The organism is Sphingomonas panacisoli (genome assembly GCF_007859635.1).
GTDB classification, from domain to species: domain Bacteria; phylum Pseudomonadota; class Alphaproteobacteria; order Sphingomonadales; family Sphingomonadaceae; genus Sphingomonas; species Sphingomonas panacisoli.
The window spans coordinates 3,075,018-3,129,536 of record NZ_CP042306.1 but is presented as its reverse complement, the minus strand read 5'-3'; the positions used below and the strand labels follow the sequence as shown (position 1 = coordinate 3,129,536).

Annotated in this window: 57 protein-coding genes, 2 tRNA genes and 2 pseudogenes (1 of these 61 cut by a window edge); 44 read left to right on the top strand and 17 right to left on the bottom strand. The window is 67.3% G+C overall.

Annotated elements, in window-relative coordinates; genetic code table 11:
• Window positions 1–30 precede the first annotated feature (30 nt).
• Both FPZ24_RS15595 and FPZ24_RS15590 read left to right on the top strand, forming a co-directional pair.
• The gene (locus FPZ24_RS15595; RefSeq protein ID WP_186729232.1) at window positions 31–687 is read left to right on the top strand and encodes an extensin family protein; all 657 of its coding nucleotides are present in this window, start codon (window positions 31–33) and stop codon (window positions 685–687) included.
• A gap of 119 nt (window positions 688–806) precedes the next feature.
• Entirely contained in the window at window positions 807–1,745 is a 939-nt protein-coding gene (locus FPZ24_RS15590) for an LOG family protein (protein WP_146573522.1), read from the top strand.
• A gap of 91 nt (window positions 1,746–1,836) precedes the next feature.
• On the opposite strand, the gene FPZ24_RS15585 is transcribed toward FPZ24_RS15590, so the two are convergent.
• Entirely contained in the window at window positions 1,837–2,100 is a 264-nt protein-coding gene (locus FPZ24_RS15585) for a GIY-YIG nuclease family protein (protein ID WP_146574625.1), read from the bottom strand.
• Window positions 2,101–2,219: 119 nt separating this feature from the next.
• Window positions 2,220–2,919, bottom strand: a pseudogene (locus tag FPZ24_RS15580) (c-type cytochrome).
• 107 nt (window positions 2,920–3,026) lie between these two features.
• Here FPZ24_RS15580 and FPZ24_RS15575 point away from each other — a divergent pair.
• The 4 genes from FPZ24_RS15575 (at window position 3,027) to FPZ24_RS15560 (ending at window position 7,102) form a co-directional block, all read left to right on the top strand.
• On the top strand, window positions 3,027–3,917 hold the full coding sequence (locus FPZ24_RS15575) for a prephenate dehydratase (protein WP_146573520.1): 891 nt from the start codon (window positions 3,027–3,029) through the stop codon (window positions 3,915–3,917).
• Between the two features lie 160 nt (window positions 3,918–4,077).
• Complete coding sequence (gene thiD, locus FPZ24_RS15570) at window positions 4,078–5,202, top strand: bifunctional hydroxymethylpyrimidine kinase/phosphomethylpyrimidine kinase (protein ID WP_146573518.1); 1,125 nt, start codon at window positions 4,078–4,080, stop codon at window positions 5,200–5,202.
• Entirely contained in the window at window positions 5,202–5,798 is a 597-nt protein-coding gene (locus FPZ24_RS15565; RefSeq protein ID WP_146573516.1) for a ribonuclease HII, read from the top strand. The genes thiD and FPZ24_RS15565 overlap by 1 nt, the downstream gene beginning before the upstream one ends.
• 182 nt (window positions 5,799–5,980) lie before the next feature.
• Window positions 5,981–7,102, top strand: a complete 1,122-nt coding sequence (locus FPZ24_RS15560; RefSeq protein ID WP_146573513.1) for a site-specific DNA-methyltransferase — start codon at window positions 5,981–5,983, stop codon at window positions 7,100–7,102.
• Here FPZ24_RS15560 and FPZ24_RS15555 read toward each other — a convergent pair.
• Complete coding sequence (locus FPZ24_RS15555; RefSeq protein ID WP_146573511.1) at window positions 7,099–7,653, bottom strand: hypothetical protein; 555 nt, start codon at window positions 7,651–7,653, stop codon at window positions 7,099–7,101. The two genes, FPZ24_RS15560 and FPZ24_RS15555, sit on opposite strands and share 4 nt — an antisense overlap.
• A 93-nt stretch (window positions 7,654–7,746) precedes the next feature.
• Between FPZ24_RS15555 and FPZ24_RS15550 the strand changes: the two genes are divergently transcribed.
• From FPZ24_RS15550 to FPZ24_RS15540, 3 genes are all read left to right on the top strand, one after another.
• On the top strand, window positions 7,747–8,658 hold the full coding sequence (locus FPZ24_RS15550; RefSeq protein ID WP_146573509.1) for a LysR substrate-binding domain-containing protein: 912 nt from the start codon (window positions 7,747–7,749) through the stop codon (window positions 8,656–8,658).
• Window positions 8,659–8,665: 7 nt separating this feature from the next.
• Entirely contained in the window at window positions 8,666–9,721 is a 1,056-nt protein-coding gene (gene folP / locus FPZ24_RS15545; protein ID WP_240047516.1) for a dihydropteroate synthase, read from the top strand.
• A gap of 82 nt (window positions 9,722–9,803) precedes the next feature.
• Window positions 9,804–10,340 carry a hypothetical protein gene (locus tag FPZ24_RS15540; RefSeq protein WP_146573507.1) on the top strand — a complete coding sequence of 179 codons (537 nt, stop codon included), beginning with the start codon at window positions 9,804–9,806 and terminating at the stop codon, window positions 10,338–10,340.
• Window positions 10,341–10,344: 4 nt separating this feature from the next.
• On the opposite strand, the gene FPZ24_RS15535 is transcribed toward FPZ24_RS15540, so the two are convergent.
• Window positions 10,345–11,763 carry a sigma-54-dependent transcriptional regulator gene (locus FPZ24_RS15535; RefSeq protein ID WP_146573505.1) on the bottom strand — a complete coding sequence of 473 codons (1,419 nt, stop codon included), beginning with the start codon at window positions 11,761–11,763 and terminating at the stop codon, window positions 10,345–10,347.
• A gap of 148 nt (window positions 11,764–11,911) precedes the next feature.
• Between FPZ24_RS15535 and FPZ24_RS15530 the strand changes: the two genes are divergently transcribed.
• From FPZ24_RS15530 to FPZ24_RS15500, 7 genes are all read left to right on the top strand, one after another.
• A complete protein-coding gene (locus tag FPZ24_RS15530) occupies window positions 11,912–12,049 on the top strand; it encodes an aa3-type cytochrome c oxidase subunit IV (protein WP_146573503.1) in 138 nt (45 codons plus the stop codon).
• 7 nt (window positions 12,050–12,056) lie between these two features.
• The gene (locus FPZ24_RS15525) at window positions 12,057–13,178 is read left to right on the top strand and encodes an NAD(P) transhydrogenase subunit alpha (protein ID WP_146573500.1); all 1,122 of its coding nucleotides are present in this window, start codon (window positions 12,057–12,059) and stop codon (window positions 13,176–13,178) included.
• Between the two features lie 11 nt (window positions 13,179–13,189).
• Window positions 13,190–13,483, top strand: a complete 294-nt coding sequence (locus FPZ24_RS15520) for a proton-translocating transhydrogenase family protein (protein ID WP_146573498.1) — start codon at window positions 13,190–13,192, stop codon at window positions 13,481–13,483.
• Window positions 13,484–13,485: 2 nt separating this feature from the next.
• The gene (locus FPZ24_RS15515; RefSeq protein WP_146573496.1) at window positions 13,486–14,982 is read left to right on the top strand and encodes an NAD(P)(+) transhydrogenase (Re/Si-specific) subunit beta; all 1,497 of its coding nucleotides are present in this window, start codon (window positions 13,486–13,488) and stop codon (window positions 14,980–14,982) included.
• A gap of 170 nt (window positions 14,983–15,152) precedes the next feature.
• A complete protein-coding gene (locus FPZ24_RS15510; protein ID WP_240047515.1) occupies window positions 15,153–16,049 on the top strand; it encodes a MarR family winged helix-turn-helix transcriptional regulator in 897 nt (298 codons plus the stop codon).
• Window positions 16,050–16,095: 46 nt separating this feature from the next.
• Window positions 16,096–16,171, top strand: a tRNA-Val gene (locus tag FPZ24_RS15505).
• Between the two features lie 57 nt (window positions 16,172–16,228).
• On the top strand, window positions 16,229–16,642 hold the full coding sequence (locus FPZ24_RS15500) for a GFA family protein (protein WP_146573492.1): 414 nt from the start codon (window positions 16,229–16,231) through the stop codon (window positions 16,640–16,642).
• A gap of 44 nt (window positions 16,643–16,686) precedes the next feature.
• Here the strand turns inward: FPZ24_RS15500 and FPZ24_RS15495 are convergent, their stop codons facing one another.
• Window positions 16,687–17,250: a helix-turn-helix domain-containing protein gene (locus FPZ24_RS15495; protein WP_146573490.1), complete on the bottom strand. Its 564-nt coding sequence runs from the start codon at window positions 17,248–17,250 to the stop codon at window positions 16,687–16,689.
• A gap of 92 nt (window positions 17,251–17,342) precedes the next feature.
• On the opposite strand from FPZ24_RS15495, the gene FPZ24_RS15490 reads away from it, so the two are divergent.
• Window positions 17,343–17,825, top strand: a complete 483-nt coding sequence (locus FPZ24_RS15490; RefSeq protein WP_240047514.1) for a DUF6456 domain-containing protein — start codon at window positions 17,343–17,345, stop codon at window positions 17,823–17,825.
• 39 nt (window positions 17,826–17,864) lie between these two features.
• Here FPZ24_RS15490 and FPZ24_RS15485 read toward each other — a convergent pair whose 3' ends face one another.
• Together FPZ24_RS15485 and FPZ24_RS15480 are read right to left on the bottom strand one after the other, a co-directional pair.
• On the bottom strand, window positions 17,865–19,112 hold the full coding sequence (locus tag FPZ24_RS15485) for a sensor histidine kinase (protein ID WP_146573488.1): 1,248 nt from the start codon (window positions 19,110–19,112) through the stop codon (window positions 17,865–17,867).
• A gap of 51 nt (window positions 19,113–19,163) precedes the next feature.
• Window positions 19,164–19,562, bottom strand: a complete 399-nt coding sequence (locus FPZ24_RS15480; protein WP_146573486.1) for a cupin domain-containing protein — start codon at window positions 19,560–19,562, stop codon at window positions 19,164–19,166.
• Between the two features lie 122 nt (window positions 19,563–19,684).
• On the opposite strand from FPZ24_RS15480, the gene FPZ24_RS15475 reads away from it, so the two are divergent.
• Genes FPZ24_RS15475 through dapF form a run of 3 tightly spaced genes read left to right on the top strand, consistent with a single transcriptional unit; the run spans window position 19,685 to window position 23,184 of the window.
• Window positions 19,685–21,496 (top strand): DUF885 domain-containing protein, encoded by a 1,812-nt coding sequence (locus FPZ24_RS15475; protein WP_186728910.1) that lies wholly within the window; start codon window positions 19,685–19,687, stop codon window positions 21,494–21,496.
• Between the two features lie 52 nt (window positions 21,497–21,548).
• Window positions 21,549–22,211: a glutathione S-transferase family protein gene (locus FPZ24_RS15470; protein ID WP_146573484.1), complete on the top strand. Its 663-nt coding sequence runs from the start codon at window positions 21,549–21,551 to the stop codon at window positions 22,209–22,211.
• Window positions 22,212–22,242: 31 nt separating this feature from the next.
• Entirely contained in the window at window positions 22,243–23,184 is a 942-nt protein-coding gene (gene dapF / locus FPZ24_RS15465) for a diaminopimelate epimerase (protein ID WP_146573482.1), read from the top strand.
• 186 nt (window positions 23,185–23,370) lie between these two features.
• Here dapF and FPZ24_RS15460 read toward each other — a convergent pair whose 3' ends face one another.
• Window positions 23,371–23,646 (bottom strand): hypothetical protein, encoded by a 276-nt coding sequence (locus FPZ24_RS15460; RefSeq protein ID WP_146573480.1) that lies wholly within the window; start codon window positions 23,644–23,646, stop codon window positions 23,371–23,373.
• Window positions 23,647–23,926: 280 nt separating this feature from the next.
• Here FPZ24_RS15460 and FPZ24_RS15455 point away from each other — a divergent pair, with 280 nt between their 5' ends.
• Window positions 23,927–24,370 carry a nuclear transport factor 2 family protein gene (locus tag FPZ24_RS15455; protein WP_146573478.1) on the top strand — a complete coding sequence of 148 codons (444 nt, stop codon included), beginning with the start codon at window positions 23,927–23,929 and terminating at the stop codon, window positions 24,368–24,370.
• Window positions 24,371–24,382: 12 nt separating this feature from the next.
• Here the strand turns inward: FPZ24_RS15455 and FPZ24_RS15450 are convergent, their stop codons facing one another.
• Both FPZ24_RS15450 and FPZ24_RS15445 read right to left on the bottom strand, forming a co-directional pair.
• Window positions 24,383–25,552, bottom strand: coding sequence for a serine hydrolase domain-containing protein (locus tag FPZ24_RS15450; RefSeq protein WP_338061681.1), 1,170 nt, complete (start codon window positions 25,550–25,552; stop codon window positions 24,383–24,385).
• Window positions 25,553–25,902: 350 nt separating this feature from the next.
• Complete coding sequence (locus FPZ24_RS15445) at window positions 25,903–26,496, bottom strand: DUF4142 domain-containing protein (protein WP_146573473.1); 594 nt, start codon at window positions 26,494–26,496, stop codon at window positions 25,903–25,905.
• A gap of 224 nt (window positions 26,497–26,720) precedes the next feature.
• Between FPZ24_RS15445 and FPZ24_RS15440 the strand changes: the two genes are divergently transcribed.
• The 5 genes and pseudogenes from FPZ24_RS15440 (at window position 26,721) to FPZ24_RS17680 (ending at window position 30,513) form a co-directional block, all read left to right on the top strand.
• Window positions 26,721–27,218, top strand: a complete 498-nt coding sequence (locus FPZ24_RS15440) for a hypothetical protein (protein ID WP_146573470.1) — start codon at window positions 26,721–26,723, stop codon at window positions 27,216–27,218.
• Window positions 27,205–28,539: a DNA-packaging protein gene (locus FPZ24_RS15435; protein WP_146573468.1), complete on the top strand. Its 1,335-nt coding sequence runs from the start codon at window positions 27,205–27,207 to the stop codon at window positions 28,537–28,539. Before FPZ24_RS15440 ends, FPZ24_RS15435 begins: the two co-directional genes overlap by 14 nt.
• A 172-nt stretch (window positions 28,540–28,711) precedes the next feature.
• Window positions 28,712–29,797, top strand: a complete 1,086-nt coding sequence (locus FPZ24_RS15430; RefSeq protein ID WP_146573466.1) for a phage portal protein — start codon at window positions 28,712–28,714, stop codon at window positions 29,795–29,797.
• Window positions 29,794–30,097: pseudogene (locus FPZ24_RS17685) on the top strand (DUF6127 family protein). Before FPZ24_RS15430 ends, FPZ24_RS17685 begins: the two are co-directional and overlap by 4 nt.
• Window positions 30,094–30,513 carry an HK97 family phage prohead protease gene (locus tag FPZ24_RS17680; protein WP_240047512.1) on the top strand — a complete coding sequence of 140 codons (420 nt, stop codon included), beginning with the start codon at window positions 30,094–30,096 and terminating at the stop codon, window positions 30,511–30,513. The pseudogene FPZ24_RS17685 and the gene FPZ24_RS17680 overlap by 4 nt, the downstream one beginning before the upstream one ends.
• Here FPZ24_RS17680 and FPZ24_RS15420 read toward each other — a convergent pair.
• Window positions 30,460–30,918 carry a hypothetical protein gene (locus FPZ24_RS15420; RefSeq protein WP_146573462.1) on the bottom strand — a complete coding sequence of 153 codons (459 nt, stop codon included), beginning with the start codon at window positions 30,916–30,918 and terminating at the stop codon, window positions 30,460–30,462. The two genes, FPZ24_RS17680 and FPZ24_RS15420, sit on opposite strands and share 54 nt — an antisense overlap.
• Window positions 30,919–31,112: 194 nt before the next feature.
• Between FPZ24_RS15420 and FPZ24_RS15415 the strand changes: the two genes are divergently transcribed.
• From FPZ24_RS15415 to FPZ24_RS15340, 16 genes are all read left to right on the top strand, one after another.
• A complete protein-coding gene (locus FPZ24_RS15415) occupies window positions 31,113–32,162 on the top strand; it encodes a phage major capsid protein (RefSeq protein ID WP_146573460.1) in 1,050 nt (349 codons plus the stop codon).
• Window positions 32,163–32,389: 227 nt separating this feature from the next.
• Window positions 32,390–32,656 carry a spike base protein, RCAP_Rcc01079 family gene (locus tag FPZ24_RS15410; RefSeq protein ID WP_146573458.1) on the top strand — a complete coding sequence of 89 codons (267 nt, stop codon included), beginning with the start codon at window positions 32,390–32,392 and terminating at the stop codon, window positions 32,654–32,656.
• A gap of 154 nt (window positions 32,657–32,810) precedes the next feature.
• Window positions 32,811–33,377 (top strand): head-tail connector protein, encoded by a 567-nt coding sequence (locus FPZ24_RS15405; protein WP_146573456.1) that lies wholly within the window; start codon window positions 32,811–32,813, stop codon window positions 33,375–33,377.
• Window positions 33,374–33,568 (top strand): hypothetical protein, encoded by a 195-nt coding sequence (locus FPZ24_RS15400; RefSeq protein ID WP_146573454.1) that lies wholly within the window; start codon window positions 33,374–33,376, stop codon window positions 33,566–33,568. The genes FPZ24_RS15405 and FPZ24_RS15400 overlap by 4 nt, the downstream gene beginning before the upstream one ends.
• Complete coding sequence (gene gp17 / locus FPZ24_RS15395; RefSeq protein ID WP_146573452.1) at window positions 33,565–33,954, top strand: tail completion protein gp17; 390 nt, start codon at window positions 33,565–33,567, stop codon at window positions 33,952–33,954. Before FPZ24_RS15400 ends, gp17 begins: the two co-directional genes overlap by 4 nt.
• 41 nt (window positions 33,955–33,995) lie before the next feature.
• Window positions 33,996–34,403 (top strand): phage major tail protein, TP901-1 family, encoded by a 408-nt coding sequence (locus FPZ24_RS15390; RefSeq protein WP_146573450.1) that lies wholly within the window; start codon window positions 33,996–33,998, stop codon window positions 34,401–34,403.
• 71 nt (window positions 34,404–34,474) lie between these two features.
• Entirely contained in the window at window positions 34,475–34,819 is a 345-nt protein-coding gene (locus FPZ24_RS15385; protein ID WP_146574618.1) for a gene transfer agent family protein, read from the top strand.
• 169 nt (window positions 34,820–34,988) lie between these two features.
• Window positions 34,989–35,123, top strand: a complete 135-nt coding sequence (locus FPZ24_RS17675) for a phage tail assembly chaperone (protein WP_338061661.1) — start codon at window positions 34,989–34,991, stop codon at window positions 35,121–35,123.
• On the top strand, window positions 35,116–35,670 hold the full coding sequence (locus FPZ24_RS15375; RefSeq protein ID WP_146573446.1) for a tail tape measure protein: 555 nt from the start codon (window positions 35,116–35,118) through the stop codon (window positions 35,668–35,670). Before FPZ24_RS17675 ends, FPZ24_RS15375 begins: the two co-directional genes overlap by 8 nt.
• 3 nt (window positions 35,671–35,673) lie before the next feature.
• The gene (locus FPZ24_RS15370; protein WP_146573444.1) at window positions 35,674–37,890 is read left to right on the top strand and encodes a DUF2460 domain-containing protein; all 2,217 of its coding nucleotides are present in this window, start codon (window positions 35,674–35,676) and stop codon (window positions 37,888–37,890) included.
• 80 nt (window positions 37,891–37,970) lie between these two features.
• Complete coding sequence (locus FPZ24_RS15365; protein WP_146573441.1) at window positions 37,971–38,765, top strand: DUF2163 domain-containing protein; 795 nt, start codon at window positions 37,971–37,973, stop codon at window positions 38,763–38,765.
• A complete protein-coding gene (locus tag FPZ24_RS15360) occupies window positions 38,762–39,136 on the top strand; it encodes a C40 family peptidase (RefSeq protein WP_146573439.1) in 375 nt (124 codons plus the stop codon). Before FPZ24_RS15365 ends, FPZ24_RS15360 begins: the two co-directional genes overlap by 4 nt.
• Window positions 39,137–41,287, top strand: a complete 2,151-nt coding sequence (locus FPZ24_RS15355; protein WP_146573437.1) for a phage tail protein — start codon at window positions 39,137–39,139, stop codon at window positions 41,285–41,287.
• Window positions 41,288–41,303: 16 nt separating this feature from the next.
• Entirely contained in the window at window positions 41,304–41,807 is a 504-nt protein-coding gene (locus FPZ24_RS15350; protein ID WP_146573435.1) for a DUF2793 domain-containing protein, read from the top strand.
• A 135-nt stretch (window positions 41,808–41,942) separates the two neighbouring features.
• Complete coding sequence (locus tag FPZ24_RS15345) at window positions 41,943–43,091, top strand: OmpA family protein (RefSeq protein ID WP_146573433.1); 1,149 nt, start codon at window positions 41,943–41,945, stop codon at window positions 43,089–43,091.
• Between the two features lie 368 nt (window positions 43,092–43,459).
• A complete protein-coding gene (locus FPZ24_RS15340) occupies window positions 43,460–44,761 on the top strand; it encodes a UDP-glucose dehydrogenase family protein (RefSeq protein ID WP_146573431.1) in 1,302 nt (433 codons plus the stop codon).
• Here the strand turns inward: FPZ24_RS15340 and FPZ24_RS15335 are convergent.
• A complete protein-coding gene (locus FPZ24_RS15335) occupies window positions 44,740–45,258 on the bottom strand; it encodes an AAA family ATPase (RefSeq protein ID WP_146574616.1) in 519 nt (172 codons plus the stop codon). The genes FPZ24_RS15340 and FPZ24_RS15335 overlap by 22 nt on opposite strands.
• A 17-nt stretch (window positions 45,259–45,275) precedes the next feature.
• Entirely contained in the window at window positions 45,276–45,986 is a 711-nt protein-coding gene (ygfZ, locus tag FPZ24_RS15330; protein WP_146573429.1) for a CAF17-like 4Fe-4S cluster assembly/insertion protein YgfZ, read from the bottom strand.
• Window positions 45,987–46,158: 172 nt separating this feature from the next.
• On the opposite strand from ygfZ, the gene pyrC reads away from it, so the two are divergent.
• The gene (pyrC, locus tag FPZ24_RS15325; RefSeq protein ID WP_146573427.1) at window positions 46,159–47,184 is read left to right on the top strand and encodes a dihydroorotase; all 1,026 of its coding nucleotides are present in this window, start codon (window positions 46,159–46,161) and stop codon (window positions 47,182–47,184) included.
• Between the two features lie 169 nt (window positions 47,185–47,353).
• Here pyrC and FPZ24_RS15320 read toward each other — a convergent pair whose 3' ends face one another.
• The gene (locus tag FPZ24_RS15320; RefSeq protein ID WP_146573425.1) at window positions 47,354–48,094 is read right to left on the bottom strand and encodes a DUF1134 domain-containing protein; all 741 of its coding nucleotides are present in this window, start codon (window positions 48,092–48,094) and stop codon (window positions 47,354–47,356) included.
• Window positions 48,095–48,270: 176 nt separating this feature from the next.
• Between FPZ24_RS15320 and FPZ24_RS15315 the strand changes: the two genes are divergently transcribed.
• A tRNA-Ser gene (locus tag FPZ24_RS15315) sits at window positions 48,271–48,360 on the top strand.
• A 326-nt stretch (window positions 48,361–48,686) separates the two neighbouring features.
• On the opposite strand, the gene FPZ24_RS15310 is transcribed toward FPZ24_RS15315, so the two are convergent.
• The 3 genes from FPZ24_RS15310 to FPZ24_RS15300 form a co-directional block, all read right to left on the bottom strand.
• The gene (locus tag FPZ24_RS15310) at window positions 48,687–48,962 is read right to left on the bottom strand and encodes a hypothetical protein (protein ID WP_146573423.1); all 276 of its coding nucleotides are present in this window, start codon (window positions 48,960–48,962) and stop codon (window positions 48,687–48,689) included.
• 357 nt (window positions 48,963–49,319) lie between these two features.
• Entirely contained in the window at window positions 49,320–53,546 is a 4,227-nt protein-coding gene (locus FPZ24_RS15305; protein WP_186728909.1) for an autotransporter outer membrane beta-barrel domain-containing protein, read from the bottom strand.
• A 377-nt stretch (window positions 53,547–53,923) separates the two neighbouring features.
• Window positions 53,924–54,519 carry the end of an ATP-binding protein gene (locus FPZ24_RS15300; RefSeq protein WP_146573419.1) on the bottom strand. Its footprint extends 1,927 nt past the window's final position, so only the last 596 of its 2,523 coding nucleotides appear in the window; the start codon falls outside the window, past its right edge; its stop codon occupies window positions 53,924–53,926.

The window sequence follows — 54,519 nt, the reverse complement described above, 5'->3', positions numbered from 1 at the left end:
AAAGAGTCGGTGCGGCATCGTCGTCCGATCATGAAACGGCTCGCTCCCCTGCTCGGTCTGTTGCTCGCCGGCTGCGCGTTCGGTGGGCGGGAAAGCGTGCCGCCGACGCGGCCCAGTGGCGCGCCGCCCGTCACTCTGAACCTGCCGACCAGCCGCGAGACCCAGGCGTGCTACGCCGACCTGTCGCGCGAGGGCGTGCGCTATTCGCCGCTGCCCGACCGGGACTATGGCGGCGGGTGCCAGGTGATCGGCGCGGTGCAGTTGCTCGACATCGGCGTGCCGGTGACGGGCATCAAGGCGATGCGCTGTGGGCTCGCCGAGCAATTCATCGGCTGGACGCGCAACGCCGTCGCGCCCGCCGCCTTCCAGATGCTCGGCAGCCAGCTCGTACGGGTCGAGACGATGGGGACCTATGCCTGCCGCAACACCGTCGGCACCGCGGTCGAGCGGCTGTCGGGCCACGCGCTGGCGAACGCGGTCGACGTTTCCGCGTTCATCCTCGCCGACGGGCGGCGGATTTCGGTGAAGGACAGCTGGCGGTCGGACGATGCGGACGTCCAGCGCTTCTGGAAGACGATCCACGCCTCGGCCTGCAAACGCTTCGGTACGGTGCTGAGCCCCGATTACAACGCGGCGCACTACGATCACCTGCACCTTGAGGACGATCGTAAGAATTTTTGCCGTTAGTGCTCCTGCGAAAACAGGAGCCCAGGGTCACAAGCGACGCCGCTGTTGGCTCTAGGCTCCTGCTTTCGCAGGAGCACGCACCCCTTCAAAGCGTCACAACTTTGCTCTAGGAGCATGGGATGACCGATACCCGCATCCCATCGCGCGTCTTCCCGCAGGCCAAGGAAGAAGCTGATCGCGCCAAGCAAGGCGTCTCCACTCCGCAGACCGAGAACCCGGCCTATCGGCTGGCGTTCCAGGACATGGACTTCCTGTTGCGTGAGGATCTGCGTCCTGTCCGCTTCCAGCTCGAGCTGCTCAAGCCTGAACTGATCCTCGACGAAGCGGGCATCGCCTCGACCTTCGTGATGTACGGGTCGGCGCGCATCCCGGAGCCGGAAAAGGCCAAGGCGCTGCTCGCCGCCGCCAAGGACGACGCGGCGCGCAAGATCGCCGAGCGGTTGGTCGCGAAGTCGAAATATTACGACGTCGCGCGCGAACTCGCGCAAATCGCCTCACGGTATCCGGTCGATGATGAAGGCAAGCGTCACTTTGTCGTGTGTTCGGGCGGCGGGCCGTCGATCATGGAGGCGGCCAATCGCGGCGCGGCCGATGTCGGCGCCGAATCGATCGGGCTCAACATCCTGTTGCCGCACGAACAGGCGCCCAATCCGTACGTCACGCCGGGGCTGAGCCTGCAATTCCACTATTTCGCGCTCCGCAAGATGCACTTCCTGCTCCATGCCCGCGCGCTCGCGGCGTTTCCGGGCGGGTTCGGGACGTTCGACGAATTCTTCGAGCTGCTGACGCTGATCCAGACCGGCAAGATCCAGCCGATCCCGGTGCTGCTCTACGGCCGCGAATTCTGGGAGCGCGTGGTCAATTTCGAGGCCTTGGTCGAAGAAGGCGTGGTGTCCGCGAAGGACCTCAGCATCTTCACCTATTGCGAGACCGCCGAAGAAGGCTGGCGCCACGTCGAGGAATTCTATCGCGGCCGCACGTTCGACCAGGGCAAGTCGGAAGCCGAAGCGCATTCGGCCGAGCAAGTCGCCGCCCACGCCCCGACCGCGCGGGAGTAGACCGTCGGTGCTCCTGCGAAAGCAGGAGCCTAGGGCCAAGAGCGATACAGCTTGTGATCCTGGACCCCTGCTTTCGCAGGGGTACGGGCAGCTAGAACAACGTTTCGTATAAATCTCGCCACTGCGGGTTATCGCGTTCGATCAGTTCGATCTTCCACGCACGTTTCCACCGCTTGATCTGAAGCTCGCGAAGGCGGGCTTCCTGAAGATCGTAGTGTGCTTCGTACCAGACGAGCAAGGAACAACCGTGCTCCTTGGTGAACCCTTCGACCAAGCTATTGCGGTGCTGATAGGTGCGTGCCGGCAAGTCGCTGGTGACCCCGGTATAGATCGTCCCGTTGCGCTTGCTCGCCATCATGTACACGCAGCCGGCCTTCATCCCGTGTTCCTGCGAAAGCAGGAACCCAGGGTCAAGCAACCTAGCGTTCGCGATATCACCCTAGACTCCTGCTTTCGCAGGAGCACGGGAAAGGCTTACTTCGCCGGGGCGCGCTTGGCGGCGTTTTCGTCCTTCGACGGGGCGCCGGCGGCGGCCGCGGGGTTTTCCGCGGTCGTGTTGCCGCCGGCGGCCGGGGCGACCGTGTTGCCCGCGGCAGGAGCGGCCGCGTTGCCCGGGGCGGCGTCCTTGCCCGCGGGGGCGGCGGCCGGGGGGCGGGGGCAGCGGCTTGTTCGAGCCCTGTTGGTTCAGATAGAGGATCACGTCGGCGCGATCCTTCGGGTTGGACAGGCCCGCGAAGGTCATCTTGGTACCCGGCGCGAACTTGCGCGGGCTGGTCAGCCAGGCGTTGAGCTCGTCGAAGCCCCACGATCCGCCCTTGGCCTTCAGCGCGTCGGAGAAGGCGAACCCGCCCTTGCCCGTCGCGACCGCTTCGCCGACCGTCGCGTACAGGTTCGGGCCGATGCCGTTGGCGCCGCCCGAATTGATCGTGTGGCACGCCGCGCACTTCTTGAAGACTTCGGCGCCCTTGGCGGCGTCGGCGGTCGGGAGCAGGCTCGCGATCGGCACTTCGGCCGCCGCGCCGCTGTCGCCGCCCTCGGCCACGCCCTCGACCGGGAAGCCTTCCTTCTTCGGCTCGCCGCTTTCGTAGATCATCCCGCCCACGATCGTCAGCCCCAGCGCGGCGAAGCATCCGGCCAGCACCCAGCCCGCGATCGTGTTGGTATTGTCGTTCATGGTTTCGGCGAGGCCCCTGATTTGATTGCAGACCCTTTAGTAACGCGAAACGCGACGGGCAAGCGCGGGTTGAAGCTGGTGAAACGCGTGGCTAAGCGCGGCGCTCCATGGAGAACTTCGCCGCCCCCGCCCGCCCGATCGTCGCCGCGATGACCGAAGCCGCCGCCGCCGCGCCGGAACGCGCGGTCGCGTTTCAGGGCGCGCCGGGCGCGAACAGCCATGTCGCGGCGCAGGAAGCGTTCCCCGACGGCCTGCCGCTGCCGTGCTTTTCGTTCGAGGATGCGATCGACGCGGTGAAGCAGGGCCAGGCCGATTGCGCTGTGATCCCGATCGAGAATTCGCTCCACGGCCGCGTCGCCGACATGCATTTCCTGCTGCCCGAATCGGGGCTGGTCATCACCGGCGAGCATTTCCTGCCGATCCGCTACGCGCTGATGGGATTGGGACCGATCGAGGGCGTCAAGGAGGCGATGAGCCACCCCCAGGCGCTCGGCCAGTGCCGTCACTGGCTGAAGGCGCACGGGATCAATCCGATCGCCTATCCCGACACCGCGGGCGCTGCGGCACTGGTTGCGGAGTTGAACGACCCGAAAGTCGCCGCGCTCGCCCCGCCGCCGGCCGCCGCGATCTACAATCTCGACACGTTGGCGAGCGATATCGCCGATGCCGAGCACAATACCACGCGCTTCGTGACGCTCGCGCGGGGTAGCCAGCCGCTGACCGGCGACGGCCCGTTCATGACGACGATCATCTTCGAGGTGAAGAACGTCCCCGCCGCGCTGTACAAGGCGATGGGCGGCTTCGCGACCAACGGCGTCAACATGACCAAGCTGGAAAGCTATCAAAAGGGCGGCAGCTTCGCCGCGACCGACTTCTATGCGGATGTCGAGGGACGCCCCGGCGACGACAATCTCGATCGCGCGCTGGAGGAATTGGGCTTCCATTCCAAATGGTTACGGGTGTTGGGCAGCTATCCGCAGGCGCGGAAACGGGGATAGGTGTTTCCTACAGATCGGCGGCTATGGCATGATGCCCGCATGATCCCGGTCATGTCGCCGTCCAGCCGTGGTGTCTCGCTTCTGCGCACCGTTCCCACCGCTCGGCGAACCACCGCGCTAGTGTCAACTTGGTGTCAACTTAGCGGCGTTCGGTGATCCTATGACCCCCCGCATCCTCATCATCGCCGGCTCTGATTCGGGCGGCGGCGCGGGCATCCAGGCCGATATCAAGACGGTGACGATGCTCGGCGGCCACGCAATGACCGCGATCACCGCGATCACCGCGCAGAACACGCTGGGGGTGCAGCGCGTATTCCCGTTGCCCAGCGATCTGGTCGCGGATCAGTTTTTTTCTGTGGTCAACGACATCGGTGTCGACGCGATCAAGATCGGCATGCTCGGCCGGCCCGAGCTCGTCGAGATGGTTTGGGATTTGCTGATCGGACTGCCGAACGGACTTCCGATTGTATTTGATCCAGTGATGGTTGCTACGAGTGGTGACGCCCTGAATGAGCAAGGGACGGCGGCCGCGATGCATCGTCTGCTCGACCTTGCAACGATAGCGACGCCCAATCTCTCCGAGTTGGATGCACTTGGCGGAGAGACGGTTATTCTGGAGCATGGCTGTGCGCTGCTTGTGAAAGGCGGACACGGCGACAGCGACCTTATCACCGATCGCTTGGTCGAACTCGACGGCACCGAAACGCGCTGGGAATCCCACCGGATCGACACGACCAGCACGCACGGCACCGGCTGCACGCTCGCATCGGCGATCGCGACGAACCTCGCGTACGGCAAGCCGCTCAAGGCCGCCGTGGCGCGCGCTCGCCAGTTCGTCCGGCTGGCGCTTCACGATGCGCCTGGCCTTGGCGGTGGACACGGGCCGATGGGGCATCAATCGGTAAGGCTCGACCTTGGGCCCGGCGTGCGGCTCAACCAGGTGACGGTGCCGACCGACGATTATGCCGCGTCGTGTGCCTTCTACGCCGCGCTCGGGTTCAGGCAGATCGTCGGCACCGACGACGCGCACTATGCCCGGTTCGAAGCGGCGGGCGGCGCGACGCTGTCGGTCGAAAGCGGCGCACGGCCGACCGTCTATGTCGAGTGCGAGAACCTTGATGCCGAGGTCGCGCGACTTGAGAAAGCGGGGGTGACGTTCGACCAACTCCCGACCGATCAATCCTGGCTGTGGCGCGAGGCGCGGCTGACCGATCCGTCGGGCAATGCGGTGTGCCTGTATCAGGCCGGCGAGAACCGGCGCTATCCGCCGTGGCGGCTCGATTGATGCCGGGGCTCAAGCACGAACGCCTCTGCCTCGCGCCCGTCGTCGGCGTCGATGAGGCCGGGCGCGGGCCGCTCGCCGGGCCGGTGGTCGCCGCCGCCGTGATCCTCCCAGCCAAGGGCATCCCGCGCGGGATCAACGATTCGAAAGCGCTCCCCGCTGTCGAGCGCGCGCGGCTGCACGACCGGCTGCGTGACTGCGCCCTCGTCGGGATCGGCATCGTCGAGGCGCCGGAGATCGACAGCCTCAACATCTATTGGGCGACGATGAAAGCGATGACCCTGGCGGTAGAGGCGCTGGGTTGCGACCCCGGCCATGTGCTGGTCGACGGCAACCGCTTGCCGCGCTGGTCCTACGCCGCGACCGCGATCGTCAAGGGCGACGCGATCAGCCTGTCGATCGCCGCCGCGTCGATCGTCGCCAAGCACACGCGCGACACGATCATGATCGCGCACGCCGAATCATATCCGCACTACGGCTGGCACGCGAACAAGGGCTATGGCGCGCCCGATCACCTGCGCGCGTTGCGCGAATTCGGCCCGACCCCGCTCCATCGCCGCAGCTTCGCGCCGGTCGCGCAGACGGTTCTCCCGCTCTGAGTCTTTTGCGCCACACACCACTAATTGCGCCTGTGGATAAGTCGCGACTCAACATCTGGCCGACGTCGCGAAACGTTCCGCTTTCTTAACGATTTGGTTACCTTCCTCGTTAACTAAACTTTGCTTGACCGGAGTCCGCGCGCCCGGTTTTCGTGCGCGAGCAATCGGGGAAGGGGTAATCGATGGGGGTCATCGAGAAGGTCAAGCGCGCGCTGGCGACGGTCGACGGCATTCTGCCGCTCGACCAGATCCTGATGGGCGACTGCATCGAAACGATGCGCGGCCTGCCGGCGAAGTCGGTCGACCTGATCTTCGCCGATCCGCCCTATAACCTGCAACTCGGCGGCGACCTGTCGCGGCCGGACGGCAGCCACGTCGATGCTGTCACCGACGATTGGGACAAGTTCGATTCGCTGGGCGCCTATGACCGCTTCACCCGCGAATGGCTCACCGAGGCGCGGCGCATCCTGAAGGACAATGGCGCGATCTGGGTGATCGGCAGCTATCACAACATCTTCAAGGTCGGGTCGGCGATCCAGGATCTGGGCTATTGGATCCTCAACGATATCGTCTGGCGGAAAGCCAATCCGATGCCCAATTTCAAGGGCACGCGCTTCACCAATGCGCACGAGACGCTGATCTGGGCGTCGACCGGCGAAAAGGCGCGCTACACCTTCAACTATCGCAGCATGAAGACGCTGAACGACGAGCTCCAGATGCGCAGCGACTGGGAATTCCCGATCTGCGGCGGGCAGGAGCGGTTGAAGAAGGGCGGGGTCAAGGTCCACCCGACGCAGAAGCCCGAGGCGTTGATCTATCGCATCCTGCTGGCCTGCACGAAGCCGGGCGACGTGGTGCTCGACCCGTTCTTCGGCACCGGCACGACGGGCGCGGTCGCGAAGCGGCTTGGCCGGCGCTGGATCGGGATCGAGCGCGAGCCGGTCTATATCGAGGCGGCGGAAGAGCGGATCGCCGCAGCACTACCGCTCGACGAATCGGCGCTGACCACGATGCAAAGCCCGAAGGCGGCGCCGCGCGTCGCGTTCGGCGCGCTGGTCGAAAACGGCATGCTGGTGCCGGGCAGCATGCTGACCGACGCCAAGCGTCGCTGGTCGGCGATCGTCGGCGCGGACGGCTCGCTCAAGTCGAGCTGCGGCCAGGCCGGGTCGATCCACAAGCTCGGCTCGCTGCTGCAGAACGCGCCGGCGTGCAACGGCTGGACCTTCTGGCACTACGAAGCCGCCGACGGCCTGAAGCCGATCGACGCGCTCCGCCAGACCTACCTGCTCGCGACGCAAATCTAGCGCGTCATCTCGCAGATCCAGTTGACCTCCCAGGTCTTGCCGCCGTCGTCGGAGAAGGACTGTTCCATCCGGGCGGCCTTGGGCGAGATGTCGAGCCAGACGAAGCGGACCAAGATCATGCGGCCCTTCCACGGCTCCATGTCGTAGAACTCGCCGCGCTTGCCGTCGAACGACCCGATCGTGGCGGGCATCGGTAGCTGCCCGGCGTCGAGGTCCATGCCGTAGATCGCCCATTGCCGCGACTTGGGGTTGTACATCCGGATCGTCTGCGCCTTGATCCGCCCGGCGGGGCCGCTGACGTCGAAATCCTCGAAATTGGCGCTGGTATCGAGCAGCTTCCTGTGGCTCGCGCGGCCGTCATATTCTACCCATTGCGTCGATCCGACCAGCCGATCGGGCAGGCGCTTCAGATGCACCTTCCACTCGCCGATGATGAAATCGAAATCGTGCGAGCCGTCGCGTGCGGCCGCGGCGGGAACGTCGGGGGCCGGGGCGGCGCTCGCCTGTACGGACGCGGCGGCGAGGCCGAGGAGGATAGCCAAGCGGAGCATGTCGGAGCCTTTCGGTTGAATGTCGCCGCCTAGGTGCCGGGCCGCCGCGCAACGGACTAGGCGAATATGGCCGCGTCAGGCTAAGCTCTATTTGTGCTCGACCCGCTTCCTCCCCTCGCTTCGATCCGCGCGTTCGAGGCCGCCGCCCGGCTCGGCAGCTTCGCCGCGGCCGCGCGCGAGCTCGGTATGTCGGGCGCGGCGGTCAGCTATCACGTCCGCCGGCTAGAGCGCGCGATTGGCGTCCGCCTGTTCGAGCGGCACGCGCGCACCGTCGCGCTGACCGCGCCGGGCGAGACGGTCGCGGCCGAGGCGATGCGGACCTTCGCGGCGTTGCGCGCCAGCTTCGCACGCGCCGCCGATATGGATGCGGCGCGGCTGACGGTCAGCGTGCTGCCGACCTTTGCGACCAGTTGGCTGGTGCCGCGGCTCGGCGGGCTTAGCGCGGTGCAACCCTGGCTACACGTTGAGATCGACGTCGCGGACGAGCCGCGCGAGCTCGGCGCGGGACGATTCGACGTCGCGATCCGCAACGGCCATGGCGACTGGCCGGGTCTGGAGAGCCACGAACTGTTCCCGGCGTTGTTCGTGCCGCTCTGTGCGCCCGATCGGTTGCAGGAAGCGCAGGCGCTGGCCGATCCCGCCGCGCCGTTGCCCCGGTTGCTCGGCCGCCGCGACTGGTGGACGACATGGTTGGCGGCGGGCGGCCGGTCCGCGCCCGGCGACGCGGCGTTCGGGACGACATTGGCAACCGAGCATCTCGACATCGCCGCCGCGATCGCCGGACAGGGTATCGCAATCGGCTCGCCCATCCTGTTCGCCGACGATATCGCGGCGGCCCGGCTGGTCGTGCCGCACCCACGGATTGGCCGCGACGGCCGCACGTTCTGGCTGACCTATCCGCGCGTCAACGCCCGCGTGCCCAAGATCGAAGCCTTCCGCGACTGGATCCTGAGCGAAGCAGCCAAGAGCCGTGCCGCTTGTCCCGGCCTCGCCGACATCGCATGAGGGCGCCGTGACGACCAAACTCTACCTCCGCCCCGCCCAGTTCGCCGATACGCCGATCGATCGCGATGGCGAGGTCGCGCGGATCGCAGGCGGGATGCAGTGGTTCGCGGCGTACGAGGTGACCGACGGCGGCACGAGGCGGACCATCCCGATCGCCGAGTTCGAGCGGACATTGGGCGCCAATGACGAGCGCGCCGCGAAGCTCCACGCCGCGATCACCGCGCCGCGGCCGCCGCTGATACTGGGCGAGCGCACCTTGCGGTTCGACCAGCCGCAAGTGGCAGGCATCCTCAACGTTACGCCGGACAGCTTTTCGGGCGAGGCGCCGGCCGATCCGGTCGCGGCCGGGGTCGCGATGGCGGCGGCGGGGGCGGCGCTGATCGACGTCGGCGGCGAATCGACGCGGCCTGGTGCGGCGATCGTGTGGGAAGGCGACGAAGTCGCGCGGACCGAACCCGTCGTGCGCGGGCTCGCGACCGCCGGCACCTTGGTATCGATCGACACGCGCAAGGCGGCGGTGATGGAATCGGCGCTCGCGGCGGGCGCCGCGATCGTCAACGACGTCGCGGCGTTGCTGTGGGACGACCGCGCGCTGGAGGTCGTGGCGAAGGCGGGATGCCCGGTCGTGCTGATGCACTCGCCCGACCCGGCCAAGGGACCACACGATGGCGGTACCTACGCCAACGTGCTGACCGATGTGTTCGATTGGCTCGAGGCGCGGATCGCGGCGGCGGTCGCGGGCGGGGTCGATCGCGCCAGGATCATCGTCGATCCCGGCATCGGCTTCGGCAAGTCGCTCCAGGAGAATTTATCGCTGCTCAACGGCCTCGCGATGTTCCACGGGCTCGGCTGCCCGGTGATGCTCGGCGCGAGCCGCAAGCGGATGATTGGCGCGCTGTCGAACGAAGCGCCCGCCGATCAACGGCTCGGCGGCTCGCTGGCACTGGCGCTGAAGGGCGCCGAGGCCGGCGTGCAAGTGCTCCGCGTCCACGATGTCGTGGAAACCGTGCAGGCGCTCAAGGTTTGGCGGGGTTTACGCGACCAGGCGCTGGTCGGGCGCTGAACCGCGCACATCGGCCGAACGCATATCGTGCAATATTACGGCGCGTATTGTATGCAGCCGTGAAACGGCACGGGAGGCGATCATGGTCCGGATATTGGCGACGCTGGTGGTTGGCTTGGCGCCGTGCTGGGCTAACGGATTGGCGGCGCAGACGACGCCCGCAACCCCACCTGCGCCCTGCACGTCTGCCGAGCGGAAGCAGCTCGATTTCTGGGTCGGGAAATGGGATGTCTATCCGACCGGTGGCCAGAAGCTGGTGGCGCACAGCCTGATCGAAAAGCTCTATGACGGTTGCGCTATCCGCGAAAACTGGATGCCGCTCAAGGGAACCGACGGCGGCAGCCTCAGCGCGTACGATCCGAAGACCCGAAAATGGCACCAGACCTGGGTCGATGCGTCGGGCGCTACCGTCAAATTCGACGGCGGCTGGGATGGGTCGAAGATGGTGATCGACGGGATGTGGGCCGATGTGCTCGGCCCGGGCAAGGACGCAATCGTCCGGATGAGCTATTGGCGGCAGGCCGATGGATCGGTCCGTCAGGTGGGCGTCACCACGGTCGATGCGGGCAAGACGTGGCAGCCGAGCTTCGACTTTACCTACAAGCCGGCCGCGTCCTGAACGGTTACGCCGCGTTGTCGATCCCGAGTTCGCCCAGCTTGCGATAAAGCGTCGATCGCCCGATCCCGAGCCGCCGCGCGACTTCGGTCATGCGGCCGCGATAATGGCCGATCGCGAGACGAATGACGTCGGCTTCGATGTCCTCCAGCGCGCGCATGTTGCCGTCGGGCTTGAACAGGGTCACGCCGCCGCTGGTCGCCATCTGGCCGATCGGCGCGGCGACGCGGCCGGAGCCGAGCGCGGCGATTTGTGGGAAGTCGCTGAGCGTCAGCGCGTCGCCGTCGCACAGCACCGCGGCGCGGAACAGCGCGTTCTGGAGCTGGCGGACGTTACCGGGCCAGTCGTAGCGACCGAGCAGCGCCAGTGCATCGTCGGTGATGCCGAGCGGGCGCAGGCCGGGCTGCTCGGCGATCCGCGCGAGCAGATGGCGGGCGAGCGCCGGGATGTCGCCGGTGCGTTCGCGCAACGGCGGGATCGTCACCTGGACGACGTTGAGGCGGTAATAGAGGTCTTCGCGGAAGCGGCCGGCCTCGACCTCTTCGATCAGGCGCTTGTTGGTCGCGGCGATCACGCGGACGTCGACTTCGCGCATGTGGCGCGCGCCGATCGGTTGGATCTCGCCCGACTGCAGCACGCGGAGCAACTTGACCTGCGCGTCGAGCGGCATCTCACCGATCTCATCGAGGAAGATCGTGCCGCCGTCGGCGTCCTGGAACCGGCCGATCTTGCGCTCGAAAGCCCCGGTGAAAGCGCCCTTTTCGTGACCAAAGAGCTCGGACTCGACAAGGTTTGCGGGGATCGCCCCGCAATTGATCGCGATCATCGGCTTCTTGCCACGCGGGCTCGCCGCATGGACCGCTTCGGCGACGACTTCCTTGCCGACACCGCTTTCGCCTTCGATCAGCACCGGCACGCGAGCGCGGGCAGCCTTAGCGGCGATCGCCAATGCGGCGCGGAAATCGGGCGAGGCGCCGACGATCTCGTCGAAGCCCAGCAGAGCCGGGATTTTCTCGGTCAGCGGGCGCAATTCACCCGCATCGGTCCCGGCTGCGACCGTATCGAGCGCGGCGAGCAGGCGGTCGGCCGCGAACGGCTTGACCAGGAAATCGGTGGCACCGGCGCGCATCGCGGCGACGGCTTGCGCGACCGACCCGTTGGCGGTCAGCATCAGGATCGGCAGCTGCGGACGGCGCAGGCGCAGTTCGGTGATCAACGCCTGCGCGTCATTCTCCGGCCCCCAGCTATCGAGCAGGATAGCGTCGAGTTGCATGCCGTCCTGCGTGCCGAGCATCGCGATCGCGGTTTCGCCGTCGGCGGCGAATACGGAGCGCCAATCGCGCCGCGCAGCGATCGCCGAAACCAGGCGCCGCTGCGCCGGTTCGTCGTCGATCAACATCAGGAGGCGCTGTCCGTTGCGCGTCATCCCGCCCTCTTGTTCGTTTCGTTCAGGCGTCCCGTATAAGGACGCAAGGTAAAGGCAGCCTTAAGCAGCCGCGCAGACTTTGGTGGGGGTTGAGGGGAGCGGCGGCGCCCGTTAAGACCGCCTGCGTAACACGGGAGAATTCAGGACCATGGCCGGCCATACCGACATGAAACCGCACGAGCAGACGTATCATTCGGTGATCGCGCTGCTGAAATGGGGCGCGGTCGGCTGCATCATCATTGCGGCGATCGTGATCTGGCTGATCGCCTCCGGCGGCCACAAGTAAGCCGCGAGTGAAGATCGCCGTCCTCAAGGAAACCGCCGAGGGCGAACGCCGCGTCGCCGCCACGCCGGAAACCGTCAAGAAGTTCATCGCGCTCGGCGCGGACGTCGCGGTCGAGGCCGGGGCGGGCGACACCGCCAATATTGCCGATGCGGACTATGCGGCGGCGGGTGCGAGCGTCGGGACGCGCGCGGCGACGCTGAAGGGCGCGGACATCGTGCTGGGTGTGCAGGGTCCCGATCCGGAGAGCCTGACAGGCGCCAATGCCGGGGCGTGGATCGTCGCCGGGCTCAACCCGTTCGGTGCGCGCGATCGCGTCGATGCCTATGCAGCGGCGGGCTACGAAGCGCTGGCGATGGAATTCATGCCGCGCATCACGCGCGCGCAATCGATGGATATCCTGTCGAGCCAGGCGAACCTCGCGGGCTATAAAGCGGTGCTCGACGCGGCGGCCGAATATGGCCGCGCCTTCCCGATGATGATGACGGCGGCGGGCACGGTCAGCGCTGCCAAGGCATTCGTGATGGGCGTGGGCGTGGCAGGCCTGCAGGCAATTGCCACCGCACGGCGTCTGGGCGCGCAGGTTTCGGCAACCGACGTGCGCTCGGCAACCAAGGAGCAGATTCAGTCGCTCGGCGCCAAACCGATCTTCGTCGAGAACGTGGCGGGGATCGAAGGCGAAGGTTCGGGCGGCTACGCCACCGAAATGAGCGAGGAGTATCAGAAGGCGCAGGCCGAACTGGTGTCGTCGCACATCGCCAAGCAGGACATCGTCATTACGACGGCGCTGATTCCGGGGCGCCCCGCGCCGCGGCTGATTAGCGACGCGCAGATCGCGAGCATGAAACCAGGCAGCGTAATCGTCGATCTCGCGGTCGAAGCCGGCGGCAATGTCGAGGGCGCGATCGCGGGTAAAGTGGTCGAGCGCCACGGCGTCAAAATCGTCGGCCACAAAAACGTCGCCAGCCGGTTGGCCGCGGATTCGTCGGCGCTGTTTTCGCGCAACCTCTACAATTTCCTGTCTACGTTCTGGGACAAGGACGCGGGCAAGCCCGTGCTTGATGAGGAAATCGGCGACGCGGTGCGGCTGACCAAGGACGGCAAGGTCGTGAACCAGCGGCTGTTGGGCTGAGCGGGGACAATATGGACTTCATCTCGATCCTGTCGATCTTCGTGATGGCGTGCTTCGTCGGCTATTACGTCGTCTGGTCGGTGACCCCGGCGCTGCACACGCCGCTGATGGCGGTTACCAATGCGATCTCGTCGGTGATCATCGTCGGCGCGCTGATCGCGGCGGCGGCGAGCGGGCTGGGCGCGACGGGGGCGACGTCGAAATGGCTCGGGCTGGTCGCGGTGGTGCTGGCCAGCGTCAACATCTTCGGCGGATTCGCGGTAACCGCGCGGATGCTGGCCATGTATAAGAAGAAGGTGCGCTGACCATGGAAGGATTGGCGCAAAATCCTTGGGCGGCGCTCGCTTATCTGATCGCGGGGGTGTGCTTCATCCTCGCGCTGCGCGGCCTCTCGAGCCCGACCTCGAGCCAGCGCGGCAACCGCTTCGGCATGATCGGCATGACGATCGCGGTGGTGACGACCTTGGTCACGCATGCGCCGCATGAGACATATGCGTGGCTTACCGACGCATCTACCGGGCAGCCCTTCGATCGCATCGACGTGCAGACGCTCGCGGAGATATTCGCCGCAATCGGTATCGGCGCCGCGATCGGCATCGTCACCGCGCGCCGCATCGCGATGACCGCGATGCCGCAGCTCGTGGCGGCGTTCCACTCGCTGGTCGGCCTCGCCGCGGTGCTGGTTGCCGCCGCCGCCTTCCTCAACCCGCTGGCGTTCGGCATCGCCGACATGGTGCACCCGCTGATCGGCGAACCGTTCATAGCTATCCATCAGGTCAGCCGGATCGAGATGGGGCTGGGCGTCGCGATTGGTGCGATCACCTTCTCCGGCTCGGTGATCGCGTTCCTGAAGCTCAACGGCAATATGGGCGGCAAGCCGATCCTGCTGCCGGGGCGCCACGTCATCAACCTGGCCGTGCTCGCCGGTATCCTCGGGCTGATCGGCTACTTCACGCAGGATCAGTCGCCCTGGATCTTCTGGACGATCACCGGTCTGTCGTTCGCGATCGGCTTCCTGCTGATCATCCCGATCGGCGGCGCGGACATGCCGGTCGTGGTGTCGATGCTCAACAGCTATTCGGGCTGGGCGGCGGCGGCGATGGGCTTCACGCTCCACAATAGCGCGATGATCATCACTGGCGCACTGGTCGGCTCGTCGGGCGCGATCCTGAGCTACATCATGTGCCGCGCGATGAATCGCAGCTTCATCAGCGTGATCGCGGGCGGTTTTGGCGGCGAGAGCGGCGGCGGCGGTGGCGAGGCGAAGGAACAGCGGCCGTGGAAGCGGGGCTCGGCCGAGGATGCCGCGTTCCTTATGAGCCAGGCCGATCAGGTCATCATTGTCCCCGGCTACGGCATGGCGGTCAGCCAGGCGCAGCACGTACTGCGTGAAATGGCCGACAAGCTGAAGGAAGAAGGCGTCAAGGTGAAGTACGCGATCCACCCCGTCGCGGGTCGCATGCCGGGCCACATGAACGTGCTGCTCGCCGAAGCCAACGTGCCGTATGACGAGGTCTTCGAGCTCGAGGACATCAACTCGGAGTTCGCGCAGACCGACGTCGCGTTCATCATCGGTGCCAACGACGTGGTCAATCCGGCGGCCAAGACCGACAAGTCCTCGCCGATCTACGGCATGCCGGTGTTCGACGTGAACAAGGCCAAGACCGTGCTGTTCATCAAGCGGTCGATGGGCGGGGTGGGCTATGCCGGGGTCGACAACGACGTGTTCTATCAGGACAATACGATGATGCTGCTCGCCGACGCCAAGAAGATGGTGGAAGAGATCGTGAAGGCGCTGGGCTGACGATACCGCCGAAACGGAGCAAGCCCGGTCCGAAATGCCGCCATTCCCGAGCAAAGGCCTGATCAAGATACGTAAAACGCGTATTTCTTACGCGTCCGGCCGGGGGCGGCGGGTTCGCGTGGGACGCGTCGATGCGGCGAGCAGCCGATTATGGCAGAGGCGATCTTTCCTTGGCGCTGATCGTGGCAGATGCGGGATGGGGCGCGACCGAAGCTGATCGCGCGATGGATTTGGCTGCCGGCGAATTTCGCGGGCGGACCGATTGGCAGGGCGCGATCGACGGGCGCTTCGATCATGCCGGGCCGATCGAGCTGGTGGCGGCAGAGGCGCAAGGCGTGGCGGACGAGGTGCTCGCGGAGGCTTTGCCAAGGCTCGCTGCATTGCGCGCCGAGACGGGTGCGCGGTTCGTCGTAGCGATCGATCGCGGTCAGATCGATGCGGTTGCGGGTACCTTACTCGGCGAGCGCGTCGAGTTGCTCTGCGCGCCGACATTGGCCGATCGCGCGGCCGCCTTCGCGATCGGCCTCAGCGCATTCTCGCGCGATACGCTCCACGACAAGGACAGCGACAGCGAATCGGCCCAGCTGCGCCAGCTGAACGAAGAAGTCGCGCGCATCTCGCGCGTGCTGTCGCGGTTGGCGAGCGAGGACAAGCGCCCCGGCGGCGTCGGCGAGCGTTCGATGTCCTTCAATCCGCCGCCGGCCGCGCCTGCAGCGTCCCCGCCGACCGCTGCCGACATCCGCAAGATCATTCGCGGCCGCCGCCTGCGCGACCAGTTCTTCGCCGAAGGACTGTTCGAAGATCCGGCCTGGGACATGCTCCTCGACCTCTACGCCGCCGAGCTCGAGAATGCGCAGGTATCCGTATCGAGCCTGTGCATCGCCGCGGCCGTCGCGCCGACGACCGCGCTGCGCTGGATCGGCCGAATGACCGACGCCGGCCTCTTTGTCCGCCAGGCCGACCCGTTCGACCGCCGCCGCGCGTTCCTCGGCTTGAGCGCCGAAGCGCGCGAAAAGATCGAACGCTATTTTACTGCTTTGCGGCAGAGCGGGCTTCACCCGCTCTGATCCAGCTTGCGTTGTTGGGAATCTAGCGTCAAACGCCACCGTCAGAGGGCGATTAGCTCAGTTGGTAGAGCGCTTCGTTTACACCGAAGATGTCGGCGGTTCGAGCCCGTCATCGCCCACCAGCCCCTGCCAGCGCGATGCGGTGTGGCGTCGCCGTAACGGCGCATGGGAGACTCGGCGTGAAACGAACCTATCGCGGTAGTTGTCATTGCAAGGCGGTGACGTTCGAGGCGGATCTCGACCTCGACCAAGGGACGGGCAAGTGCAACTGCACCGTGTGCTGGAAGCAGCGGATGTGGACGATCGGCGTTACGCCGGCGGATTTCCGGTTGCTGAGCGGTGAGGACAAGCTAGCGGATTATGGCCGGTCGGGCGATTGGGGCGAGGGGCACCATCGTTTCTGCAGCGTGTGCGGCATCCACACCCACGGCCACGGCAAGATCGAAGCGATGGGCGGCGACCCGTACGTGTCGGTCCACCTCTCAGCGCTCGACGACCTCCCCGTCGACGACCTCGTCAAGGCGCCGCTCACCTATATGGACGGCCTCCACGACAATTGGTGGAACCCGCCCGCGGAAACCCGCCACCTCTGACGGGGGAGCGGGCTGGTGCCGTCCACGCGCGTGAGCGCATCACATTAAAGCCCGCGGATCAACGTCACGGCGCGCGCGATCCAGGGCGGGTCGCTGACCACTTGCTGCCGTTGCCCCGCGCCGAGCGGCAACACTTGCAACCGGTCGCCCTCGCGCCCGATCAGCCGCCCGAACAGGAAACGCCCGCCCGGCCGCGGCACGAGTACGTCGCGGTTGAGCGCGCCCGCGAACGCGTCCGGCGCCAGCGGCTCGCACCAGACCGTGTCGCCGGCGCGATAGTCGCCGATCCCCCCGGTCACCGCGACCCCGACCATGCCCGCCGTGGCACGCGGCGGCGGCACCAGGATCGGGCGCGTCGGCGCATGCGCGCCGTCCGCTGCGAGCAACGCCGCGACCGGCAATTCGGCGTGATCGCGCAGCTTGACTAGGTCCGCCGCCTCCACCCCCAGCGCCGCGGCGATACGGTTGAGCCAGCCGACCGACACCGTGCGCGTCCCCGTTTCCAGCCGGCCGATCGTCTGCGCGGTGGTTGGCGGGACGCAGGTGCGCGCGACATCGTCAAGCGTCATGCCCTTGGCGCGGCGGACTTCGCGGATGGCGGTGATCATCGACTACCTCTGATTTGCCAAATAGGTTATCTACTTTCCTACAGAACGAACCAGATGGCAAGAGCGTCCGACTCGCAATCGATGGAGGACCCATGCGCGATCTGGTGGAAGTGGAATTCGACCCGGCGGACGTCGCCATCATCCCCGGCCGCGCGCCCGCCAAGGCCCGGCGCGGCCGCACCGTCACCGTCAACCGCGCCGAATCGCCGCTGAGCTGGCTCGCCGCGCGCGGATTGGTCGATGCCCGCCAGGTCGAGGCCGGCGAACGCCTGCGCCGCGACTACGAGATCGCGCAACTCGGGCCGCGGGTGACGATGCATTGGGACAGCGTGCGCGTCGATGGGGGCGGCGGCGACGATGCCGACCCCACGCTGGCCCACGTCGCCGCCAAACGCCGCTTCGACGCCGCGATCGCCGCGACGGGTAGCGGTCTCAGCGACATATTATGGCGCGTGGTCTGCGCCGGCGAAGCGATCCCCGCCGCCGAACGCGCGCTGGGTTGGCCGGGCCGCGCGGGACGGCTGGTACTGGGCCTGGCGCTCGATCGGCTGGCGGATCATTACCGATTGATGTGAAGCGGGCGGCGCATCTGCTGTCGAGGACGCGAGGCTTTGCTAGGCCGCCGCGGCGCCAGCCTCCGCGAGGGGCAGGCAAATCTCGAACACCGCGCCGTCGCTATGCGCTTCGTCCAGCCGGACCGTGCCGCCCAGGCGTTCGACGATGCCCTTGGTGATGGCGAGGCCGAGGCCGGTGCCGGGCATCGGGCTGCGCGCGGGGGCGGCGTCGGATTGCGAGAAGCGGTCGAACAGTCGCGCGCGGAAATCGGCCGGGACGCCGGGTCCCTGATCGCTGACGCGGATGATCGCGGCGCCGCCCGTTTCGTGGAGCGCCAGGCTGACGGTCGATCCGCGAGGGGAGAATTTGGCGCCGTTCGACACCAAATTGGTGATCGCCTGGAACAGCCGGTCGGCGTCGGTCGTCGCGATCACCGGCCCGGACGGCGCGTCGAGCGCCAGCGTCACGCCGAGCTGGTCGGCGAACGGCTGGTTCTGTTCGACCGCGTCGCGCAGCACCGCGCGTAGATCGACCTCGGCCAGCGTCATCACCACCTGGCCGGTGTCGAGCTTGCCGATGTCGAGCAGGTCGTCGACCAGCCGCTTGAGCCGGTCGGCATTGCGGCTGGCGATATCGACCAGCGAACTCGCTTTGTCGGTCAATTGCCCGCCCGCGCCGCTGTGCAAGAGTCCGAGCGAACCGGCGATCGACGTGACGGGCGTGCGCAATTCATGGCTGACGTTGGAGACGAACTGCTCCTTAAGCTCGACGATCGAGCGGAGTTCGGTCTGCGCGCGCAACGCATCCTCCTCGCCGACGCTGCTCATCCCGACGGCGATCGGCCCAACCAGCAGATGCGCCATCAGCATGTCGTCGTCGTCGAACGCGCCGGGATCGGCGGCATGGTATTTGAGCACGCCGACGGTCTGGCCGCGATGCGGGATCGGGATGACGATCATCGATCGCAGGCCGACGCGGCGGCACGCCTCGCGATTGACGCGCGGGTCGGTTTCGGAATCGGTGCAGCACAGCGGTTCGCCGGTCAGCACGCATTGCCCCGACAGGCTGGTGCTGAGCGGCAGGCGGAGACCAAGCAGATCGGCCGACGCGCCGCTCGCCGCCGCGTAATAGATCTGGTCGCCGTCGCGCAGTTCGACAACGACGCCGTTCGATTGCGGCATCACCGACGTTTCCTGCACGATCGCATTCATCACGGTGGCGAGATCACCGCGCGCGTCGCTGATCGCCTGCTGGATCGCGACGACGCCGCGGAAACGTTCGAGTTCGATGAGCTTCGCCTGATCCATATCAACCTCTTCCTAGGTCAATCAAATATCAGCGAAAAACGCAAGTACAGGTTAAGCGATCTCTTCCAGATCGGTTTGAATCCAGGTCCGCGAGTGGTGGATGTCGATCGTCTGGAGCCGGCCGGGCCCGAGATTTTCGAACTTGTGCGGCACGCCCGCGGGGCCGAGCACGATCTCCCCCGCCGCGGCGTCGATCACCGTCTCGCCGACGAAGAAGCGGCCGTGGCCGGCGACGACGATGAAGGTCTCGTCATAGGGATGGACGTGGAGCCGGGGGCCGACGCCGATCTCGTCGGTGCCGTAGGCCAGCACGGTGACCGGTCCCTGCAGGTCGAGGCCGGGGACCGATCCGCGCCATGGCCCTTCGCCCGCCGCATTGAACAGCGTCGCCTTCGCCGCCGGGCGGCCGTCCGGCTGCACCGTCGCGGGGTCGAAATCGTGCCGTGCCATCGCCGTCACTCCTCTGTCGGTCGCTATATGGCGCAATGGCAGATGACAGTCGCGAGCGGCAATCCCTGTCGGGCAACCCGCCGCATTGACGCGGATCGCACGGCCGACGCATGCTCCCGCGCATGATCGAATTTCCTACTCGCCGCACCGCGATTTCCGGCCTCGCCGCCGGGGTCGCGGTCGCTTCGTTGCCGTCGTTCGCCGCACCGGCGCCGAGTGCCGCGGCGCTGCTCGACAAGTTCGCCTGGCAGCTGTTCGACTTCGATCCCGGCGAAGCGACGCGGCTGGGGATCGATGTCGGCCCGCACGCGGCGCTCCGATCCCGGCTGGACGATCGGTCGGCCGCCGGGGTGACGGCGCGGCAACGGTTCCTGACGGGCGCGCTGGTCGAGCTGGCGCGCGTGCCGCGGCGTGGCCTGGACGCGGCGACGCTGACCAGCCTCGCGGTCGCCGAGAGCGCGTTTCGGACCGCGCTCGACGGAATGAAGCTGCCCTACGGCGTCGCGACGATCGGCAGCTGGCGCAATACGCCCTATGCGGTGATCCAGAATGTCGGGTCGTGGCTCGACGTGCCGCAACTGCTCGATGGTGACCAGCCGGTGCGCGACGCGGCTGACGCCGAGGCCTATCTCGCGCGGCTGGCGGCGATGGCGGGCCAGCTCGACGGCGAGACGGCGCGGATCCGCGCGGCGCGGCGGCAGGGGCTTGTGCCGCCAAGCTTCCTGCTCGACAAGACGATCAAGGGCATGACCGGCATGATCGTCGACGCCGCCAAGCCGGACGGTCCCTTGGTCGGGCCGCTCGCGCGCAAGGCGGCGGCGATCCCGGGGCCGTGGAGCGACCGCGCGGTCACGGTCGTGACTACGGCGATCGTCCCGGCGCTCGAACGCCAGCTCGCCGAGCTCAAGGCGCAACGCGCGGTCGCGACAGATGCCGCGGGGATGAGCGCGCGGCCGCACGGCGCCGAATGGTATGCCTGGGGCTTGCGCGCCGGCACAACGACCACGCGCAGCCCTGCCGAGATCCACGCGCTCGGCCGGTCGCAGCTGGTCGATCTGCAGACGCAAATGGATGCGATCCTCAAGGGGTTCGGGCTGACCCAGGGCAGCGTCGCGGAGCGCGCGGCGGCATTGCAGAAGCGGCCCAAGATCGGCTTTCCCGAGGGTGACGAAGGACGGCGCCAGATCATCGCGTACATGCAGGGCAAGATCGACGCGATCCGCCCGCGCCTGCCGCGCGCGTTCCGCCGGCTGGTTAAGGGCAACCTCGAAATCCGCCGCTTGCCCGCGGCGCAGGAACCGGGCGCGGCGCCGGCCTATGGCGGGCCGGGATCGCTCGACGGCTCTATCCCAGGTCGCATCTGGGTCAAGCTCGACGATACCTCGATCCACAATCGCGTGACGATCCCCGACCTAGTGTTTCACGAAGGCATACCGGGGCACGTCTGGCAGGGCGAATATGCCCAGCAACTGCCGCTAATCCGCTCGCTGCTCGCGTTCAACGCCTATTCGGAAGGCTGGGCGCTGTATGCCGAGCAGCTGGCCGACGAGCTCGGCATGTACGACGACGATCCGGCCGGACGGCTCGGTTATCTGATGGGCCTGTCGTGGCGCGCGGTGCGGCTGGTGGTCGATACCGGCATCCACGCGATGGGCTGGACCCGCCAGCGTGCGCTCGACGAGTTCATCGCCGCGACCGGCTTGCCGCGCGGCAATGCCGAAAGCGAGATCGACCGCTATTGCGCATGGCCGGGCCAGGCGTGCGGGTACAAGATCGGCCAGACCGAGATCGACGCCCAGCGCGACCGCGCCAAGGCCGCGTTGGGTGCGCGCTACGACCTGCGCGACTTCAATCAGGCGGTGGTCGAAGGCGGCAACGTCCCGCTCGACGTGCTGGGCCAGAACGTGTCGCGCTATATCGCTGGAGGCGGTTGAACGGCCGACCGGCGGACCGTACCGTCACGCACCAGCCTGAAGGGAGAGCATCATGATCGTCTACGGTTCCACGCTGTCGCCGTTCGTCCGGAAGGTGATGGCCTATCTCGCCGAAAAAGGACTGAGCGCCGAACTCAAGCCGTCGGGCATGGGGCGCGGCGGGCCGGAGTTCGAGGAAGCCAGTCCGTTCGGCAAGATGCCGGCGTTCCGCGATCCGGGCGCGGATAACGGCCACGACTTCGTGATCTCCGATTCGACAGCGATCATCACCTATCTCGAGGCCAAGCATCCCGAGCCCGCGATGATCCCCGCCGATCCCGCCAACCGTGCGCGGACGATCTGGTTCGAGGAGTTCGGGGACACGATGGTCGCCGCGACCGGAGGCAAGGTTTTCTTCAACCGCATTGTCGCGCCCAAGTTCATGAAGGTCCCCGGCGACGAAGCGGCGGCGCAGGGCGCGGTCGAGACCGAAATGCCGCGGCTGTTCGACTATCTCGAGCGCACGATCCCCGACAGCGGCTTCCTGGTCGGCGATCGCATGTCGCTCGCCGACATTTCGGTCGCCAGCCCGTTCGTGAACTACGCGCATTGCCAAGTCGGCCCCAACGCCGCGCGATGGCCGCGGACCGTCGCCTATCTCGACGCGATCCTGGCGCGGCCGAGCTTCGCCACGATGATCGAGGGCGAACGCCAGATGGTCGCGGCTTTGGGGTGACGCTGTCGGCCCGCCGCGCTACATCGCGGTAATGCGGATCGACTTCATCAAATGCCACGGATCGGGTAACGATTTCGCGCTGGTCGATGCGCGCGGAGTCGCGCGCGACGATGGCGACTGGGCGGTCGTCGCGCGGGCGCTGGCCGATCGGCGCGGGGCGGTGGGGAGCGACGGGCTGCTGCTGCTGACCGACGGCGACGGGCAACACGCGTTCGGCATGCGGATGTTCAACAGCGACGGGTCGGAGGCGGAGACGTGCCTCAACGGCTTGCGCTGCGTCGCGCGCGCGGGGCTGAGTGCGTTGGGGATCGACCAGGCGCTGGTGCGGCTGAAGACGAGCGGGGCGGAGGTGCGGCGCGATCCCGACCTGGCGCCCGGGGTGGTGACGATCGGCGAACTGGCGGGGCCGGCGAGCCTCGAGCTCGACGACTGGCCGATGACGATCGGGCGGCACCAGAACGTGCAGATGCCGATCGCGGGCCTGCCGAGCGATCGTGCGTTCACCGCGGTCGCGATCCCCAACCCGCATCTGATCGCGTTCGTCGATGCGATCGACGAGGCGGAGTTAGTCGCGGCGGGCGAGGCGTGCGAGGCGGCGCCCCACTGGCTGCCGAACCGCGCCAACGTCTCGTTCGTCGAAGTACGCGGGCCGGATGCGCTGTTCGTCCGCACGCACGAGCGCGGGGTCGGGCTGACCGACAGTTGCGGGAGTGCGATGGCGGCGTCGCTGTTCGCGGCGTGCCTGACCGAGCGCGCGGATTTCGATGCCGAGGTGACGTTGTTCAACCGCGGCGGGCTGGTGAAGGGCTGTGCCGCGCCCGACGGGATGGTGCGGCTGTCAGGCAATGCGACCTGGGAATGGGAAGGGTCGGTCGAGGTCGATCTCGACCGTGCGCTGGCGGGGGATTTTCGGGTCGCGCGGCATTTCAACGACGAGATTGCTGCTTGGGGCGCGGTGATCGAAGGCGTATAGCGTCGTTGTTTCGCGGCGCGACGCTACCGACATAAGAAAAGCGGCGAAGGTTTCCCTCCGCCGCTTTCTATTTCTTCAGACGGCGCCGCCGGCAAAGCCGTCGACCGGATCGAGTTTCACTCGTCCGCCGTCCGGTAATGCGATTGCGCTGAGCGCAACGGCGCGGACGCCGCCGCGCCTATCGCATCACTTCTTCGCGTCGATCGCGTCGGCCTTGTTCTCGCCGGCGGCGCGAGTTGCGTCGGCCTTGTTGTCGAGCGCGGCGGCGGTGTTCGAGGCATCGGCCTTGATCGCGTCGGCGGCGTTCGAGGCGTTGTCCATGATCATGTCGCCCTGGTTTTCCATGGCGTCGGCAGCGTTGTCGGCATTGGCGACAGCGTTGTCGGCGGCCGGCGTGTCATGGCCGCAAGCGGCGAGCGAGAACAGGCCAACGGAGGCGGCGACGATCAGAAGCTTCTTCATATTTGGGCATCCCCTAGTTGGGCGGACGGAGTTCATGAGCCCGCCGCTGAGCGTCCTATGCCAAATATGACAGGGACACGGCAAGCGCGTTGTAAACTGCGTTCGTCGCAAGAAGTTGCACTCTGCTCGTCGTATTTTTGGCACCCGGACGCGAATAGGGCCGATATTCGCCGGCACGGCCCGGCGGCCGGTGACCGGGCGAGGCGCGACATAAGTCGCAATTTACATGCGCCAACGGCCGTTTATGATATGAGACGTACTATATGTGGGAGATCGATGCATGCGTTACGCAATCGAAAGAGTCGTCATCACTGTCGGCGCAGCATTCCTGTTGCTGGGTCTGGCGCCTCCACCGAATCCCGAGGAAGCCAATGTTCGCGCGACGCTCAATCTGTATCTGCAAGGGCATGCGAGCGGCAGCGGCGACTATATGCGTCAGGCCTTCGTGCCGGAAGCGCGGTTGCTGTTCATGCGCGACGGCAAGCTGACCCAGGTGACCAGCGAGGAATATGCATCCCGGTTCACCGGCAAACCAGCCGACGACGAAGCCAAGCGTAAGCGCAGCATCGGCTTGATCGACATCGCCGGCGATGCCGCGATCGCGCGGATCGACCTCGACTATCCCGATGCGAAATTCGTCGATTACATGACGCTGCTGAAAATCGACGGCAAATGGCGGATCGTGAACAAGTCGTTTAACGTGGAACGGCGCCCGGCGACCTGACGAGCGGCGACGCTACTTGCCCGCGGCCGAACCCATATCCTTCGCCACCGCCTTGTCGAAATCGGTGCCTAGGGTGCCGGCGCCGAGCAGGTTGATCATCATGACGGCGCGGATGTGGCGGACGGGGTCGACCCAGGCGCGGGTGCCGGCGGCGCCGTCCCAGCCATAGGTCCCCTTGCCGCGGCCGAAGGCGTCGACGTCCTCCAGCGTCACGAGTCCGCCGGCGCCGAATCCGACCGGCTTGCCCGGCGCGATCGGGCCGGGCGCGTTCATCAGCACGCCGCGCGGCATCAGGTTGGACTTGGCGAGGCGCGCGGTCGCTTCGCTCAGGATGCGCTTGCTGCCCAGCCGACCGTCGTTGAGCAGCATGTGCAGGAACCGGTCGTAATCGCGCGCGGTGCTGACCAGCCCGGCGCCGCCATAGGGAAAGCTGGGCGCGGTGAGATAGACCGACGTCGCCGCGCTATCGACCAGCACGAGCTTGTCGTTGACCGGCGTGCTGCTGTTCGGCCAGGCCATGTCGACCAGGCTGCGCTGGCCGTAATTCGCGGCGAAGCGGCCGACCTGCGACGGCTTCACCTGCCATTCGGTCGAGGTCATGCCGAGCGGATCGAGGATGCGGCGCTGGACGAACTGGTCGAACGGCACGCCGCTCGCTTTCTCGATCACCGCGCCCAGCACGTCGAGCCCCATCGAATAGTTCCACGCCGTCTCCGGATCGGCGACCAGCGGCGCGCGGCCGGCGCGCGCGGCGAATTCCATCAGGGTCGTGGGGCGCAACGGGCGCATCTTCGCTTCCAGCACCGGATTGGCCTGGAACGGCACCACGCCCTGCGCCTGCAATTCCTTCTGCGCCGGAGTCGCGGCGAGGATCGCGTAGTTGAGGCCCGAGGTGTGCGTCATCAGGTCGCGGATCGTCATCGTCCGCGTGGCGGGACGCGTGTCGGTACCTTTGGTCGGATCGATCAGCACGCGCGCGGTCGCGAATTCGGGGAAGAAGTCGCTGACCGGCTGATCGAGCTTCAACTTGCCTTCGTCGACCAGGATCATCGCGGCGATCCCCGTGATCGGCTTGGTCATCGAATAGATGCGCCACAGCGTATCGGGGCTGGTCGCCGCGGTCCCGTCGAACGCGGTCTTGCCGGCGAGGATCCAGCTCGGCGGGGCGTCGCCCACCCCGATCGCGATGGCGATGCCGGGGACCTTACCATCGCGGACCGCGGCGTCGGCAAACGCCTGGAGCGCGGGGAAGGCGCGGGGGGGCGGTGCGGACGGCGGCGGGCGAAGGAAGTGCGGGGTGCGCGGTGGCGACGGCGGCGACGACGCCCAACAGCGCGGTGGCGGCTAACAAGCGGAACTGTTTCATCGCTACTCCCCTGGCTACTCGGGGGTTTCGTCGCGGGGCAGCGATGCGGGGTCAACCTTTTTTAGGGCGAAGGGCCCGACGCGGCAGTGAATGCCGCGTCGTCGGACGGGTTCGGCTTCGCCGACCCGCCGGCCGGCGCCTTGAGATCATCCTGAAATAGCTGGCGCTATTTCATGCTCAAGGCGCGGAGCATCACCACGTGATCCTGCACCGCCGGTACGATCTCGCCCGCGGCAGTCTTCAGGCTCGGCGTGTCGCCGCTCGCGGCATAGTTACGCATCAGCGCCAGCGCCTGGTCGTGCGCGGTCACCTGGCCGGCGATATAGGATTTGTCGAAATCGGCGCCCTTCAGCTTGCCGAGTTCGTCGAGCTGCGCCTTCTGGTCGGCGGTCATCGCGGGGTCGGGGGTGATGGCGGGGCTGGCGGCGGCCGCGGCCTTCTTGATCTTCGCGGTCGATTCGGTGTGCGCCAGGATCATCTTGGTCGCGAAACTCTTGACGTCGTCGGACGTGGAATTGGTCTGGGCGAGCTTGGCGGCGGCGACCTCGAACGCGTCGCTCTTCGCCGCGATATCGGCGAATTGCTGGCCGGTCGGCGGCGTCGCGACCATCGTGGTGTTGTCGCCGGACGCCATCGCGCTGTCGTTGGTCACGTCGGTGACGGTCGTGTTGGTTGTGGTCGTATCGGACCGCGACCCGCACGCGGCCAGCGCCGCGGTCAAAGCGAGGGGGGCGAGTAACGTCAGCGAACGCGGGGTCATGAGCGGTCCTTTCCAGAGGGTTGCGGGGCCAACGCATCGTAACCGCGGCGCGTTCCGGCAGAATCAGCCTGCTGTGGATCAGTTCAATCCGATCAGATAACCAAATAGGATAAAAGTGCTTGACAGCGTCACGCTGTTTGGGTACATATCAGGAACGTTGAAGAATTGCGATTCGGGCCGGGGCGGTGACGCCTTCCGGCCCTTTTTATTGTCGGGAGAAAGCCATGAGCGTGCTGGGCGGGACGAATGGTTGCGCCGCGCAACTGCGCGCGCGCCGCCCGGATAGCTGGACCAGGAAGAAGCGGACGATCTTCCTCGATCATCTCGAGGCGAGTTGCAACATCCGCGCGTCTGCCTGGGCGGCGGGGATGAGCGACGGCGCCGCTCGAGGATTACGGCGCCGCGATCCGGAATTCGCCGCAGCCTGGGACGAAGCCCTGGAGATCGGGACCGAACGGCTGCGCGCCGAATTGCTGTCGCGCGCGCTGGAACGGCGCGGCGACGGCGAGACGCCGACCACGGCCGAGCGCGACGGCATCGATCCCGTACCGATGGATGACGCGATGCGCATTCGCGTGCTGCAGGCATGCCGCGCATCGGCGGAGGGGCGCAACGGCCAGACGCGCGTCCGGCCGATGCGCGATGCGGAGGATGTGTTCGCGTCGATCGCGCACAAGCTCGATCGGCTGGAAAAGAAGCTGAGGGCCGATGGCAAGGCGTAGTCCCTCACACCACGATCCGCGGGACATCGTCGTGCGGTTGGCGATGTTGCCGACGATCTATCGCCTGCAGTTGATCCGATCGCTCAACGTGCGCGAGCGTCGGTTCCTCGACGCCGATTGGCGCGGTTGGGCGATGGACGGCCAGACGGCGCCGGAGCGCGACTGGCGCGTGTGGCTGATCCGCGCGGGGCGTGGATTCGGCAAGACGCGGGCCGGGGCGGAATGGGTGACCGAGATCGCGCGGCGCGACCGGACGGCGCGTATCGCGCTGGTCGCCGCCACCGTCGATGAGGCGCGGCGAGTGATGATCGAAGGGGATAGCGGCTTGCTGAACGTGAAGCGCGACGACGAGACGCCGAAGTTCTGCGCCAACCGTGGTGAGGTGCGGTTCGATTCCGGCGCGGTCGCGTACATCTATTCGGCGACGACGGGCGAGAAGCTGCGCGGGGCGCAACATCATGCCGCGTGGTGCGACGAACTCGGCAAATGGCGCGACGGCGACCGCGCGTGGGACAATCTGTTGCTCGGGCTGCGGCTCGGCGACGACCCACGCGTGCTGGTGACGACGACGCCGCGACCGACCGCGCTGATCTATCGCGTGATGAAGATGGCGGGTTTCGTCGAGACGCGCGGCGCGACGCGGGAGAATCCGTATATCGCGGAAGGTTTCGCGGCGGCGATGCAGGCCGACTACGGCGGCACGCGGCTGGGGCGGCAGGAGCTGGAGGGTGAGCTGCTCGACGATCACGACGGCGCGTTGTGGCAGCGCGCGATGATCGAGGAATGCCGCATCGCGCCGGGCGACGTGCCGGCGCCGGCCCGTATCGTGGTCGGGGTCGATCCGCCGGCCGGGACGGATGGTGATGCATGCGGGATCGTCGCGGTCGGGCTGGGCGAGGACGGGATCGGTTACGTGATCGAGGATGCGAGCGTCGCCGGCGCGAGCCCGGCGGGCTGGGCGGCGGCGGTGGCGGCGTGCGCCGAGCGGACCGGGGCCGACTGCGTCATCGCCGAAAAGAACCAGGGCGGCGAGATGGTGCGCCACGTGCTGACGGGCGCCGATGTGACGCTGCCGATCCGGCTGGTCCATGCCAGCCGCGGCAAGAGCGCGCGGGCCGAGCCGGTCTCGCTCCTCTACGAGCAGGGCAAGGTGCGGCACGCGGGCGCCTTCCCCGCGCTGGAGGACCAGTTGTGCGGGATGCTGCGGGCGGGCGGCTATGCCGGGCCGGGCCGATCGCCGGACCGCGCGGATGCGCTGGTGTGGGCGCTGACCGAACTGATGATCGGCCGGCGCGGGAGAGCGAAGGTACGGCGGTTGTGAATTCCTCCCCCGTCGCAGACGGGGAGGGGGACCGCCGAAGGCGGTGGAGGGGCGTGAGCGCAGCGAGCGTGGCGCGATCCTCGCCGCGATGCGGCTGCGGCCCCTCCACCATCGCGTTGCGATGGTCCCCCTCCCCAAGCGCGCTTGGGGAGGATTGAAAAAGGAAAGCTCCATGAAATTCTTCGGACGCAAATCCGTGGCCCACGAGGCGCGGCCGCCTTTGTCGCGTTACGGCGCGGCAGCGACTACGGGCGACTGGCCGCGCAGTTACGAGGCGCAGGTGCGCGCCGGGTTCGTCGACAATGCCATCGCGCAACGGGCGGTGAAGCTGGTCGCGGAAAGCGTGGCCGACGCGCCGCTCGCCGCCTCGACGCCCGACCTGTCGGCGTTGGTTGCGTCGCGATTGCTCGAGACCGTCGCGGCCCAGTTGCTGCTGCACGGAAACGCGTTCGTTCAGGTGCTCGACGACGGGCGGGGCGGGGTGGGCGAGTTGTTCGCGCTGCGCCCCGAACGCGTGGCGGTCGAGCCCGACGCCAACGGCTGGCCCGCTGCGTATCGCTACAAGGTTGCCGACCGCGTGACTCGGCTTTCGCCAGACGGGCCGCGGCCGGATGTGATTCACCTCAAATCGTTCAACCCGATCGACGACCATCTCGGGCTCGGCTGCCTGGGCGCGGCGTCGGGCGCCATCGCGATCCACAATGCGGCGGCGCAGTGGAACAAGGCGCTGCTCGACAACGCCGCGCGGCCGTCCGGGGCGTTGGTCTACGATCCCAAGGACGGGTCGGTGCTGGCGCCCGCGCAGTTCGAGCGGCTCAAACGCGAATTGGAAGCGAGCTTTTCGGGCGAGCGCAACGCCGGGCGGCCGATGCTGCTGGAAGGTGGCCTGTCGTGGCAGGCGCTGTCGATGACGCCCGCCGACATGGATTTCGTCGCGTTGAAGGCGGCGGCGGCGCGTGAGATCGCGCTGGCGTTCGGAGTGCCGCCGATGCTGCTCGGGCTGCCGGGCGATGCGACCTACGCCAATTACCGCGAGGCCAATCGCGCGCTGTGGCGGCTCGCGGTGCTGCCGCTGGCGGGGATGATCCTGGGCGGACTGGCGCAGGGGCTGAAGGGGTGGTTTGCCGACGCGGCGCTGTCGGTGGATCTGGATCGCGTGCCGGCGCTGGCCGATGATCGCGCGGCATTATGGGCGAGCGTGACCGCGGCGGATTTCCTGACGCCCGAAGAGAAGCGCGCGATGGTGGGGCTGGCATGACCGAGGTTTTGGCGCACCTGTTCGCGCAAGGCCGCAGCGAGGGCGCCGACATCGCGACGCTCCGCGCGATCGCCGAGGAAGCTGGGGAATTGGGCGCGAGCCGAGCGCTGGCGCGGCTCGGCTTGAGGCGACGCGGCGGCGGAGAAGGACATGGCCGAATTGCGCGAACTGCTCGGCGCGTGGCGCGACGCGAAGCGATCGGTGTGGAAGGCGCTGATCGGCTGGGCGGCGCGGATGATGCTGGCGCTGGTGCTGGTCGGGATCGCGGTAAGGCTGGGTTTTGCGGGGTACGTGAAGTGACGCGCTTCGCCGGGTACGCCGCGGTGTTCGACCGGGTCGATCGCGGCGGCGACGTCGTGCGCGGCGGCGCGATCCGAGTGCCGGCCGAGGTGCCATTATTGTGGCAGCATCGCGGGGCGCCGGTCGGGCGGATCGAGTTGGTCGAGCAGGACGCGCGCGGACTGCGCGTGATCGGGGCGGTCGACGATCCGAAGCTCGCGGCGCTGGTTGCGGCGAGGACGATCGACGGCCTGTCGTTCGGCTATCGCGTTCGCGCGGCGACGCGCGGGCGGGTGCGGGACATCACCGACCTCGACCTGGTCGAGATCAGCCTGGTCGCGCGCCCCATGCAGCCGCTCGCGCGGGTGCATGCGGTCGCGGCATCACCGCCGCTTGGCGGCAGCAGCAGCGGCGAGGCGCTGGCGGTCGGCGGCTGACACGGCGCGCCACGGCCGCGACTGGCCGCAGGCATAGTTGATGTCGACCACGCCCATCGACGCGCGCGGCAAATCGGACGGTGGCGGGTTGAGGAATAGCAGATAGTCGGCGCCGACGGTCGGGTAGAATCCGCCGCTGTCCTTATACGCGAACAAGCGGGGATGGGCGCTCGGCACGCCCTTGAACGGCGTCACGGTGCGCAGGCGATAGATGACCGCGCCGCGACCGCCGGTCGGTAGCGGCTGCACGGCTTCGACCCGGGCCAGCACGACCCAGGTGGCGTCGCGATATTCCTGCGCGAGCGTGGTCTTGGCGTTGGCCGTGCCGCGATAGACGCATGCCGCCTGGGCGGGTGCCGCGGCGGCGAGGGCGGTGAGAGCGAGGAGCAAGGGGATCGCGCGCATGGCGTCTTATCGCCGCGCCGCGGCCGGGGGGCAATGGTCCACATTTTTGAGCCCTCTCCCGGTGGGAGAGGGCGGCGACGCCGGCGCAGCCGGCTAGCAGGTGAGGGCAGGCGAGACACCTGCCCTCACCCTTCCGCCCCCTTCGGGGCTCCCTCCCTCTCCCGACGGGAGAGGGATTTTCAGGAGAAAGTCACATGATCGAAGTGAAAGCGGACGCGCTCGAGGCGTCGTTCGAGGGAATCGAGATGCCCGCCGTCGTGGCGCGGCCGATGCTGGCGGGCGGCCGTGCGCCGAGCGGCGGCTTTGCCAGCTATGTGCGGTCGGGCGCCACTGTCGAGATGAAGGCGCTGGCCGGGACCGCCGACGATACCGGCGGTTACGCCATCCCGCGCGAGATCGATGCGGAGATCGACCGCACGCTGGCGAGCATCTCGCCGATCCGCGGGATCGCCAATGTCGTAAAGGTCGGATCGGCCGGCTATCGCAAGCTGGTGACGTCGGGCGGCACGCCGTCGGGCTGGTCGGCGGAAACGGGCGCGCGCACCCAGACCGACACGCCGAGCTTCCACGAAATCGTGCCGCCGACCGGCGAGCTCTATGCCTATCCGGCGGCGAGCCAGGCGATGCTCGACGACGCGGCGTTCGACGTCGAGGCGTGGCTGGCGCAGGAAATCGCCAGCGAATTCGCACGGGCCGAGGGCGCGGCGTTCGTCGCGGGCAACGGCACCAACCGGCCTAAGGGGTTCCTGGCCGCGACTTTGTCCACCGCCAACGACGCGACGCGGACGTTCGGCCAGCTGCAATACGTGCCGTCGGGCGCAGCGGGCGATTTCGGCAGCAACCCGCAGGACCGGCTGATCGATTTCGTCGCGACCTTGCGCAGCCCCTACCGCCAGGGGGCGGTGTGGGTGATGAATTCGTCGACCGCGGCGCGGATCCGCAAGTTCAAGACCAGCGACGGCGCATTCCTGTGGCAGCCGGGGCTGCAGATGGGCGTGCCCGATACCCTACTCGGCTATCCGGTGGTCGAGGCGGAGGACATGCCCGACGTGGCGGCCAACTCGCTGTCGATCGCGTTCGGCAACTTCAAGGCCGGCTACCTGATCGCCGAGCGCACCGAGACGTCGATCCTGCGCGATCCATACAGCAACAAGCCGTTCGTGCACTTCTACGCGACCAAGCGCGTCGGCGGGTGCGTGAGCAATTCGGAAGCGATCAAGGTGCTGAAGTTCGCCGCCAGCTGAGCCTGATTTTGCGCGAGCAACATCAGGACTCGGCAAGGCCGGGCGGCGAGGGCGCGTAGCGTCCTCGTCCGACGGGCTTGCCGCCTTTTGCTCCCCTCCCTGGAAGGGAGGGGCCAGGGGTGGGTCGAGGCTTGGCGAGACGCCAGCCGACCCACTCATCGTCGCCGTACCGCGATACGTCCACCCACCCCTAACCCCTCCCTTTCAGGGAGGGGAATGGAGACAATATGACCGACCCCTTCTCATCCCTCGCCGACGAAGTGTCCGCGCCCGCGCGTCGCGCGCTCGCCGTCGCGCCGCACGACACCAATCCGCTGAGCGACATCCCCAAGGCGCTGTACGTCGGCACCGCCGGCAACGTCGCGATGCGCGGCGTCGACGGTGCCGCCGACCAGTTGTGGAAGAACGTGCCCGCGGGCGCGATCCTGCCGTTCCGCGCACAATATGTCCGCGCGACCGGCACCACGGCCGCGGACATCCTGGCGCTGTATTAGCTCGATCCTCCCCGGGACGGGGAGGGGGACCACGCGCAGCGTGGTGGAGGGGGCTCTCCATCAACGACCACCATTGCGGAGAGCCCCCTCCACCACCGACCTGCGGTCGGCGGTCCCCCTCCCCATGAATGGGGAGGATTGAAGGATTCGAATCATGACATTCACAACCAACGGCCCGGGCGAGATGTCGCTCGGGACGGCGGATCGCGCGGCGGCGGTGGCGGAGGTCAAGGCGGCGCTGCGCGTTGCCGTCGCCGACGACGACGCGCTGATCGCCGCGTTCGCCGAGACCGCGCTGGGGCTCGCCGAGCAATTCCTCGGCCGCGTGCTGATCCTGCGCGCGGTGACCGAGCGCGTCCCCGGCAGTCGATGCTGGCAACCGCTCGGCGCGATGCCGGTGATGGCGATCACCAGCGTGGCGGGCGTCGACGGCGATACCGTGACGCCGCTCGCGGTCGATGATTATGCGATCGACCTCGACGCCGAAGCGAACGGCTGGGTGCGCGTGGCCGGCGATCCGCTCGACACGATCGAGATCGTCTATCAGGCCGGCTGGATCGCCACCTGGTCGCTGATCCCCGCGCCGGTGCGGCAAGGCGTCGTCCTGCTCGCCGCGCATCTATATTCGGAGCGCGATGCCAGCGAGCCGCCGCCGGCCGCGGTAACAGCTTTGTGGCGGCCGTTTCGTCGCGTCGCGCTCGATCGGGCGGTGCACGCATGACGCGGTTGGAGGCGCGGGCGATCCTGGCCGCCGATCGCGCGCAGCAACGCGCGCTGACTCGGCTCGCGGCGGCGCTGACCGCCGATTTGCCCGATCTGCGCGCGGAGATCGACGGCGACAGCGTGATCGTGACGGGGCGCGGCGTGCTCGACGATTTGCGGCTCGTCTGGATCGGGAGCGTGCTGCGATGAGTGCGGAAAGCGTGCTGGCCGAAGCGGTGCTGGTGGCGCTCGCGGCGGCACTCGGCGACCAGCTCAACGGCGTGTTCGACGGACCGCCGGTCAAGGCCTCGGCGCCGTGGGTCGAACTCGGTCCGCTGATCGCCGCCGACTGGAGCACCAAGGACAAATCCGGCCGTGAGGTGCGCCTGGCGCTGACCGTCCGCGACCGCGCCGATCGGCCCGCGCGCACCCATGCGCTGGCGGCCGCGGCGGGCGGCGCGGTCGAAGCGGTACCGCGCGACCTGAGCGGCTGGCGGATCGCGAGCCTGGCATTCGTGCGGGCGCGGGTGACTGGCGACCGGCCTGGGGAATGGTCGGCAAGCGTCGAGTACCAGATCAAATTATTGGCGACCTAACTGCCTCTCCCAACGGAAGCGAGAAATCTGAAAGGACAATCATGCCAGCGGAAAAAGGATCGGCCTTCTTGTTGAAGGTCGGCAACGGCGCAACGCCGGTGGTCTATGCGACCGTTGCGGGACTGCGCACGACGCAGCTCAGCATCAATGGTGAGCTCGTCGCGATCACCAGCAAGGATTCGGGTGGATGGCGCGACTTGCTGTCGGGCGCGGGCGTGCGGTCGGTCAGCGTGTCGGGGGCGGGGGTATTCACCGGCTCGGCGGCGGAAACGCGGATCAAGGGCAGCGCGCTGTCGGGCGCACTCGACGATTATCGGCTGAGCTTCGAGAGCGGCGACACGATGACCGGCAAGTTCCTGGTCACGCGTCTCGATTATGCCGGGGATTTCAACGGCGAGCGTAGCTACACGCTGAGCCTCGAAAGCTCGGGCGCGGTGGTGTCGGCGTGAGGGCCAATCCAACCAGTGCTCCTGCGAAGGCAGGAGCCCAGGATAGCGGAGGGTCTGGCAACCCTGGGCTCCTGCCTTCGCAGGAGCACGGGAAGCTTGCATCCTCCCGTCCAGCCAACCCCGCGCGTGGCGAGGCGGCGGTACGGGTCGGCGGGGCCGATCTGGTGCTGCGGCCGAGTTTCGCGGCGCTGGTCGCGGCGGAGCAGGAACTGGGGCCGTTGTTTGCCTTGGTCGAGCGTGCCGCGAGCGGCGCGCTAGGGATCGGCGAGCTCGTCGCGTTATTCTGGCATTGCCTGGCCGCGCGGCCGGAGGGGCTGACGCGCGAAGCGTTCGGCGAGGGCGTCGCGGCCGGCGGTCTCGCCAAGGCGACGCCGGCGCTGCGCGTGCTGCTCGGGCAGATTTTGGGTGGGCGATAAATCCTCCCCGGGACGGGGAGGGGGACCGCGAAGCGGTGGAGGGGTAGTCTCCCCAAGCGTTATGAACTGTGGCGCGCTACCCCTCCACCATCCTGCGGATGGTCCCCCTCCCCTTCCAGGGGAGGAGTTTGCACGTGCGGCAGCCACTCTCGCCGGGCTTACGGGCCTGTTGTTCGGGTGGACCCCCGACACGTTCTGGGCGGCGACGCCGGCGGAACTCGCGGCGTTGGTCGATGCGGCGGCCGGCGAGCGGCCCGCGCCGGTCGACCTTGCCGGCCTGATGGAGATGTTTCCCGATGGATGAGGAAATCGAACGGCTGGTGATCGGCGTGCGCGCCGACACCGCCGGGTTCGCGCGCGACGTCGCGGCGATGCGCGGCGAGTTGGACGGGCCGCTGGCGGCGGGTGCCGAGCGGGCGGGGCGCGCGATCGAAGGATCGCTGCTGCGCGCGGTCCGGACCGGCAAGTTCGGGTTCGAGGAGTTGAAGGCGACGATCCTGTCGGTGACGAGCGCGATCGCGACCGCTGCGCTGCGTGGCGGGGTGCAGGCGGTCGGCGGCGGATCGGGCGGCGGGTTGGGGGCGCTGCTGGCGGGGTTGCTCGCGGGATCCCCTGGCCGCGCGACCGGCGGGCCGGTGTCGCCGGGGCGGCCCTATTGGGTCGGCGAGCGCGGGCCGGAACTGTTCGTGCCGACCGCCACTGGGCGGGTCGAGGCGGGGACGGTGGCGCCGTCGCGCGAGGTACGCGTGGCGATCACCGTCAACGCCGCGGCCGGCGAGGCCCCGCAAGCGCTGCAGCGATCGAGCCGCCAGGTCGCGCGCGCGATCCGGGCGGCGTTGGAGGGAGCGTAGGACATGCCCTATTGGCTCGCGACCGAGCGGACCGTGCAGACCGGCGGCGTCGTCACGCGGTTCGATCCGGTTTATTGGACGGTCGATTTCCCGCGACCCATGATGGCGGCGGTGACCGCGACCGCGCCCGATGCGCTGCGGGTCGACGCGGTTTTCTATCGTTCCGACGATCTGGCCGGACTGATCTGGCATGCCGAGGATGCGATCGACCATTCGCTGTTGCGTTATGCGACGGCGCGCGACTTCCGCGCGTGCCGGTTGCGATTTCGCTGGCGGTCGTCGGGGGTGACGCCGCTCGACGTGGTCAACGGCCCGACCTTGACGATCGAGGGGCGGGATGCGGCGGGCGATCCGCGCACCTGGTACGTACGGTTGTGGAACTATGCGAGCGGCGGCCCCGAGGATGCCGCAATCGCGATCGATTTCGCGGCGCTCGACGGCGGGTTCCTGTTGCCCGGCGAGGCCGATCCGGTGTGGGCGGGGGACGTCGACCGGATGTTCATATCGCTGACCGCGCCGGGATATACGGGTGCGAGCGGCGATCTGTCCGCGCCGGCCGAGGGCTGGGCGGAGATGAGCGGCATCGCCTGCGAAGGATCGGGATCGGTGCTCGCGATCGGCGACGTGGTGGTGCCCGAGCACGGGCTGAGCATCGCGACGGGATATGACGATTGCTACAATCTGACGCCCGCGCGGGTGCTGCGGAACGCGCTGCAGCTCGGCTATCGCGGGGCGATCAATCATTATGTCGGGATGAGCCATTATTTCCGGCTCGACGGCGGGCTGGCGAGCGGTGGGATCAATGTTGCGGCCGCGGCGTGGCACCGCGATTTTGCACTGCGGGCGAAGGCGCTGGGGTACGATCTTATCTGGTCGCTGAGCTACGAATTGCTCGACCAGCATTGTCCGTCGGCATGGAAGCAGCGCGCCGCCGACGGCTCGCCCGCGCAAACCAGCTACACGCCGCCCTCGGCGCTGCTGTCGCCGGCGCATGGCGGGGCGATGGCGTACCTCCAAGGCATTGCGGCGGCGTTCATGGGCGTGGCCGAAGAGGCCGGATTGGTGAAACGATTTCAGGTCGGCGAACCATGGTGGTGGGTGGATGGCGGCGGGCGGCCGTACATCTACGACGATGCGGCGGTGGCGGCGTTCGCGCCGGTCGCGGTGCCGAGCGTGCGGGGCAGCTTGAGTGCAGGGCAGAAAGCGACGCTCGATGCGGCAGGCGCAAGCCTCGCCGCCTCGACCGCGGCGCTGGTCGCGGCGAGCGGGTGCGACGTCAGCCATGTGCTAGCGTATCTGCCCGGCGCGCTCGATCCGCGCGCGCCAGATGTGCGGCGGATGAACTTGCCGCTCGGCTGGGCCGGGGCGTTCGACGTGCTCCAGCTCGAGGATTACGAGTGGGTCACCGGGGGCGCGACGCGGCTGTCGGCGGAGGCGCGCGCGGCGGCCGGGGCCAGGCTCGGCTATGCGCTGACCGATCAGCATTACCTGAGCGGTTTTGCGACCGCCCCCGGCGATTGGGTGAGGATCGTCACGGCGGCCGAAGCGAGCGCGGCCGCGCGCACCTTCGTTTGGGCGTTGCCCCAAGTGATGCGCGACGGGCTGGTCTATTTCGAACAACAGGAGAATGACGTGCAGGCGTTCGACGACGTGCTGTTCCCGCTCGCTTTGGGTCGCGAGGCCGAGGTGAGCCCTGGGTTCTCGACCGCGATCGCGACCAGCGCCGGCGGTCACGAAGCGCGCACCGCGAGCTGGGCGGAAGCGCGGACGAGCTACGATGTGGGGCCGGGGGTGCGATCGGCCGCGGATATCGCGACGTTGCTCGCCTTCTTTCGCGCGCGACTGGGGCCGGCGCGCGGGTTCCGCCTGCGCGATCCGTTCGATTCGGCGGGGATCGATGAAGCGCTGGGCATCGGCGACGGCGTCGTAACGCGGTTCGCGCTGGTCCGGCATTATGGCGGCAGCACTCGGCGCATCACGCGGCCGGTCGCGGGCAGCGTATCGGTCAAGGTCGCCGGCGTCGCGACCGCCGCTTTCGGTATCGCGGACGGCGGGTGGGTCGAACTCGACACCGCACCCGCAGCCGGAGCGGCGGTGACCGCGAGCTTTACCTACGACGTGCCGGTGCGGTTCGCCGAGGACCGGCTGACCGTTTCGCTTTCCACCTTCCTCGCCGGCGCCGCCCCGAGCGTGCCGCTGGTCGAGGTGCGCGAGGCGTGACGCTTCGTCACCCCAGCGAAAGCTGGGGTCTCATGCGGCCTAAGACCCCAGCTTTCGCTGGGGTGACGGGGTAATATCTAATGGACACCCTCTCCACCATCGCGCTGACCTGGCGGATCGAGCGGCGCGACGGGATCGCGATCGGGCTCACCAGCCACGATCGCAACCTGACGATCGACGGATTCGCCTATCGCGCCGCGCCGGGGATGACGCCGTCGGCGATCCGGCGCTCGGCCGATCTCGACGCCGACACGATGGACGTGAGCGGCGCGCTGGGTGGCGCGGCGATCGCCGAGCGCGACCTGATCGCGGGCCGCTGGGACGGCGCGCGCGTCGTGGTGCGCGCGGTCGATTGGGATACGGGCGCGGTGATCGCCGAGCTGGGCGAGGGGCGGATCGGGCAGGTCGAACTGCGTGATGGGTCCTTTACCGCCGAACTCGCCGGAATCGGCGCGCTGCTCGATCGGCCGGTGTGCGAGGCGACCTCGCCCGAATGCCGGGCCGAGTTGGGCGACGCGCGATGCCGCGTGGCGATGGCGGGGCGGCGGCGGTTCGCGCGGGTGACGGCGGTGGCGGATACGATGCTGACGGTCGATGCCGCGGAGCCGTCGGCAAATGCCTATGGCAACGGCCTGCTGCGGTGGTTCGGCGGGGGCAATTCGGGGCTGGAGAGCGCGATCGCGGTATCGAGTGGGGCGACGCTGACTCTGCGAGCGCCACCCAGGTTCGATGCGGTCGGCGCGCTGGTGGAACTCATCGAAGGCTGTGACAAGAGCCTGGCGACTTGCGCCGCGCGCTTCGCCAACGCGGCCAATTTTCGCGGCGAACCCTATCTGCCGGGGATCGATCTGCTGACGCGGTATCCGGGGGCGTGACGCCTTCTTCACGCGCGCTCACGCGAGCGCGCGAGGGGTTGGGGACGCCGTTTCGGCTGCACGGGCGCGATCTGCGGGGGATGGATTGCGTCGGGCTGGTGGCCTGGGCGTGGAATGCGCCGGCACCGACCGGCTATGCGATCCGGTCGTCGCCGACCGAGCGGATCGTCCGCGAATTGGCGGCGCTCGGCTTCGTTCGCGGTGCGGGGCCGGGCGCGATCGTGCTGATCGCGCCGGGGCCGGGGCAGCTGCATCTCGGCATTTCGACCGGCGAGGGCGTGATCCACGCCGACGCCGTCGCACGCCGCGTCGTCGAGCGCGCCGCGCCCTTGCCTTGGCCGATCCTGGCCAGCTGGATTCGGGAGGATTGAATGGCGACCTTGATCCTGACCGCGGTCGGCACGGCGATCGGCGGGCCGATCGGCGGCGCGATCGGCGCGCTGGTCGGCCAGCGCATCGACGGCGAAATCTTCAAGCCCAAGGGGCGCGAAGGCCCGCGACTGACCGACCTCAAGCTCCAGACGTCGAGCTACGACAGCCAGATCCCACGCGTGATCGGGACGATGCGCGTCGCCGGCTGCGTGATCTGGTCGACCGATCTGATCGAGAGCCGCGCGACGAGCCATCACAAGGGCCAGCCGACGACCACCACCTACAGCTATTCGGCGTCGTTCGCGGTGCTGCTGTCGGGGCGGGCGGTGCAGGGCGTCGGACGGATCTGGGCGGACGGCAATCTGCTGCGGGGAAGTGCAGGGGACTTCAAGGTCGCGACCGGATTCCGGCTGCATCTCGGCGGCGAGGATCAGACGGCCGATCCGCTGATCGCCTCGATCGAGGGCGCAGGCGTGACCCCGGCGCATCGCGGCGCGGCCTATGCGGTGTTCGAGAACATGCCGCTCGGCGATTTCGGCAATCGCATCCCGTCGCTCACTTTCGAACTGATCGCCGATGCTGGGCCGGTGAATGTCGCCAGGATCGCGGCCGAGGTGGCCGGCGGCGCCATCGTCGATGGGGGGACGACTGCGACGCTCGACGGCTTTTCGGCCTATGGCGGATCGGCGCGCGCGGTGGTGGAGATGCTGGCGAGCGCGAGCGGTGCGCGGTTCGCCGCTGACGCGGGCGCGTTGACGATGACCGACGCCGCCAGCCCGGTCGCGACGGTTACCGATGGCGGCTTCGCGGCGTCGAGCGAGAAAGCGACGCGGCGGACGATCGCGGCGATCGAGCGAGCGCCGAAGACGCTCAGCCTCGCTTATTACGATCCCGCGCGCGACTATCAGACCGGGGTGCAGCACGCGCGGCGGCCGGGGGCGGGGACGCGCGACGATCGGGTCGATCTGCCCGCGGCGTTGGGGGCCGCCGCGGCGAAGGCGCTGGCCGAGACGCTGATGCGGCGCGCCGAGACCGAGCGCGAGACGCGCACGGTGGCCTTGCCCGCCGACGCTGCGGGGATCGCGCCAGGCGCCCTCGTCGCGATCACTGGCGAGAGCGGGCAATGGCGCGTGACCGAGGCGGCGCTCGAAGCCATGGTGACGACGCTGACCTGCGTGCGCGTGACGCCGGCGAGTCCGATCTCCGGGGCGTCGCCAGGCCGCGCTTTGCCCGCGCCGGATCGCGTGGCCGGCACGACGATCCTGCACGTCGCCGAACTGCCGTCGCTCGGCGATTCGCCGCTTATCGCGCCGCGGCTGTCGGTGATGGCGAACGGAACCGGCGCGGGCTGGCGGCGCGCGGCGTTGCTGTACAGCCTAGACGACGGGGCAAGCTGGCGCGACGGTGGCGAGACCGCGGCGCCCGCTATCATCGGCTCGCTGGTCAGCGTCCTCGCGGCCGCGCCGGCGACGCTGGTCGATCTCGTCAACGATGCGGTCGTCGATCTGGCGCGGCCCGACATGATGCTGAGCGGCGCCGACGACGCCGCGCTCGACCGGGGCGGCAATCTTGCGCTGGTCGGCGACGAATTGCTCCAGTTCGGTCGCGCCGAACAGCTTGGGGCGGCGCGTTGGCGGCTGTCGCATTTGTGGCGCGGTCGGCGCGGGACTGAGGCGGCGGCGGGGACCCAGGTGATCGGCGACCGCTTCGTATTACTTGCGCCGGATGCCGTCGCCGGCATCGACCTGCCGGTCGCGGCGATCGGATCGACCGTGCGTGTGCTGGCGAGCGGGATCGGCGACGGCGGCGGTCCGGTCGAAACGGATTGCGTGATAGGCGGCGCGTCGGTGCGCCCGCCGAGCCCCGCCCAAGTACGCGTGATGCTTGTCGCGGGTGTGCCGACCGTGACCTGGGTGCGCCGAAGCCGCGCCGGGTTCCGCTGGATCGACGGCGGCGACGTACCGCTCGCCGAAGAAACCGAAGCCTATCGCGTGACGATCGCGCCGCTCGTCGCGGCCGGCCGCGGCGTAACGACCGGCGACCGACTGTGCCCGCTCGATCCCGGCGAGGCCGTCAGCGGCACGATCGTCGAGATCCGCCAGATCGGCACGTTCGGCGAATCGCCGCCGGCGCGTATCATCCTCCTTTGATCGAAAGCAGTCTTCCATGAGCGATACACAGACCGACCGCTTCTCCTTCCCGTTGCTCCAGCCCGGACAAGCGCAAAAAGAGATGAGCCATAACGAGGCGCTGACCGCGCTGGACCTGTTGATCCAGCCCACGGCCGAGGCGATCGGGCTCGACACCCCGCCGACCGCGCCCGATTCGGGCCAATCCTGGATCGTCGGTGCCGCGCCGACGGGTGCCTGGGCAGGGAAAGCGTTTCATCTGGCCGGCTGGACCAGTGGTGGCTGGCGGTTCGTCGCGCCGGTCGAGGGGATGGCGGCGTGGGTGACCACGGATGGGCTGACGGCTCGGTTCTCCGGTGGCAGCTGGGTGCTTGGCGAGGACCCCTGCGCGCATCTCGTCGTCGGCGGCAACCGCGTCGTCGGCCCTCGGCAATCGGCGATCGCGGCACCCTCGGGCGGGGCGGTGATCGACGCGGAATCCCGCGCGGCGCTGACCGCGATCCTCGCCGCATTGCGGGCGCATGGATTGATCGCGACATGATCCAAAGCGGCGGAAAAGCGCGAAAAAGTGTTGCGTCCACGCCACAGCTTACCCGGTTTGTTTCGCTTGCGCGGAAACTATCCATTGGCTAGTGAGTTTGCGCTGTCCGTAGTGACATTGTGAAAGGGGATACAGATGCGCAAGCTAGCCATTGCCGTGGCGCTCGCTTCAACCGCACTTGCGACGCCCGCGCTAGCGCGTGACAAGGCGTGGTATGTTGGCGTCGAAGGCGGCGCGATGATTGTCGAAGACATTCACTTCGACATCACCAGCGGTGCTACCAAGACCAAGGACGCCGCTCAGGCCGATAGTGACTACGGTTACGACGTCGGCGGCAACGTCGGGTACGATTTCGGCATGTTCCGGATCGAAGCCGAAGTTTCGTATAAGGGCGCGAACCTCGATGTTTGGCGTTCGACGCTGCGGACTCCCGCCTTCTCTCCGAATGGAGCGGCTAGCGCTGGTGGCGCGGCACCGGGTCGATACGCGGGTCCGGGCGGCAAGACGACTGCGCTCAGCTTCATGCTCAACGGCATGCTCGACTTCGGTGACGACGACGGCCTGCAGGGCTTCGTCGGCGGCGGTGTCGGTGTCGCGCGCGTCAAGGCCGAGAAGTATGCGCTCAGCAGCGGCGGCAGCTTCCTCGACGATTCGGACACCGTGTTCGCCTGGCAGGCGATCGCCGGTATCCGTGCGCCGCTGACCAGCAACATCGATGCGACGCTGAAGTATCGCTTCTTCAACGCGCAGAACGTCAAGCTGGTCGATGTTACCGGCCGTACGCTGGAAGGCCGTTTCCGGTCGCACAGCATCCTCGGTGGCGTGACGTTCAACTTCGGCGAACCGCCGGCGCCGCCGCCGGCTCCGGTCGTCGAGCCGCCGGCACCGCCGCCGGCCGAGCCGCCCGCACCGCCGCCCGCGCCGACCGTGGTCTGCTCGCCTGGCCCGTTCATCGTGTTCTTCGAGTGGGACAAGTCGGACATCACGCCGGAAGCGGCGTCGATCCTCGACAACGCGATCGCTCAGTATGCCAACTGCGGCAACGCGCAGGTCATGCTGGCCGGTCACGCCGACCGTTCGGGTTCGGCGCAGTACAATGTGGGCCTTTCGCAGCGTCGCGCCGACGCGGTGAAGGCGTACATGGTTGCGCACTCGATCCCGGACTCGGTGGTCACCGAGCAGGCGTTCGGCGAAAGCCGTCCGCGCGTCGAGACCGCCGATGGCGTCCGCGAGGTTCAGAACCGTCGCGTGGAAATCACTTACGGTCCGGGTTCGGGTCAGTAAGTCTTTCCAGACGAATGAATTGGGGGGTCGGGAAACCGGCCCCCTTTTTCTTGCGCGTTGCAGTGGATTGGCGTCCGCTAATCCACGTCCGATGCTTCGCGCCGGGCAACACGCACGGCCAGCGTCGCGCAGCGACGACTGACGACGCGGCCTTGCCGCGGCGGGCTCGGGTACCGCGTTGTTGCCGGCAGACAGCGTTCGCTAACACCAAGCCCCTCCTGGCCGAGAGTCGCGGCCTAAACGTCGCCGCACTCCCGCCCCAGATTAACATCGTTCGCACTGGCAAAATCGCCCACTTGCGATAGAGGGACCGCAACACGATCTGGCGGCTAGCCGGATGTCCCTGTCCGCACCTGTTGAGGCTATCCATGCGAATTACGATGATCGGCTCGGGCTATGTCGGCCTGGTGTCTGGCGCCTGCTTCTCCGATTTCGGTCACGACGTGATCTGCGTCGACAAGGACGCGTCCAAGATCGAGGCGCTGCATGCTGGCCGTATGCCGATCTACGAGCCCGGCCTCGACCAGCTCGTCGAGACCAACGTCAAGGCCGGCCGGTTGACCTTCACCACCGACCTCGCGGTCGCCGTCGCCGGGGCGGACGCCGTGTTCATCGCGGTGGGTACGCCCTCGCGGCGCGGCGACGGCCATGCCGATCTGACCTATGTGTTCGAGGCGACGAAGGAAATCGCCGCGGCGGTGACCGGTCCGACGGTCGTCGTCACCAAATCGACCGTCCCGGTCGGCACTGGCGACAAGGTCGAAGAAATCCTGCGCGAGGAACGTCCCGACGTCGATGTCGCGGTCGTCTCCAACCCCGAATTCCTGCGCGAAGGCGCCGCGATCGGCGACTTCAAGCGCCCCGATCGCATCGTCATCGGCACCGACGACGAGCGTGCCCGGGCGGTGATGCGCGACGTGTATCGCCCGCTCTATCTCAACGAATCGCCGATCCTGTTCGTTGGCCGGCGCACGTCGGAACTGATCAAATACGCCGCGAACGCGTTCCTCGCGACCAAGATCACCTTCATCAACGAGATCGCCGATCTGTGCGAGGCGGTCGGCGCGAACGTCCAGGACGTGTCGCGCGGGATCGGGCTCGACAACCGCATCGGCAAGAAATTCCTCCACGCCGGCCCCGGCTATGGCGGGTCGTGCTTCCCGAAGGATACGTTGGCACTGCTCAAGACCGCCGAGGATTTCGGCACGCCGACGCGGATCGTCGAGGCGGTCGTGCAGGTCAACGATCACCGAAAGCGCGCGATGGGGCGCAAGATCATCAAGGCGCTCGACGACGACGCGAAGGGCAAGACCGTCGCGGTGCTCGGCCTGACCTTCAAGCCCAACACGGACGACATGCGCGACGCGCCGAGTCTCGCGATCGTGCAGAGCCTGCTCGACGCCGGCGCAACGGTGCGCGCGTACGACCCAGAGGGCATGGACGCCGCCAAGGCGATGATGCCCGACGTCACCTATTGCACCGGCGCCTACGAAGCGGCGACCGGTGCCGATGCCGTCGCGATCGTGACCGAATGGGACACGTTCCGTGCGCTCGATCTGAAGCGGCTCGCAGAGGTCATGAAGGGCAAGGTGATGGTCGATCTGCGCAACGTCTATCGCGCCGACGACGTCGCCAAGGCGGGGTTCGCCTATTCGTCGGTCGGGCGCTGACGGGCTAGGGTTTCCAGCACGAAATCGGCGCGCGCGGCAACGGTGTCGCGCGGCAGGATGACAGCGTCATAGCCGGCGTCCCGGTAGGCGGCAGCGACGCGATCATGGTCCGCCAGCGCCTTGTCGAGGCTGTGGCGACGATCGGCGTCGTTCTCGTAGATTTCGGGCCAAGGCGGCGCGAGAAACAGATGGTCGTAGCGATAGCGGGCGACGAGCGACGCTGCCGGCTCGCCTGCCGTTGCCTCGAGCGCCACCGCCGCATCGACCACGCCGCGATCGAAGAAGGTCAGGCCTTGCGCGGCCTCGTGATCCGCTACCGACATCGCGACCGCATGCCGCGCGAATCCCGCTGGATCGGCCCACGGCAGCGCGCCGCCTCTACCAGCGCGGACATCGGCGATGATCCGCCGTCCGGGCTCGCGCACCACCGCATGGCCGCGCCGCGCGAGCTCTTCGAGCAATGTCGATTTGCCCCCGCCCGAACAGCCGGAAATCATCACTAAGCAATCGCTGCTCACAGCGCGGCGGCCAGCCAGTCCGGCACGACCGCATCGCCCAGCGCCTCTACCCTGCGCAGTTCGACCATCAGGTCGAGATCGGGATACACCGCGCGCGTACGGTCGCCGGCGGGCGCCAGCGGGGCGACGACCAGGCGGCGGTTGACCTTGGCGCGGTAGTGCATGCGCGCGGTATTCTCCTGCCCGACGTAACAGCCCTTGGCGAAGCTGACGCCGTTCAATTCCGCGGCATTGGCCTCCAGCCACAGCGTCTTGTCCTGGCCGAGCTCGGCGACGCCCTCGGTCACGCCGAGCGACAGACGGTGCGCGAGCCAGCCCGTCGCGGGCTCGGCCGCGCTGCCCAGCCACCTCTTGCCGAGCGCCGGGAGCCGCGGGTCGGGAACGCCGAGGTCGTGATCCTTCGCCCAATGCACCGCACCCGCGACGCGCTCGATCGTGATGGGGCGGCGCAGGCGGTACATCGACAGCCGTCGCACCAGGCCGGCCGCCTCGGCCGCCTCGCCATCGATCAGCACGGCGTCGCCGTCGGCCCAGAGCAGGAAATCGAACAACGCCTTGCCCTGCGGTGTCAGCAACCCCGACCAGCGCGGCGCCGATGCGTCGAGCGTGAGCACATCCTGCGTGACCAGCCCCTGCAGGAAACCGCGCACGTCGTCGCCCGCGACCCGGATCAGCGCGCGGTCGGTGAGAGTGGTTCCTTCGCTCATCCTCCCAACCTAAGCGCGTCCGTTGTGATTCCAACCGTCGCGTTTATGTGCTCCTGCGAAAGCAGGAGCCCAGGATGATGAAGGACTGCACAACCCTAGGCTCCTGCCTTCGCAGGAGCACTGGTTGCAGGGGGCTGGCGAAGGATCGCCATGCGCATTACCGGATAGCGCCATGACCGACACCCTCACCATCCGCCGCCCCGACGACTGGCACGTCCACCTGCGCGACGGCGAGATGCTGGCGGCGGTTGCATCATACACCGCGCGGCAGTTCGCGCGCGCGATCGTCATGCCCAACCTCACCCCGCCGGTGACGAGCATCGCGGGGGCGGCGGCGTATCGCGACCGCATTTTCGCGGCGCTGCCCGCGGACAGCGGCTTCACCCCCCTGATGACGTGCTACCTGACCGACGATGCCGACGCCGACGAGATCGTGCGCGGCTACCGCGAGGGCGTATTCGCGGCGTGCAAGCTCTACCCCGCGCACGCGACGACCAACTCCGCGCACGGCGTCACCGACATCGCCGCGCTGGCCCCCGTGTTCGACGCGATGCAGGCGGCGGGGATGCCGCTCCTGATCCATGGCGAGGTGACCGACCGCGAGATCGACGTGTTCGACCGCGAGGCGGTGTTCATCGAGCGCACGCTGATCGGGCTGGTGCGCGATTTCCCCGCGCTCAAGATCGTGCTCGAACACATCACCACTGCCGATGCCGCCGACTTCGTTCGCGACGCCGGGCCGACCGTGGCTGCGACGATCACGCCGCAGCACCTCCACCTCAACCGCAACGCCTTGTTCGACGGCGGTCTCCGCCCGCACGCTTACTGCCTGCCGGTGGTCAAGCGCGAGCGGCATCGCCTCGCGGTGCGCGCGGCGGCGGTGTCGGGGTCGCCGAAGTTCTTCCTCGGCACCGATAGTGCGCCGCACGCGATCGGTCGCAAGGAAATGGATTGCGGGTGCGCCGGCATCTTCAACGCGCCGTTCGCGCTGGAAAGCTATGTCGCGGTGTTCGATGAGGAGGGCGCGCTCGATCGGTTCGAGGGATTCGCGAGCGAGCATGGGCCACGATTCTACGGGCTGCCGTTGAACGAGGGGACGGTGACGCTGGAACGCGCGCCCGTCACCGTGCCGGATCGCCTGGGCGACGTCGTGCCGTTCCATGCCGGGCAGACGCTGGGATGGAGAGTTGCGGGTTAGGTTGAGCTAGCCTCCACTTCCCTCGTCACCCCGGACTTGATCCGGGGTCCCGCTTCTGCCCTTCAAGAAACGCGGCCCGCCGCGGCGAAGCCGCGTCGTCGGACGGAGCTACGCTCCGCCGGCCGGACCGATGCGAGTCCTGCCGTAGCGTACGGCAGGCCGCATTCGGTCAGAACGGTACCCAGCTGCCCTTGTGCCGGAACTTCACATACCCGGCATTGATCCCCGCGCGCCAGCCGACGCCGAGGCGGACGGGGATCATCACGATGTCGCCGCGGCGGATGTACGTCGCCGAAAAACCGCCGACGAAGTACAGCCGACCCTCGCCGCCGATGAACTGTTTGTTGAACGCGTCCTCGGTGTCGTAGAGGTTGTAGACCAGGACGAAGACCTTGGTCGCGTCGCCGCCGACGTCGAACCCGACCGAGGGCCCCCGCCAATAGATCTTCTGCTGACCCGCGACCGCATGGCTCAGGATGCCCGAGCCGTAGCGCGCGCCGACGACGAACGCGCCCGACGCTTCCTTGCCGGCGATATAGGCGTTGGGCCGGCCCTGCTTGGCCAGGATCTTCTCGATGATGTCGGCCAGGCCCTTGGCGCCCTTGCCGAACACGCCTTCCGCCGCGCTCAGCACGTCGCCCTTGTCATAGGTCGGGCCGGTGGTCGCCGGCACGTCGGGCGGCGCGACGGTCGCGGTCTGATCCTGCGGCGGGGGTGGAGCATCCTGCGGCGCGGGGCGCTCGTCCGCGGCGAGCGGCGGCGGCGACGCATAGCTCGGCGCGGGCGCGGGACGCGGATTCTTGAGATCGCCGTCGATCGCCGCATTGGGATCGATCGTGGTCACCTGCGCCGCCACCGGCCCGGTCAGCGCCGCACACGCCAACGCGATTATCGTCATCAACCGGCGCATGTGCCGCACTCCCCACCCGATACTGAATGCGGAGCTAAGCGCCTGGCGGATTGCCCGGCAATGAATAAGGCGGGAAGCGAGCGACGACCCGAGTCCCTTTCGCGTCCAAGCGAGTCGGAATCCCTTGGTTGATCGGTGCCCCCACCGTCGCTATAGCCCGCGCTTCGCCGCTGCGTGGAGACGTGGGTGAGTGGCTGAAACCAACGCTTTGCTAAAGCGTCGTACGGGAAACCGTACCGAGGGTTCGAATCCCTCCGTCTCCGCCAGATCCCGGATCGCGGCGAACCGTTCCGAACCGATGCAATTGCTATAAACGTCAGATTTCTGCCGTTTTCTGACAAAGTGTTGACCGCATTGGGCGGCCACCGGTCGCGTTAGACCGCCGCCAGAGTTATGACCAAACTCATGACTGGAGTGTCAGAGCGACCACGCTAACCACGTGTTCGAGGTCGTTCTATGCGAATCAGGAACAAACTTAACGTCAAGTAGCTTGCAGGACTAACTTCTGCGGGGATCTATTGCGCGCGAGCCGAACTGGCTCGATCGCCTGGGATTTCATTAGGCTCTGTGCTCTCGATGGGCGCCAGACCCTTCAGTTCTGACGCAGACCATCGCGCAAGTTTTGTCGAGTGCGCGCTTCGCGGTCATAAGTGAGAGCGGCGGCGATATCGGTGTCGGTCAATCCGATAGTATCGGCGTATAAGATACCTATCGGCAGCATCTTATCCACCGGCACCGCCGTAATCGCTGGGATGAGACTGCGGCCGTTATTGCTAGCGCCTGTAGCTCCTGCGAGCGACGCAGCCGCCAACCGATTGAAAACGCGCACATACGGCGCAATACCTCTATCTTTAGCGGCGAATTTCACCAGAGGTTTTCATCGTTTGGTTCGGCAAATGAAGTGCGCAGTCCAGTCGAGACCGCACAGATCTTCGGCAGGCCTATCGTCAGAAACGCCCCCCAAATCCGGTCGTTGCCGGCGATTGCCGCGTCCCCGAAAACGGTCGTTCCATTTGTCTGGTGACTAACGTCCGCCATTGGGTGGCAAGCGGACGGGCAGCTTTTGGTGAGCGAGACAGGATAGCGGCGTTCTTGAGCGTTCATCGCGGACGTCATACCGGTAGACCGGAACCACAGAGAACTCTGATCGTCCCGCCAGGAATATAAAAAGGCCGCCTGATCGCCAAGTCGATCAGGCGGCCTTTTCCGCAGTTCAGGTCGTTAATTAGAAGCCGAAGCTTAGTTGCGCCGACACGCCGTGACGGTCGCGATCGTTGCGGAACGAACCTTGATAGCCGACCGAGAACGCCCCGCCTTTGCCGATTGCGACGCTAACGCCCGCATCGACATCGACCTGGGACTGGCCGGCGCCGGCACTCGTGACCGTAAAGGCCGACCCGCCGACCCCATTGAACGACGCGGTGATCGCGGTGTTCTTGTCGTCCGTCCGATACCGATATGCTGCCCGTGCGTACGGCGTGATCGTGCCCGCCTTGAGCGCCACATCTACACCGACCAGCAGGTCGGTGCGATCCGCGTCGATACGTGCAACGTTCAAATTGGCGGCATTGGCGCCGGTTTCGGAGAACGCCTTCAGGTTGCCGGTGCTGTAATCGACGCCGACGAACGGACGGATCTTGCTGCCGTCCTTGCCGAAGTCATATCCGACCGTACCGACCGCCTTGAACAAATTGCCGCTGGTGCTGCCGGCCGCGATCCGTGTGGATCCGGCAACCGCGATCGAGCGCGTCGCGTCGATGTCGCCGTTGATATAGGCCAGCTGCAAGTCCGCTCCGACACCATTTCCAGGGTTGTAACCGACATAGCCGCCGGCCTGCCAACTCTTCTCCTTGCCGTTCGACGTCCCGGCGCGGAACTTGACGGTATTTTCGGAGTAGCCGCCGGCCACGCCGAAGGTCAGCGGACCCGACGCGAAATCGACCCCGAGCGTCCCGCCGACGATATCCTGGTCGGAACCGATATAGATACCACGGTCCTTGCCCTTGCCCCATTGACCGTAGAGGCCGCCCCAGACGCCTGCCTTGGCTCCTTCCCCGCTCCGTCCGTTGACGAGATGAAGCTGGATCTGGCGGGTGAACAACTGACCCTGGTCCTGAAGCCCGGTGACGTATCCGCCATAGGCCTCGGGGCTCGCCTGATCGAAGAACGTCGCCGCCTGCGCCGCCGTCATGTTGTCTACGGCGACCACCAGTGTCGCGGCGTCGCCGGTCGCGCCGGCAACCAACGCCTGGAAGCCGTTGGCGACCGCCGTACGATTGGCGTTGGCCGAGCTGCCCAGGCCCGTCGCGTACGCGGTCCGCGTCACCGTCAGGCGATACACCTGGTTGGTGCCGGCGATCGTCACGATCCCGGTCGGCGTGAAGCTCAGGAACGGCGAAATCGTACCGCCGCTGACCGTCGCGAACGCGCCTGTGACACCACCCGTCGCCGTCACAATGTCATAGGTCGTGCCGGCAACGTACAGGCCGGTCGATGGCGTCAGTGCCAGCGTACCTGCAAGCGCGGCCGTACCGGGGGCGCCACTGACGGCGACTCGATCATAGCCGGTCCCTGCAACCGCCGACGGCGTCAGTTCGATCGCCAGCGTGCCGGCGGCGGTCTGCGTGTAGCTGCCGGTGATGTTGAGGATGCCCGGGCTGTTGCCCGGTGCGACCGTACCGGTGTTGGTGACGGCACCGACGATCGTGCCGGTACCCGACAGCGTACCGGCATTGGCCACATTGCCGGTCAGCGTACCGTTGACCTTGGTGAACGAGCCTGCCGCGGCCGTGACGTTGCCGGTCAGCTTCCCGGCCGCCAGGATGTTGAGCGTGGCAGCCGACGCGACCGTCGCGGGGCTGGTATAGGTGCCACCGATCGAGACCGACCCGGCGTTGACCGCGACGCCGCCCGTCAGGGTGCCGGTGCCGTTCAGCGCGAAGTCGCCCGCACCGACCTTGGTGATCGCCGTGCCGGCGAGCGTGCCGGTTACCGCGGTCGATGTGCCGTTTCCGCCCGTGGTCAACGTGAAGGCGCCGAGATTGACTGCGCCCGCGCCGGCCAGGCTGCCGATCGTTTCATTGGCAGCCAGCTGGAACGTAGCGCCCGTCGCAACGGTCACCGCCGACGTGTCGCCGATGCCGGTGCCTCCGGCGATCAACGTACCCGCCGACACGGTCGTCGCGCCGGTATAGGTGTTGGTGCCGGTCAGCGTGACCGTGCCAGTACCCGCCTTCGTCAGCGTGCCGGTACCCGACAGGTTGCCCGCATAAGTGCCGGCGCCGGTCTGATCGAACACGACTGCGGCGTTGTTGACGATCGCGCCCTGCAGCGACGTTGTCGTCCCCGTCAGAGTCCCCGCCGAAACGGTGGTGCCGCCGCTATAGGTGTTGGCGCCCGACAGCGTTAGATTGGCGGTGCCGGTCTTGGTCAGCGCGCCCGTGCCTGAGATCACACCGGACAGAGTCGTCGCCGCTCCCGTGTTGATCGTGCCGCCACCGGCGCCCAGCGTCACCGCATTGGCCAGCGTCGTCGCGCCGGTCGTCGCCAGCGTGCCGCCGTTGAACGCCAGCGTACCCGTGCCGATATTCGCCGCCGACGCGATCGATACCGTGCCGCCGTTGAGGTTGGTCGTGCCGCTGAAGCCCGAGTTGGTGCCGGATAGCGTCAGGTTGCCTGCGCCCGCCTTCGTCACGGTCCCGGCGCCGGTCAGATTGCCGGCATAGGTTCCGTCGGCCGGCTGCGTGAACAGCAAGGTTCCGCCGGCATTGACCAGGATGGCGCCCTGCAGCGAGGTGGTGTTACCCTCCAGCGTGCCGGCCAGGACGACCGTGCCACCCGAATACGCGTTGGCACCGGTCAACGTGAAGGTACCCGTGCCTTGCTTGAGCAAGGCACCTGCACCCGAAATGACGCCGGCATAGCTGGTGTTCCCCGCATCGCCCGTCGTTAGGTTAGCGGTGAGGACCACCGATCCGCCGTTGCCCGACAGGCTGCCGATCGTTTCCGCATTGGTAACGAGCAGACGGCCGGACGTGGCAGGCGGCCCGGCGGCCGCGTTGACGACCACCGCGGTGGTATTGCCGATCGCGTTGCCGCCTTGCAACTCCAGCGTGCCGTCGGTGACGGTCGCCGCGCCGGTGAAGGTGTTGGCGCCCGACAGGACCAGCGTGCCGGTTGTGTTCTTGGTCAGGCCGTTGGTTCCAGAAATGACGCCCGAGAACGTACCCTTGCCGACGGTCAGCGTGCCGCCCGACAGCGTGATGGAACCGTTGCCGCCGATTTCGCCGACGGTTTCCGCCGCACCCACATCGAAGATGCCAGGCGCGGTCACGACGACCTTGCCGGTGTCGGCGATCGCCGCGCCGCCGATCACACGCAGCGTGCCGCCGGTGATCGTCGTATCGCCCGTATAGGTGTTGGCGCCCGAGAAGGTCGTGACCCCCGCGCCGCCGCCGCCGACATTGACGACGCCGGTGCCAGACATCACGCCTGAATAGGTGCCCGATGCGGCATTGGTGAACTGGACCGTCGCGTTGTTGACGATCTTGTTCCCGCCTAGGAAGCCGGCGTCCGGTGTCGCCAGCGTGCCGGCGTTGACGTTGATCCGGTCATCCAGCGTGATCGCCTGGCCGAGCGTCCACGTACCCGTGCCGTCCTTGTTGAGGACGTCGAAATTGGTGACCGCGATGTTCAGCGTCGCCGCGCCGGTGCCGGTCAGCTGGATCGTGTTCGTACCGGAGGTCGCCGCGGTCAGCGTACCCGTCGGGAGCGAGGCCTGCGAGTTGAAGCTGATGAAGTTGGTGCCGGCACCCATGTCGATGTTGCCGGTGATCGTGCCGGTATTGGTGATGGTGTCGTTGCCCGCGCCAAGCACCATGTTGCCGGTGAACACGCCGGTATTGGCGACCGTCGTGTCGCCAGTGGTCGTGAGATTGCCGGTGAAGTTGCCTTGGTTGTTGAACACCGTCACGCCGCCCGAAGTGACGTTGCCGTTGACCGTGCCGGTCCCGGCGACGGTCTTCAGATTGTTGAAGGTGTTGACCTGACCCGTCGCGGTTGCGCCGAAGATCGTATTGCCGGTCAGCCCGAGCGAGATCGCCGCGTTGTTGACGGTGCTACCGCCGCCGGCGTAAATCGCCGTCTGGCCAGCGGCAACGGTGATCGTACCCTGATTGTTGACCGCACTGGCCGTGCCCACGACCAGCAACGGACCGGTGGCGGCAGGCGTGCCGACCGTCGCGCCGTTGATGATGTCGATGGTCACGCCGTTCGTCGTCGGATTGTCGACGCCGGCCTTGTAGCCGTCGGGATCGTTCAGAACGCAGGTGACGTTCGTGCCGTTCGCATTTGGAAGGCAGTCGGCCTTTGCTTCGCCTGCGAACAGGAACATCGGAACCGGCGCGAGCGCGGTCGTGAGCAAAAGCCGTCGAGCGGTCGACAACGAAATCATTGAGAATCCCCCAAAAAATGGCGCTACATGTAAACCAAGCGTCCAATTCCTCAGGATGAGGAAATTGATCCGCATCAATCAGCTACAAGTACTGGCGACCAATTATGGGTTTTATTAGCGTTTGTTAACCAAACTGCGGGTCAGCGTTTAGAATCGATTTGACAGGATTTCAAGCTCGCAGAAACTCGCACTGACGACACCTTTCGGGCGGTTCTGACTTAGTTGTTGATGACCGGTTTTGGGTCGACAGTTGACATTGGCGCCTATCTGTATCCGACGGTCGGCAACGCGTCCCAATGTCGGCCGTCCAGCGACGTAAGCGGTCTTGAAACCGGCCATGCCCATGCACCGGGATTGATCCCTGCGGTGTCGGTCAGCTAACTCGCAATCAGTTCTCGAATTCGATTGGCGAGCGCGTCCATCGCGAACGGCTTGGTCAAGACATGCATTCCAGCTTCCAGCCTACCGCTGCCGATCACAGCATTCTCGGCGTAACCGGTGATAAACAGGACCTTCAGATCAGGCCTGCCGATACGTGCCGCGTCAGCCAGTTGACGCCCATTCATGCCTTTGGGGAGACCGACGTCCGTAACGAGTAGCTCGATCCCCGGCTGCGTTTTCAGTAATTCGAGACCTTCGGCACCGTCGCCTGCCTCGATCGTGGTATAGCCCAGGTCACTGAGAACATCGGTAATCAACGCCCGCACAGCTGGTTCGTCATCCACTACCAGCACTGTTTCGCCGTCGGCTGAGGGTAACACGCTGCGACGCTCCTCCAGGACGACATCGCCACCTGCGTCAGAATAGTCGCGAGGGAGATACAGCGTCAGCGTCGTGCCGTGGCCAAGCTCCGAATAGATCCGCACCTGTCCACCGGACTGGCGAACGAAGCCGTAGATCATCGACAGGCCGAGACCGGTGCCTTCGCCAAGCGGCTTGGTCGTGTAGAAAGGGTCGAAGGCGCGCTCGATCG

What these genes read in the sequence shown, in the direction of transcription:
- FPZ24_RS15365 (WP_146573441.1), top strand. Translation starts at nt 37,971, where the DNA reads ATGGACACCCTCTCCACCATCGCGCTGACCTGGCGGATCGAGCGGCGC.
- FPZ24_RS15390 (WP_146573450.1), top strand. Translation starts at nt 33,996, where the DNA reads ATGCCAGCGGAAAAAGGATCGGCCTTCTTGTTGAAGGTCGGCAACGGC.
- FPZ24_RS15535 (WP_146573505.1), bottom strand. Translation starts at nt 11,763, where the DNA reads ATGACGCGCAACGGACAGCGCCTCCTGATGTTGATCGACGACGAACCG.
- FPZ24_RS15495 (WP_146573490.1), bottom strand. Translation starts at nt 17,250, where the DNA reads ATGATCACCGCCATCCGCGAAGTCCGCCGCGCCAAGGGCATGACGCTT.
- FPZ24_RS15485 (WP_146573488.1), bottom strand. Translation starts at nt 19,112, where the DNA reads ATGGATCAGGCGAAGCTCATCGAACTCGAACGTTTCCGCGGCGTCGTC.
- FPZ24_RS15415 (WP_146573460.1), top strand. Translation starts at nt 31,113, where the DNA reads ATGATCGAAGTGAAAGCGGACGCGCTCGAGGCGTCGTTCGAGGGAATC.
- FPZ24_RS15370 (WP_146573444.1), top strand. Translation starts at nt 35,674, where the DNA reads ATGCCCTATTGGCTCGCGACCGAGCGGACCGTGCAGACCGGCGGCGTC.
- FPZ24_RS15470 (WP_146573484.1), top strand. Translation starts at nt 21,549, where the DNA reads ATGATCGTCTACGGTTCCACGCTGTCGCCGTTCGTCCGGAAGGTGATG.
- FPZ24_RS15575 (WP_146573520.1), top strand. Translation starts at nt 3,027, where the DNA reads ATGGAGAACTTCGCCGCCCCCGCCCGCCCGATCGTCGCCGCGATGACC.
- FPZ24_RS15440 (WP_146573470.1), top strand. Translation starts at nt 26,721, where the DNA reads ATGAGCGTGCTGGGCGGGACGAATGGTTGCGCCGCGCAACTGCGCGCG.
- FPZ24_RS15555 (WP_146573511.1), bottom strand. Translation starts at nt 7,653, where the DNA reads ATGCTCCGCTTGGCTATCCTCCTCGGCCTCGCCGCCGCGTCCGTACAG.
- FPZ24_RS15430 (WP_146573466.1), top strand. Translation starts at nt 28,712, where the DNA reads ATGAAATTCTTCGGACGCAAATCCGTGGCCCACGAGGCGCGGCCGCCT.
- FPZ24_RS15490 (WP_240047514.1), top strand. Translation starts at nt 17,343, where the DNA reads ATGCGCGATCTGGTGGAAGTGGAATTCGACCCGGCGGACGTCGCCATC.
- FPZ24_RS15435 (WP_146573468.1), top strand. Translation starts at nt 27,205, where the DNA reads ATGGCAAGGCGTAGTCCCTCACACCACGATCCGCGGGACATCGTCGTG.
- pyrC (WP_146573427.1), top strand. Translation starts at nt 46,159, where the DNA reads ATGACCGACACCCTCACCATCCGCCGCCCCGACGACTGGCACGTCCAC.
- FPZ24_RS15515 (WP_146573496.1), top strand. Translation starts at nt 13,486, where the DNA reads ATGGAAGGATTGGCGCAAAATCCTTGGGCGGCGCTCGCTTATCTGATC.
- FPZ24_RS15355 (WP_146573437.1), top strand. Translation starts at nt 39,137, where the DNA reads ATGGCGACCTTGATCCTGACCGCGGTCGGCACGGCGATCGGCGGGCCG.
- FPZ24_RS15530 (WP_146573503.1), top strand. Translation starts at nt 11,912, where the DNA reads ATGGCCGGCCATACCGACATGAAACCGCACGAGCAGACGTATCATTCG.
- FPZ24_RS15540 (WP_146573507.1), top strand. Translation starts at nt 9,804, where the DNA reads ATGGTCCGGATATTGGCGACGCTGGTGGTTGGCTTGGCGCCGTGCTGG.
- FPZ24_RS15590 (WP_146573522.1), top strand. Translation starts at nt 807, where the DNA reads ATGACCGATACCCGCATCCCATCGCGCGTCTTCCCGCAGGCCAAGGAA.
- FPZ24_RS15305 (WP_186728909.1), bottom strand. Translation starts at nt 53,546, where the DNA reads ATGATTTCGTTGTCGACCGCTCGACGGCTTTTGCTCACGACCGCGCTC.
- FPZ24_RS15480 (WP_146573486.1), bottom strand. Translation starts at nt 19,562, where the DNA reads ATGGCACGGCACGATTTCGACCCCGCGACGGTGCAGCCGGACGGCCGC.
- FPZ24_RS15340 (WP_146573431.1), top strand. Translation starts at nt 43,460, where the DNA reads ATGCGAATTACGATGATCGGCTCGGGCTATGTCGGCCTGGTGTCTGGC.
- FPZ24_RS15520 (WP_146573498.1), top strand. Translation starts at nt 13,190, where the DNA reads ATGGACTTCATCTCGATCCTGTCGATCTTCGTGATGGCGTGCTTCGTC.
- FPZ24_RS15400 (WP_146573454.1), top strand. Translation starts at nt 33,374, where the DNA reads ATGACGCGGTTGGAGGCGCGGGCGATCCTGGCCGCCGATCGCGCGCAG.
- ygfZ (WP_146573429.1), bottom strand. Translation starts at nt 45,986, where the DNA reads ATGAGCGAAGGAACCACTCTCACCGACCGCGCGCTGATCCGGGTCGCG.
- FPZ24_RS15345 (WP_146573433.1), top strand. Translation starts at nt 41,943, where the DNA reads ATGCGCAAGCTAGCCATTGCCGTGGCGCTCGCTTCAACCGCACTTGCG.
- FPZ24_RS15335 (WP_146574616.1), bottom strand. Translation starts at nt 45,258, where the DNA reads ATGATTTCCGGCTGTTCGGGCGGGGGCAAATCGACATTGCTCGAAGAG.
- gp17 (WP_146573452.1), top strand. Translation starts at nt 33,565, where the DNA reads ATGAGTGCGGAAAGCGTGCTGGCCGAAGCGGTGCTGGTGGCGCTCGCG.
- FPZ24_RS15420 (WP_146573462.1), bottom strand. Translation starts at nt 30,918, where the DNA reads ATGCGCGCGATCCCCTTGCTCCTCGCTCTCACCGCCCTCGCCGCCGCG.
- thiD (WP_146573518.1), top strand. Translation starts at nt 4,078, where the DNA reads ATGACCCCCCGCATCCTCATCATCGCCGGCTCTGATTCGGGCGGCGGC.
- FPZ24_RS15560 (WP_146573513.1), top strand. Translation starts at nt 5,981, where the DNA reads ATGGGGGTCATCGAGAAGGTCAAGCGCGCGCTGGCGACGGTCGACGGC.
- FPZ24_RS15595 (WP_186729232.1), top strand. Translation starts at nt 31, where the DNA reads ATGAAACGGCTCGCTCCCCTGCTCGGTCTGTTGCTCGCCGGCTGCGCG.
- FPZ24_RS15405 (WP_146573456.1), top strand. Translation starts at nt 32,811, where the DNA reads ATGACATTCACAACCAACGGCCCGGGCGAGATGTCGCTCGGGACGGCG.
- dapF (WP_146573482.1), top strand. Translation starts at nt 22,243, where the DNA reads ATGCGGATCGACTTCATCAAATGCCACGGATCGGGTAACGATTTCGCG.
- FPZ24_RS15565 (WP_146573516.1), top strand. Translation starts at nt 5,202, where the DNA reads ATGCCGGGGCTCAAGCACGAACGCCTCTGCCTCGCGCCCGTCGTCGGC.
- FPZ24_RS15460 (WP_146573480.1), bottom strand. Translation starts at nt 23,646, where the DNA reads ATGAAGAAGCTTCTGATCGTCGCCGCCTCCGTTGGCCTGTTCTCGCTC.
- FPZ24_RS15585 (WP_146574625.1), bottom strand. Translation starts at nt 2,100, where the DNA reads ATGGCGAGCAAGCGCAACGGGACGATCTATACCGGGGTCACCAGCGAC.
- FPZ24_RS15475 (WP_186728910.1), top strand. Translation starts at nt 19,685, where the DNA reads ATGATCGAATTTCCTACTCGCCGCACCGCGATTTCCGGCCTCGCCGCC.
- FPZ24_RS15350 (WP_146573435.1), top strand. Translation starts at nt 41,304, where the DNA reads ATGAGCGATACACAGACCGACCGCTTCTCCTTCCCGTTGCTCCAGCCC.
- FPZ24_RS15410 (WP_146573458.1), top strand. Translation starts at nt 32,390, where the DNA reads ATGACCGACCCCTTCTCATCCCTCGCCGACGAAGTGTCCGCGCCCGCG.
- FPZ24_RS15375 (WP_146573446.1), top strand. Translation starts at nt 35,116, where the DNA reads ATGGATGAGGAAATCGAACGGCTGGTGATCGGCGTGCGCGCCGACACC.
- FPZ24_RS15320 (WP_146573425.1), bottom strand. Translation starts at nt 48,094, where the DNA reads ATGCGCCGGTTGATGACGATAATCGCGTTGGCGTGTGCGGCGCTGACC.
- FPZ24_RS15445 (WP_146573473.1), bottom strand. Translation starts at nt 26,496, where the DNA reads ATGACCCCGCGTTCGCTGACGTTACTCGCCCCCCTCGCTTTGACCGCG.
- FPZ24_RS15455 (WP_146573478.1), top strand. Translation starts at nt 23,927, where the DNA reads ATGCGTTACGCAATCGAAAGAGTCGTCATCACTGTCGGCGCAGCATTC.